Genomic DNA, 46,615 nt, shown 5'->3' with positions numbered 1-46,615 from the left:
TCCGTGGGCCGGCCAACGGCCGGCGCTACCGTCATCCCCCGCCAAGCGCGTGCACGATCTCGATTACGTCGCCGTCCTGAAGCACATGGCTGCCATGCAGGCTGCGGGTGACGATCTCACCATTGACCTCCACCGCCACCCGGCGCTGGGTCAGATCTTCGGCCTGCAGCAGGTCCAGGACGGTGGCACTTTGCGGAAGCTGGCGGGGATCGCCGTTGAGCTGGATGTTCATGACGGAATTGTCCCTCAAAGTCGTCGGTTCTGCGTACCCTTGCGCCCCTGCCACCCCCTGTTCCGGCCTGTCCAGGCTGCGCGCTGCCCGCCTTCCGGGCGGTTCATGCCGCAGCGCAGCGTGATGTCGCCGGGGCGCAGTGGAACCATGGCACCGTGCGCCGGCGTACGTCGGCCGTTTTCAACTTGAAAGGAGTCTTACATGCTGCTCAGCAAGCGTCCCCTGCGTTCCCTGATGGCCGTCGCCATCGCCTTGGCCGCCGCGCCGGCAATGGCGCAGTCGCCCTATTCGAAGACCATCTTCATCGGCGACAGCCTGACCGACCAGGGGTACTTCCGCCCGCTGCTGCCGGCATCGGCACGCCCGGTCACCGGCCAGTTCACCACCAACCCGGGTTGGGTCTGGGCGCAGTATGTGGCCGACTATTACGGCACCAACGCCACTGCCCACGGCAACGGCCAGGGCGGTGACAACTATGCCATCGGCGGCGCCCGCGTCGGCGTGGACACCACCCAGATCCTGGCCCCGGGTACCCCGGCCATTCCGGTCTACTCACTCAAGACGCAGACCGCGCAGTACCTGGCCGCCAATGGCGGCAAGGCCGACGCGAATGCGCTGTACACCGTGTGGGGCGGCGCCAACGACCTGTTCGCCATCCAGGCCGGTGCGCCGCTGCAGGCCACCCTCGGCGCGGCCGTGACCGACCAGGTCGGCATCGTCGCCACCCTGAAGGGCGCCGGCGCCCAGTACGTCGTGGTGCCGACCCTGCCCGACATCGGCCTGACCCCGGCCGCCCGTGCCGGCGGTGCCGTCGGCATGGCGCAGGGCACCGCGCTGGCCAAGGCCTACAACGACGCGCTGTTCGGTGGCCTGAAGGCCGCCGGCCTGCAGGTCATTCCGGTGGATACCTTCCACATCCTGCAGGAAATCGTCGCCAACCCGGCTGCCTACGGCTTCATCAACGTGTCCAGCCCGGCCTGCACCACGGCCTCGTCGCTGACCTGCAACCCGACCTCGTACGTGAACCCGAACGCGGCCAACAACTACGTCTTCGCCGACGGCGTGCATCCGACCACGGCCACCCACCAGATGCTGGGCGAGTACACGCTGTCCATCCTGGAAGCGCCGCGCAACCAGCAGATCCTGACCCATTCCGCCCAGACCGTCGGCCGCGCGCGCGCCGACCAGGTCAGCGGCCACCTGGGTGGCCGTCCGGCCGACGGCCTGAGCTGGTGGGGCGGCCTGCGTGGCGACATGCAGCGCTACGACCACGCCGATCTGTACGACGGCCTGGCCCCGGCCGGCCTGTTCGGCATCGACTGGGCGAAGGACGGCATGGTCGTCGGCGGCTTCGGTGGCTACGGCCGCATGGACGCCGACTTCGGTAACAGCAAGGGTGATTTCACCCAGTCCGACGCCACCCTGGGCCTGTTCGCCGGCTGGTATGGCGAGAAGGTGTGGGTCACCGGCCAGGTCAGCTACAGCTGGCTGGATTACGACGTGACCCGTCGTGTGCAGCTGGGCCCGGCCGAGCGCACCCACACCGGTTCGCCGGAAGGCAGCAACCTGACCGCCGCGTTGAACGCCGGTTACGAGTTCGGCACTGAAGGCGGCTTCCGCCATGGTCCGATCGCCGCCGTGATCTGGCAGCAGGTCAAGCTGGACGGCTACGTGGAATCCAACACCAGCGCCACCGCGCTGGGCTATGGCGACCAGGACGCGGACTCGACCGTTGGCCGGATCGGCTGGCAGGCGCGTTACGACGGCGGCAGCGTCAAGCCGTACGTGCAGGTCACCTACGACCATGAATTCGAAGACGGCAAGCAGGCCAGCGCTTGGCTGCAGACCATGCCGGACGTGGGCATGTACAAGGTGCCGGGCCTGGAGTTCGACAAGAACTACGCCACCGCTGTGCTGGGGGCGCGCATGAGCATGTTCGGCCTGGACAGCAACATCGGCCTCAGCGCCACGGCCGCGCAGAAGGACGCCCGCGACGTCACCGTGTTCGCCACGGTCAGCGGCAGCTTCTGACGGCAATACCGGTGAAAACCGGGTAGGGCACGACCGTGGGTCGTGCCGGATGCAACGGGCGGCCACGTGCCGCCCGTTGCGTTTCTACCGCCCCCCCGCATAAACTTGCCGGGCACCACGCGGGTGTAGCTCAATGGTAGAGCTGTAGCTTCCCAAGCTACTGACGAGGGTTCGATTCCCTTCACCCGCTCCATCGGTTGCTGCGCAACCCGATCGAGCGCGGCGTGCATTCCCCCAGATCCGAACGCCTTCCGGCGCTGCTCCTTGACTCAAGGGGCCTGTTACTTCTTTGCCTCGCCGCTCAGACTGCGGACCCCGTCATATTTGTCATCGGACAGGCTGGATAGACTCAGCCGGCGCGCATGATGCGCGCACTTCGCCACTTCCGAGGACGATAGTCATGTTGAAAGGATTTAGATCTCTCGCCGCCGCCGCGCTATGCCTGGTCGGCCTGTCCGCCTTCGCCCAAGACGCCTCCGCTGCTCAATGGGTCGACAGCGGCCGTACCGCGTACTTCCGATCCAGCGCCTACATCGCCGCCTGGGACCACACCTGCAACGTCGGCGATCCGCTGACCCCGGACTATCCAGGCACCTGCCCCAACGATGTGTCCACTGGCTGGGCGGCCAACTATGCCGCCGCCGATGCAGAGGCCAACTATCAGCTCATGAGCTGCAATCACAATCCGCACCAGATCGGCTCGGCCTGCTACGGCCTGGCGTATGCGATCAACGGGCACGCCTACGCCGGCCAGATGCCGGCCGCATGCAACGTCGGCGAGCGCGCGGTGTTCTCTTTCTTCGTCATGGAAACCGTCGAGATCGCGTACGAAGAGCTCGATGTGAATATTGTGCAGTCGGAGACGGAGTACGTCTGCCAGTAAGCTGGTCGCAGAACGCCGCCGCCGGGGGCGGCGGCGTTCTGCATTCCTCTCGATTCTTGGAATCGATCATCGGTTATCGCCCTGTGTGGCGCGCCATATCCGCCAACATTGCCAACTGTGAACTGCTAGCGATGCAGATCAGAAAACCCTGATCGACGGGACGTGCCGTGCGTCCCATCCTCTCTCGCTCACTGTCGAAGAGGAAGGGTCATGCCGAGGCGAGCGTTGGCTGAGGTGGGATACGCCCACTACACGCCGAAGTTTCAGAGCAGCTATTCAACACAGTCCATGTCGCAGCTGTTAAGCGAGTTTGACCTGTTGGAGCGGGACGAGTTTGCGCCTTATGGCGCAAATCGTTTCAGACGATATGGGAGCGGAGTGATCCTGCCCTGGAAGAACGACGGAGAGATCTCCTGGCTGCCTGCGGTCGTGGATGCCCTCGGACGCAAGCGGGCAGGGTACAGCCAGGGAGACCACAATCCTGACTACGCCGGCGTTAGAGACTTCCCGTCGCTAAGTGAAGACGTCAGGTCAAGCCCAATGCTGCTTGAACTTGTGAGGGAAGACTTTTCGCTCACTTTCTGGGCCAGTCACGAACAGCGGCTGCCGATCTACGTCGGCGTGCATTTCATCAAGCTCACATCGAGGGGAGCCCATGATCCAGGTGTGAGCTCGCCAGATTGCTTTCACCAGGATGGCGAGCCATTCACCTTCGCTCATCTGATCCATCGATCTGAAGGGCTTGCAGGCGGTATCAACTACATTGGTCAGCCCAGCCTACGTAACGTACCCATGGAGCAGGCGAACTGTAGTGAAATTATTGCGACATTCACTCTCGATAAGCCGCTCGAAAGTTTCGCCGTCCATGATCCCAAGGTGACCCACTTTGTCAGTCCGATCATTCGGCCGGAAGGGCATCGAAGTGATACGTGCGAGCGGTGCATGGTGCTCATCGATTTCAGCCCCACTGTGCAGAAGATATGAACATGCAGTCCATTGTGTCCCTGCTGCCGATTCTCGCAGCGTTGGTGGCTGGCTGGGCGATGCGTCGCTGGCTCCTGCCCGCAAAGAGCGCGCCGGTGCTGATTAGCCTTATCGGACCGATGGTGTGGTGCCTGCTATTTCTGATCGGTGTGGAGTTTGCTGGTGCGTTGGCGTCTCTCGACGCTATCGGCTACGTGCTCAGGATCGCCGCGCTGCTCGTTGCTGCAACCACAGCAGCTCCCTGTCTCTTGCTGATGAGCGCTGCACGTCTACTGAAGGGGGTAAGGAATGACAAGCCCTCTTCGCGAAGAAGTGCAGGGTTTGACTTGGTGGCGGTGGGCGCGCCGCTGAAAGAGTGCGGCACGGCGGTAGCAATGGTGTGTGCAGGTGTCGCAGTCAGCGCTGGGTTGTCCGCCGCAGGCGTTGCGATGGATGATCTCTGGTTGCCATCCAGCAGCGTGATGCTGCTCTCCCTGATCGTTCTGATTGGTATTGACCTGGCAGGTTTCAGTATCGGCAGGAAGATGCTTTCGTGGGCCGTGATCTGCGTCCCGCTCGCGGTGATCGCAGGGTCGATCATCGGAGGTGCCGCGGTCCATCTGATCACCGGGGAGGACATCCGCGTGTTACTTGCACTGTCCTGTGGTTTTGGCTGGTTCACCCTCTCAAGCACGCTGGTGGGATCGCTGTCGGGCGAGCTTCACGGGGCAATCGCGCTGGTTGTCGACCTCGGGCGGGAGTTGTCCGCGATTGTCCTGCTGTATCTGTTCGGTCAGCATCGCGCAAGCCTGGGGATCGCTGCTGCCGGCGCCACGGCCATGGACTCCACGCTGCCCATCGTCCGGCAGGCGTGCCCAAGCGATGCAATACCGGTTGCATTGGTGAGCGGATTCATCCTGACGATCACCGCCCCCTTCCTGATCACTGCACTTCTGACGGGGTGACGCGTTGGTTGTCTGGCATATGAATGTCTGCGCTGGGTTCTGGCCGATGCCTCCGAGCGGGCTGGCCTAGAATGGCCCCATGCATACACAGAATCGATACCGGGGCGCGTTGATCGGCTTGGCCGCTGGCGATGCCGTTGGCACCACGCTGGAGTTCAGCGCACGCGACAGCGTCGCGCCGTTGACCGACATGGTAGGCGGCGGTCCCTTCGATCTGGAGCCCGGGCAGTGGACGGATGACACGTCCATGGCCATGTGTCTGGCGGAGAGCCTGATCCGCTGCGAAGACTTTGACGCGCGGGACCAGATGAACCGCTACGTCAACTGGTATCAGCACGGGTACTGGAGTTCGACAGGTTCCTGCTTCGATATCGGCGTGGCGACCCGCGGCGCGCTCCACAACTTCCTCGTGACCGGGGAGCCGTTCGCGGGCAACACAGACCCGAACAGTGCCGGCAACGGGTCGATCATGCGTCTGGCTCCCGTGGCCCTGCGGTACGCCGGCAAGCCCGAGCTGCAGGACATGGCCGCGCTCAGCTCCCGGACCACCCACGGGGCGGCGGAATGTCTGGACGCCTGCCGCCTTCTTGCCGTAGCGATGGAGCGCGCGCTGGCGGGGTGCGGCAAGGACGAGGTCCTCGAACTCGCCTCAGTCGAGGTCGCCAGTTCGGGCCTCCGGGAGATCGCCAGGGGCGGATACAAGAGCGCCAACCGGGAAAAGGTTCGCGGCACAGGCTATGTTGTAGACAGTCTGGAAGCCGCGCTGTGGTGCTTCCACCGGCACGACACCTTCGCCGGTGCGGTGTTGGAAGCTGCCAACCTCGGTGATGATGCGGATACGACTGCGGCCGTGGTCGGGCAGTTGGCCGGCGCTTTCCATGGAGAGGCCGGAATCCCGGCCCCATGGCTCGCCCGCATCCATCTCGGCCACGAGATTGCGGCGCTGGCCGACAGCCTGCTACAGCGCAATCTGTCCTAGGAACCTAAAACTCATCAATTCGCCGCTGCGCGATTGCGGTGTGATCCAGCTTCGTCGTTGACTCACTGCCGTTCCCACAGTTCCTGGAAGGTCGTTGTCATGGTCACAAGGCTCCGGTTGTCGTCTGGCGAAACTTGGAAGCGGTATTTCACCAGGCGGCCAGTGCTCCAGTGAACGGCGAACCTCAGCGAAAGCTCGTGCTCCAGCCACTCCACGGCCATTACTTCCGGGCGCTCGCCATCGTCGGTATCGACGACCGCAACCTCGACGTGTCCGTCGCGCAGGGAGAAGGTGAACTCGCGGTCCGAGAAGCCGTCGCGGTGCTTCCAAGTGCCGACAATTCGATGCGCGCTTCCAAAGCTCAAGAGGGTTCCCATGGGGCCTGATCTTACGGCACCTGCCCGCAGACACGCTCGCTGGCATGCGACTAATTTTTTGTCGGGTTTCCCTCTCGATCTCCTCGGCGTGGTCAGCCACCCTGTCGACGATGGTCTGGAGAAGAATGATGACTGCAAAGAATCGGTTTGGCGCTTTCATACGGGGGTTCTGCTCCGTGATCGAACTGCAGCCGACGTTGTCGCGCAAGGCGGCAAGAGACGCGATCATCGATGCGCAGGCCAACAACTTGCACGAAATCTGGTCGCAGGTGGGTGACCTGCTAAGGGAGGCGCAGAGTGAGTTCTCAGGGAAGAAAACGGCGCAATCGAGCTCTCAATCAGGTCGATTCAACCACCGCGACGAAACCCACAGCGAGCAAGCCTGATTCCTTGCGGGGCGAGCGCAACGCGTTCGCGCTCCTTGATGAATCCAGCAAGGTCGCGCTGATCACCCAGCTCTTGGAGCAAGACCCCGGGTTGCTTAGGGTCGCGCAGGTTGTGCAGAAGTCGCATAGTGGTCCGTTGCCCAGTCCGGAAGACTTCGCCGACTATGAGAGGGCGCTGGTGGGGTCATGCGAACGCATTCTGAAAATGGCGGAAAGGCAGCAGGAGGTCGCCTACGACCTCAACTAACGCCGCTTGGAGGGCGATTTCGGCGAAACCCGCTGGGGGCAGGCATGCGCGGTGCTGCTTGCATTGGCCGGAACCACGGCATGCGTCGTGACCGCTTACATGGGAGCAGATTGGCGAGTCAGTACGGGTCTGGGAGCCGCTGCAGTCGGGCTGCTGGTCGTGCCGTTCCTTCGCAAGGCGAGGTAGGTAGTTCCACAGCCTGACGAGGATGGCGCAGCGCTCGGTTCGGCGCGTGAGGTCTGGCGCTCAGCCGTCATCCACACGTACTGGCCGCGCGCTATGCTTCGCGCTTTCCCCACCCCTGTACACCCCGATGAAACTGGCCATCCTTTCCCGCAACAGCAAGCTGTACTCCACGCGGCGGCTGGTCGACGCGGCGCGCTCGCGCGGGCATACCGTACGGGTGCTGGACCCCCTGCGCTGCTACATGCGCATCGCCGCCGACGGGTTCACCATGCACTACAAGGGGCGGCCGATTACCGGTGTGGACGCAGTCATCCCGCGCATCGGTGCCTCGGTGACCCGCTACGGCACCGCCGTGCTGCGCCAGTTCGAGATGATGGGCGCCGTTACCCCCAACCCCTCCGATGCCATCCTGCGGGCGCGCGACAAGCTGCGCGCACACCAGATCCTGGCCTCCAAGGGCATCGACATGCCGGTGACCGTGTTCGGCGACAACCCGGATGACACCGTGGACCTGCTGTCCATGCTCGGCCCGCCGCCGCACGTGGTGAAGCTCAACGAAGGCACCCAGGGCCGTGGGGTGATCCTGACCGAGAAGGCCAGCGCCTCGCGCGGCATCGTGGAGGCCCTGCGCGGGCTGTACGCCAACTTCCTCATGCAGGAGTTCATCGGCGAGGCGCAGGGCGCCGACCTGCGCTGCCTGGTCGTCGGCGACCAGGTCGTGGCCGCCATGCAGCGCCAGGCGCCCGAAGGGGACTTCCGTTCCAACCTGCACGCCGGCGGCAGCGCCCGCGGCGCCAAGGCCAGCCGGGCCGAGCAGCAGGTGGCGGTGCGCTCGGCCAGGGCGTTGGGGCTGGGCATCGCCGGGGTGGACCTGATCCGCTCCAGCCGTGGCCCGCTGGTGCTGGAGGTCAACTCCACCCCGGGGCTGGAGGGCATCGAGGGGATCAGCCAGGACGATCTGGCGGGGCGCATCATCGAGCATGTCGCAGGCCAGGTGGCCTTGGCTAAAAAGCCTTCAAAATCAAAGCATTGAGATTTTCATGGGCGGCGGTGGCCGGTTTTAACACCGGTTTAATCGCCCCCGGGGTAGGCTTCTACGAACCGCAGCTCTGCCCTCCTCAGCAGACAACGGCAATCGGGAATGACTTCAGGCCCAGGCGGGATCCGTCTGGGCCTTTTTCTGAGCCTGCCGAAACTCACTTGCTGCGGTGTTCCCCTCAGCGATACATTCGGGGTTCGTCTACAAACTATGGAATGGTTGAAATGAAGCGAATGATGGTGATGGCTGGGACCGCTGCGCTGCTGCTGGCCATGTCGACGGCTCAGGCCCGTCCCAAGCCCGGGCAGGAAGTGTTCGAGCCGGGCAAGCCGCTGGGGGAGCAGATTGATCGCATCGAGAAGGACCTGAACGACGGCGAGACCTATTCAGAGCTGAAGGCGGACCAGCGCAGCCGCGTGCGCCAGTCGCTGTCGCGCCTGCGTTCGGTCACCGAACGCTACCCGGACGGTACCGCCATGCCGGAGACGACCAAGGTCGAGCAGTTGAACGACCAACAAATTGTAAACACGGTGTTGACGCAGGCGGGCGAAGATAGCCGCCTTATCTGCAAGCGTGAAAAGGCTACCGGCTCCAATCGGGCCACCACACAGTGCATGACGGTCGCCCAGCGCGAGCGCGCCAAGGTGACGGGTCAGAAGACCCTCGACGATGCGCAGCGGCTGGGCAATTTTAAAAACTAGAGGTCACATGCGAATTCTTGTAATTGAAGACAACAGCGACATCGCTGCCAACCTGGGCGACTACCTCGAAGAGCGCGGGCATACCGTGGACTTCGCCGCCGACGGCGTGACCGGCCTGCACCTGGCGGTCGTGCACGAGTTCGACGCGATCGTGCTGGATCTCAATCTGCCGGGCATGGATGGGATCGAGGTCTGCCGCAAGCTTCGCAATGAAGCGCGCAAGCAGACCCCGGTGCTCATGCTGACCGCACGGGATTCGCTGGACAACAAACTGGCCGGTTTCGATTCCGGTGCCGATGACTACCTGATCAAGCCGTTCGCGCTGCAGGAAGTCGAGGTCCGTCTGAACGCCCTGTCGCGCCGCGGCAAGGGCGTGCAGACGCGGGTGCTGGAAACCGGCGATCTGGAGTACAACCTGGACACCTTGGAGGTCCGCCGCCAGGGCAAGCTGCTGCAGCTCAATCCCACCGCCCTGAAGATCCTGCAGGCGCTGATGGAAGCTGCGCCGGCCGTGGTCACCCGCCAGGAGCTGGAAACCCGCGTGTGGGGTGAAGAGCTGCCCGATTCCGACTCGCTGCGCGTGCACATCCATGGCCTGCGCGCCATGGTGGACAAGCCGTTCGAGGTGCCACTGATCCAGACCCGCCATGGCATCGGATACCGCATCGCCACCCCGGAAGCCTGATACGGTGAAGGTCAGGGGGGAGCAACGCCGCGGGCCATACCGGCGGCGGTTGCGCAGCCGCATCATCGTGTCGTTCGTGTTGTTGGGCTTTTGCCTGACAGCACTGTTTGCCTTCGCCACCAACTTGGCCCGCGCCCGCGTGGAGAACCAGTTGGTCGAAGATGTGATGAACCGCAACATCGATGAGTACGCCCATCGGTATGCCGCCGACCCGACGCGCAATCCGGACCTGCCAGTGCAGCAGATGCGTGCGCGCATCGTCCGGGCAGACAAGTTCGATGCGCTTCGGCAGGAAGAGCCGGACTGGTACGAGTTTCGCGATGGCATCCACAGCCTGAGTGGCGTGGATGAGCGCGGCAACGCCTTCTCCTACAAGTTGGCCGTCCGAAAAACTCCTGATGCCTGGTTCTTTCTCGCCTACGACATGACCGAGAGCCTGCGCGGCGAAGGGCAGCTCAACCGCGCGCTGTTCTTCTCTGTGCTGCTGTTCAGTGCGTTGTCGCTGGTGCTGGGCTGGTGGTCGGCTTCCAAGGTCATGAAGCCAGTCTCGGACCTGGCTGCTCGGCTGCGCGCGTACCGTGGTGGTAACAGTGACCCAGAGCCGCTTGCCCCGCGCTTCCCCGACGATGAGGTCGGGCAGCTCGCCCAGGCGCTGGACGATTACTCGGCCCGGCTCACCCAAGTGGTGCAGCGCGACCGCGAGTTCAATGCCGACGTCAGCCACGAACTGCGCACCCCGCTGGCGGTGATCCGTGGCGCGACCGAGCTGTTGCTGACCCGCCCGGACCTGGATCCCAAGGTCCTGCAGCGCCTGCAGCGCATCCAGCGTGCCGAACAGCAGTGCACCGACCTGATCGGCTCGCTGCTGCTGTTGTCGCGCAACGAGCGCGGGCAGGGCAGCAGCAACGTGGCGCGCGTGGCGGAGCAGTTATTGGACTCGCACCGTGCGCAGTTGGGCGGCAAGCCACTGGAGCTGGTACTCGAAGGCGACCGCGAACTGGTCATCGACGCGCCCGAATCGGCGTTGTCCGTGGCGCTGGGCAATCTGATCGGCAACGCCGTGAAGTACTCGCAGGAGGGTTCGGTGCGGGTGCTGGTCACCGGCAACCGGGTCGAGGTCATCGACAGCGGCCCGGGCCTGAGCGAAGAAGATGCAGCCAAACTGTTCCAGCGGGGGTACCGCGGCACCCACGCGGGCCACTCGCAGGGCGGGGGGATTGGTTTGTCGATCGTGAGCCGGCTGTGCGATCTGTACGGCTGGCAGGTAAATGTGCGGCCGGGTGAGGAGCGGGGCGTGATCGCCACGCTGACCTTCTCACCGGCGGGCTGACGGACCACCTCAGCGTAGAGCCACCCCATGGGTGGCTGCTCGCCGAACATAGCGCAGCCACCCAAGGGGTGGCTCTACCGCGCCAGCGCCCGGTACGCCTGATCCAACCGCTCCACCTCGGCCTGCAGATGATCCGGGTGGCCATCATTGCGCACCACGTCGTCGGCCAATGCCAACCGCGCTTCGCGGCTGGCCTGCGCGGCAATCATCCTGTCGGCCAGTTGCGCATCAATACCATCGCGCTGCATCAGCCGGGCGTGCTGCACCTCCACCGGAACGTCCACCACCAAGATGCGGTCCAGCCAAGGGTACTGCTGGCGTCCACCGGCTTCGGCCAGCAACGGAATCGCGGCCACCGCATACGGGCCCGGCGCCTGCTCACAGGTCTGCCGCAGCAACTGGCGAATGGCCGGGTGGGTGATCGCTTCCAGCGCCTGCCGCTCCTGGGCCGAGGCGAAGATGCGCTCCCGCAGCGCGGCGCGGTCAAGCTGGCCGTCGGCCAGCAGGATCTCGGAACCGAAGTGGGCCACGATCCGCGCCAGGCCCTCGCTGCCGGGTGCCACCACCGCGCGGGCGGCCAGGTCGGCGTCGGCGACGGTGATGCCCAGCGCCTCGAAGCGGCGGCTTACTTCGCTCTTGCCGGCGGCCACGCCGCCGGTCAAGCCAATCACGAACTGGCTCATCGCCGTGCCCTCAGCGCAGGCCGGACAATCTCAGGTAGGCATTGATCAACGGCTCGCCCCACATGAACACAATCCAGCCGGCAATGGCCAGATAGGGTCCGAACGGAATCGGCGTAGCGTGGTCACGACCACGCGAGTACAGCCAGATCGAGCCCAGGATCGCGCCGATCACCGACGACAGCAGCACGATCGGCAGAATGCCCTTCAACCCGCACCAGGCGCCCAGCGCGGCCAGCAGCTTGAAATCGCCGTGGCCCATGCCTTCCTTGCCGGTGATCTGCTTGAACAGCCACCACACCGACCAGAGCGACAGGTAGCCGGCAATCGCGCCCAGCAGGGCGGGCTTGGCCGGCATGTAAAGGTTGTCGATGCTGCCTATCAGGCCCAGCCACATCAGGGGCAGGGTGAGCTGGTCGGGCAGCAGCTGGGTGCGCAGGTCGATGCCGGACAGCGCAACCAGGAAGCAGCTCAGCACAATCGCGCCGAACCCCTGCCAGCCGAACCCGAACTGCCACACGCTCGCCACCACCAGCAGGCCGGTCAACAGCTCGACCAGCGGGTACTGGATGGAGATGGGTGCCTTGCAATGGCGGCACTTGCCGCCCAGCACCAGCCAGCTGAACAGCGGGATGTTCTCGTACCAGGACAGCTTGTGCTTGCAGTGCGGGCAGTGCGACGGCTCGACCACGATCCCGGGCGGGGGTGGTTCGTAGATGTCCGGAAGCTCGAGCACCTCGCGGGCGTCGCGCTTCCACTGCCACTCCAGCCGCTTGGGCAGGCGCAGGATCACCACGTTGAGGAAGCTGCCGATCAGCAACCCCAGTGCGGCCGCGGCGGGATAGCCGAGGCCGGGATGCTGGTCGAGAAATGCCATTGATTGATTATCCGACTACGGAGGCCAGCTTGAAGATGGGCAGGTACATGCCGATCACCATGCCGCCGACGATGGTACCAATAACCACCATCACAATCGGCTCCAGCAGGCTGCTCAGCGCGTCCACCGCGTTGTTCACTTCCTGCTCGAAGTACTCGGCCACCTTGAACAGCATGGCATCCAGGGCGCCGGCTTCTTCGCCGATGGCGGTCATCTGGATCACCATGTGCGGGAACAGGTTGGTCTGCTTCATGGCCATATTGACCGGGAAGCCGACCGACACGTCGCTGCGCATGCGCAGCACGGCTTCTTCGTACACCTTGTTGCCGGTGGCGCCGGCCACGATACCCAAGGCCTCCACCAGTGGCACGCCGGCCTTGAAGGTCACGGCCGTGGTGCGCGCGAAGCGGGCGATGGCGCTGTTGTGCATCAGCTGGCCGATGACGGGCACCTTCAGGATCAAGCGATCCATGGTGTGCTGCATCTTTGGCGACCGCTTATAGGCCGCAATGAAGCCAACGGCCGCACCAACGGCGACAATCAGGATCATCCACCAATAGGACACCATGAATCTGGACAGGTTGACGATCATCTGGGTAAAGGCGGGAAGGTCCGCGCCAAATCCCTTGAACACGTCTTCAAACTGCGGAACTACCCAAACCAGCAGGATGCCGCTTACCAGCAGGGCGACAGCGAGAACCATGACCGGATAGAAAAGGGCCTTTTTGATCTTGCCCTTCAGCGCCTCGATGTTCTCCTTGTAGTTGGCCACGGTGTCCAGCACCGTTTCCAGCACACCGGCGCCTTCGCCGGCCCGTACAAGGTTGCGGTACAGCTCATCGAACTGGACAGGGTGCTTGCTGATGGCTTCATATAAAGACGAGCCGCCCTCGATGTCCGTGCGGATGTTCTCGACCATCTTCCTCATGCGGGGGTTCTTGTGCCCGCTGCCGATGATGTCAAGCGATCCCACGATAGGGACACCCGACTTCATCATGGTCGCCATCTGGCGGCTGAAGAAGGCGATGTCCTTGGCGCTGATGGCCTTGCCCGCCGCGCCGAACAACGGCTTCGGCTTGGGCTTCACCACATCTGGCGTGATACCCATGCGCCGCAGCTCTGCGCGCAGCATGTTGGCGTTCTTGGCGGGCTGTTCGCCCTTCATCTTCACGCCCCGCTTGTCGGTCCCCACCCAGACAAACGGCTGCAACTCCATGGTGCTACGCGCCACGGGCTCTTTCTTGACTGCACTACGGCTGACAGACATACAGGCTCCCCAGCCAACGCCATCCCCAGGCGGGCTTCTAATCCGAATGGTAGCCGGTTCCGGGCGGTCATGGCATCCCTCCCTGACGGCAATCCGTGACCGGGGTCCAAGACCACCCCCGTCAGAAGGTGACGCAGCGCGTCACAATGCCGGTTGGGTCGCAAATTACCGTGAGGGGGGTTCCAATCCTGAAGATTGCTGCCATCATTGCGCCGGGGAATGCTGGGGAGCATTGCTGAGAAGTTGGCACGCAACCTGCTTTCAACCACCCGCACGGGCGATTGCCTTGCTCAGCCGGTCCGCCGGCCAGGCGCGACCCAGTGTCCATTTTTCAAACCACCTCTAGGGGATGTACTCATGAAGAAGCAGCAGGGCTTTACCCTCATCGAACTGATGATCGTCGTCGCGATCATCGCTATCCTGGCCGCCATCGCTCTGCCGATGTACCAGGATTACGTCGCCAAGTCGCAGGTCACCGCTGGCCTCGCCGAAATCACCCCCGGCAAGACCCAGTTCGAAGTTGCCATCAACGAAGGCAAGACCCCGGCAAATGCTGCCGATATCGGCCTGACCATCTCCAAGCGCTGCACCAAGATTGACGTGACCGGCACCGCGACCGGCAGCATCGTGTGCACCCTGGCTGGTAGCCCGAAGATCGCCAGCAGCACCATCACCCTGACCCGCTCCGATGCGGGCACCTGGGCTTGCTCCACCAACATCACGGAAAAGAAGTACATTCCGGGCGGTTGCGAGTAATAGCAAGTAGCTTGAAGAGGCCCCGCTCGTCGGGGCCTTTTTTTTTGGCACGGATCCTGCTTGATCACCGTATTACCAGCTGCCGGGGGAGGCACGAATCATGCGCGGGGCACGTGGTTTCACTTTGATAGAGTTGATGATCGTTGTGGCGATCATTGCCATCCTGGCCGCCATTGCGCTGCCGATGTATCAGGATTACGTAGCAAAGGCTCAGTTGGCCGCGGCGTTGTCTGAGATCAGGCCTGGCAAGACGATGGTGGAAACCGTTGTTCAGGACAGTCAGGACGCCGGGTTGATCAATGCAGACTACCTCGGTCTCAAGGTTTCCCAGCGCTGCAGCGCTGTGGACGCAAGCGTGCAGTCGACTGGGGTGGGGAGCATCAGTTGTACTGTGTCGGGAAGCCCCATCATTGACGGAAAGGACTTGGTCCTGAACAGAGCCGCGGACGGCGCGTGGACCTGCGACGGTTCCGCGTTCGAAGCAAAGTATCGCCCGACGGGGTGCTAGTACCCGACAGTGATGCTGGCCATAATGAAGCTTCGTACTAAGGGAAGTGCTCAATGAACGCCGTCGTCACTGCCAATCTCGTCGGAATTACCGGCATCGCTCGTCGCTTGGTTCAGGATGGAGCGCTTGAAGAAGCCGCCGCCCGTGAAGCGATGGCGAAGGCGGCAGCAGCCAAGCAGCCCTTGCCGCAGTATTTTGCAGAGAAGAAGCTGGTGACCCCCGCTCAGCTGGTCGCGGCGAACGCCCTTGAGTTCGGCATGCCGCTGCTGGATGTATCGGTCTTTGATAGTGCTCAAAGCGCGATCAACCTGGTGAGTGAGGAGCTGCTGCGCAAGCACCATGTGCTTCCGCTGTTCAAGCGTGGTGGCAAGTTGTTCATCGGCACCAGCGACCCGACGCATTCGTTGGACGAGATCAAGTTCCACACCAACTTGGTGGTCGAGCCGATCCTTGTCGACGAAGAGCAGATCCGCCGCACCTTGGAGCAATGGCAGTCCAAGCACGACACGCTGGGTGGAGGGTTGGGTGGCGGTGACGATGATGGGATGGGGGATCTGGATGTCTCCTCCGGCGATGAGGAGGGTGGTAACGCCGATTCTGGCCACGACGCCAAGGGCGACGACACCCCGGTGGTCAAGTTCGTCAACAAGGTGCTGGTCGATGCCATCCGCAAGGGTGCGTCGGACATTCACTTTGAGCCATACGAAGACGATTACCGCGTGCGCTTCCGTATCGACGGCCTGCTCAAGAACGTGGCCAAGGCGCCGGTCAAGCTCAACCAGCGCATTGCCGCACGCTTGAAGGTCATGTCGCAGCTGGACATCGCCGAAAAGCGCGTGCCGCAGGATGGGCGAATCAAGCTCAACCTGTCCAAGACAAAGCAGATCGACTTCCGCGTCAGCACACTCCCGACCCTGTTCGGCGAGAAAATCGTGCTGCGTATCCTGGATGGCAGTGCTGCCAAGCTGGGCATCGACAAGCTTGGCTACGAGGAAGTACAGCAGAAGCTGTTCCTCGACGCCATTCACAAGCCTTACGGGATGGTACTGGTGACCGGCCCGACCGGTTCTGGTAAGACCGTGTCGTTGTATACCGCTCTCGGTATCCTCAACGACGAAACCCGCAACATCTCCACCGCCGAGGACCCGGTCGAAATCCGGCTGCCGGGCGTCAATCAGGTCCAGCAGAACGTCAAGCGCGGCATGACCTTCGCCGCCGCGCTGCGCTCTTTCCTGCGCCAGGATCCGGACATCATCATGGTCGGCGAAATCCGCGACCTGGAAACGGCTGAGATTGCCATCAAGGCGGCCCAGACCGGCCACATGGTACTGTCCACCCTGCATACCAATGACGCGCCGCAGACCATCGCGCGTCTGATGAACATGGGCATCGCGCCGTTCAACATCACCAGTTCGGTAACGCTGGTCATCGCCCAGCGCCTTGCGCGTCGACTTTGCAACAACTGCAAGCGTCCGGTCGACCTGCCTGCCAATGCGCTGCTGGCTGAAGGCTTCACCCAGGCCCAGCTGGATGCAGGCATTACTCTGTACGAGGCCGTGGGTTGCGAAGAGTGCACCGAAGGCTACAAGGGACGTACCGGCATCTATCAGGTCATGCCGATGAGTGAGGAGATCTCCGTCATCGTGCTTGCGGGTGGCAACGCCATCCAGATCGCGGAAGCTTCGCAGCGCGCAGGCATCAATGATCTGCGTCAGTCTGCATTGGTCAAGGCCGCCGCCGGCACCACTAGTCTTGCTGAGATCAACCGCGTTACCAAGGACTAAGCGCTCCCAGCTCGTTCCGGTTCAACGGGACCGTGTCTCTATTGGATTGCCGCGCCATGGCTGCAATCCGTATCTGCCGGCATCGTTACGAGCGCGTTTCGCGATCACCTGCTGCTTGGCCATGCTGGTCCTGTACCCCTGCGCTGCATTTTGGGTGATCCTGAAATGATCACCTTCCGAGTTTGCGTGCGGCATGCATCCATATCCCCCTTCATGCTGGGGTGACGCGTTGTCGCAGCCATATCGTCTTCATTGAGAATTGAGCCGGGGCTCTCAATTCGGGCGCTGACTTTCGGTGACACTCCGGGCCACCCAGGCCATATGGAGCTATAGTCCTGTGGCTGTTCATTCAATCACATGGAGGTGGTCGTGGTCGCACGATTCCTGAAGACTCTCAGCCTGCTCTTTGCGCTGTCGCTGCTCCCGGTCGCAGCGCTCGCAGCGCAGCAGACCTTGCTTGAGCCGAGGTACTGTTTCAATGGCGCATGCTTCCCGACGCTAAGCCAAGCCGAAGCCGAGCTTCGGGCGAAGGCGGGTTCATATGGTGCTCTCTGGACCAGGGATCGTGTCTATCCCTACATGGGCTCAGGACCCAGCGCAGTCTTTAGGCACGCCTACGTAGTGAAGGATCAAGAAGCTCAAATAATGTACAAGCCTGGATACGGCACGGGTGGGGACCCTGTAAGACAGGGCATGTGCACGGCCCAAACTGATCCTTATGACCCGTATATGTGTGCGGATGAGAGCGAGGCGGTAGAGGGAACGATGGCGACATTTCGTGCCTCGTTTCCCCAATGTGTCTTTTCGAACGAGCGATACGAGGGCAGTTACGGCTCACCTTACGTATCTGTGCGTAATGATGGCTATGGCACGGTTAGGCACTCCAAGTCATCTGACCCGAAGTACTACAAGTACTCCATCTGGTGTCCGGCTTGGGGATCGACCCCCCCCCGACCCGCGCCAACTCGTATTGTCCAAGACCCAGCATTTTACATGCGCGGCGGATTTCGCTCCGATCCATTCGGACAATCCGGCTTACGTTGGGTACGGTACGCTGCTGGATTGGCCTCGCGTCTGCCGGGCGAAGATGACGGCGCAATTCATCTACCAGTACAACGTAACGCAAACCAAATCGTGCGCCAGCACGAACAATCCGTGCTTCCCAGCGACGGGGGACAAGGCCCGAGCTGAAACGGACTTCAGCTTCGCGGGCAGGCCATTTACTCGCCACTACCACTACCACTCCCTCAACCAGCTACAGGTCGCGCCTGAGCTCGGAACAGGTTGGTCCCATAGCTACTCGGACTTCATCATCTCTACCAGCAGCATACGTGCAGATGATCAAGGGTATCTCCAGACCTACGGAAGCGGAGGACGCGGAAACCAAGCGTCTGGCGAGGTTCTTCGCGCCGCGGCGAACGGTACTTCGGAGCTCATCCAGGCTGACGGTACTGTCCGCTTCTACCGAGCTGACGGAAGGCTCACCCGTGTCAACACTGGAGGCTCGCGGACCAGTGTGACGGTGAGCTACGACGCCAAGGCGAGAATCGAGCGAGTTACGGACGACACGGGCCGGGCGCTGTTGTTCCGCTATGAGGATGATCGGCTTTCTTCCATCACGTTGCCAGATGGGTCGCAGGCGCGATATGGCTACGACGAGTACGGAAACCAGACCAGTGTCGTTCGCCCAGATGGTTCATCCCGTACGTATGTCTACGGAGAACAGGGCCATGCCCCGGCTGGCATCCACAACCTTCTCACCGGCATCATCGAGGAGAATGTCCGCTACGCCACATTCTCCTACGACGCAATTGGCAAGGTTGTCGGCAGCCATCTTCTTGTTGGTGGCCAGCCGGTTGATGCAGGAACCATCACTTACAACGCAGATGGATCCGCAACTACGATTAACGAACTGGGAGATGTAAGGCAGCTTGAGATCGGAGGCCCATTCCGCGCCATCACCAAGACAGTGGATTCGCAAGGAACCCGCTCACAGGTCTTTGACTCTATGGGCCGGCTGAACACCAAGCTCGATGCACTCGGAAACCGTACGACGCTATCTTACGCGGACTCCAGCACCGGCCCTGTTTCGCAGGTGATGACCGTTACGGAAGAATCCATCGGCCGCATAAGCCGCACCAGCCGAGATGCCAACAACCGCGTTGCGGAGCAGCGCGTCAGCCAAAAGATCACTGGCGGTGAGAAGTTGACCTCCTTGAGTCGTCAGACGTACGACGCGCAAGGGCGCCTTTTGTTCTCCTGCCAGTACGACGCCACGCAGAGCACGGACTACGTCTGCGGCTCACTAGCAGTAGCGCCGATCAATGTGCGCCAGTCCCAGAACACCTACTGTACCGATGCCGACTCTGCGGGCAATCCGGCCCTATGTCCGTTGCCTGGCTTGCAGCTATCGGCACGGAACCCTGCTGGCGCACTGACCCAATTTGAGTACTACGCCGCCAACGACGCGGGCTGCGACGCCAACGGCGATTGCCGCTTCCGCAAGGGCGATCTGCGGGCGGAGATCGATGCCCTCGGCCGCCGCACTGAGTACCTTGAGTACGATGCCTTTGGTCGTGCGGTTCAGGTACGCGGTATCGACGGGGTCGTGGTCGAGCAGTTGTTCGACCACGACAGCCGCGTTCTGGCCGAGACGGTCAAGGGAGATGTGCCGGCCAATGACCGCATTCAGCTGTATGAGTACAACTCAACCGGCAAGCCGACCCGGGTCACTGAGCCGGATGGCGTTTGGACCCGGATGCACTACGACTCGGCCGACCGCCTGACCAGCGTGGAAGATGCTGCAGGCAATCGCATCAATTACGTGTTGGATGGGGCGGGCAACCGGCTGCGCGAGGAAGTGCGCGACAGCAGTGGCGTGCTCAGGCGCTCGCTTGACCGTCTGTTCGATACCGCCAGCCGCAACACCCGGGTGACCGGGGCGTCTGGCCAGGCGACTCAGCTGCGCTATGACGCCGTGGGCAACCTGCTGGAGACGGAGAATCCCGCCGGCACGGTGTCCAAGAGCACCTACGACGGTGCCGGGCGGCCGACCAAGCAGATCGACGATCTCGGCGGCATCAATGCCGAGATGCGCTACGAGTATGCGGCCAACGGGCAGGTAGAGCGGGTCGTCGATCCAAAGGGTTTGGCAACCACCTACGCCTATGACGGCTTCGGTCAGCTGACCACCCAGACCAGCGCGGATACGGGCGTCACCCAGTTCACCTACGACCGCCTTGGCAATACGCTGACGAAGACGGACGCACGGGGCGTGACGGCGCAGTACGAGTACGATGCTGTGGGGCGGAAGACAGCCGTTCGCTTCTCAGATCCTGCGGCAGACATCCAGTACGTCTACGATCAGCCGTCGGCCCAATGCCCGGTCGGTGAGCGTGCGGGGGTGGGGCGCCTCTCCAGCATGATCGATTCGAGCGGGCGTACCGACTACTGCTACAGCGCGCTCGGTGACCTGGTTCGCCGCGTGCAGGTGGTGGAAGGGCAGCCGCTGGTGCTGCGCTACACCTATGCACCGTCAGGCAGGCTCAACTCGATGACCTACCCAGACGGCAGTCTGGTCGACTATGGCTACGACGCCCTCGGACAGATCAGCAGCGTGGGCGTCACCCCAGCGGGTGGCACCCGTGAAGTGCTGCTGCAGGGCGCGCAGACGCTGCCATTCGGTCCCGAGCAGTCTTGGACCTTCGGCAACGGCCGGCGCCTGGACCGCAGCTACGACCAGGACTATCGTCCGAAGACGATCAGCGATGAGCGCGACGGATTGAATGCCGCTTTTGGGTTCGATCCGGTGGGCAACATCACCTCGCTGACCGACGGTGGCCCGCAGGGGCAGGGCGCGACCCTGGACTACGACGCCCTGGGCCGCTTGACTGCGTTCAAGGACGCGCAGACCGGCGTGGCTATCGAGCAGTACACCTACGACGCCACCGGCAACCGGTTGTCGTTCGGCAACTCGGCCGGGGTGCAGTCCTACGTTTACCCGGCCGGTAGCCACCGTCTGAAGTCGGTGGACGGTGTTGATCGCACGTACGACGCGATGGGTAACACCCTGACGATCAGCGGTGACTGGCAGTACGCCTATGACCTTGTTGGCCGCCTTGGAAGTGCGACCCGAGCAGGTTCCGCGCAGGCCAGCTACCGCCACAATGCGGCGGGGCAGCGTGTCCTGCAGCAGGTGGGTACTGACAAGACGCTGCACTTGCATGGCGAGGGCGGCGAGTGGTTGGGAAGCTACGGTATTGCTGGCGCACCGAGCCAGCAGGTTGTGTGGCTTGGGTCCCGGCCGGTGGGCCTCATTCAAGCGGGTCAGGTTCTCTACATCGAGTCAGATCACCTCGGTTCGCCCCGCGCATTGATCGATCCGCAGCGCGATGTGGCGGTGTGGCGCTGGAGCTTGATGGGGGAGGCGTTTGGTGATGGGTCACCTGCGGAGGATCCAGATCAGGATGGCGTCGTTCAGAAGTTTGATCTTCGTTTTCCCGGTCAACGGTATGACTCCACAAGTGCCCTTAGCTACAACTACTACCGAGACTATGATTCACAAACAGGCCGCTACGTTCAGAGCGACCCTGTTGGGCTCGAGGGGGGCATAGCAACGTTTGCCTACGCCAGCTCCAATGCAATCACAAATTTTGATTCGCTAGGTCTGACGTCGGTATCGATGTGTGCCCGCCCTGAGAATGTTCTCGCTTGCGCTGCTGCGGGGATTGGATCCGCTGGAAGCGCCGGACCCTCTTCGTCCGCTGTGGGCGTGGCCGGTGCAGTCGTTGCCGCAGCCGCGGTTTCGCTGGCAAGAGATGCAGCAGAGTCTGCGGATTCGTGCCCGGTACAAGATAAGTGTGAAAAAATCTATGCGACGATCAGGTCCATTCTCGCTGTTGTTAAAAAAAGGTACTGGGATATGCGCGAGGATGGTCTGGGCCTATTCACTAATCGACCGACCGGAAGGATGTCATGGGCAGGGCACCAGCAGCAGTTCCGGTCATGGCAGGTGAATCTTCGTGGATACCTTGAGGTGGCAGACTCTATGAACTGCAGAGGTTATCCTTCCGATGCTTGGGAGTGGGCAACAAAGCCTGTCCCTAACCAGCCTGCCCCGAGGTAGTCGTTGATGGAATTTTCGAACCGCAAAGCTTTAGCCAAATCTTGGATCGAATTGCAAGGTGCCCCTGATGATTCTGCACTGCAACGCGAATCCCAATGGTCCGCTATTGAGCTCAATATGCTATGTATTGAGGAGCCGGAGCAGGCATGGGAGCTGGTTGTGGAGATATTTGAATCTAGCTCCGATCCGTGGGTCTTGGAGAACTTGGGGGCTGGTCCTTTAGAAGCCTTGTTGAGCTTGCATGGTCCATCCACACTGAAAGCCATAGAGTCATACACGTCGAAAAGCCGTGCGTTTTTGAGTGTTGTTGCCCATGTATGGCTACATGCCCTGCCGTCCGATGTCGCCAAACGCTTGGCGACCCTTCGTAGTAGAGGTTGAGTGCTTGCACGACCCGTTCGACCAACTCTGTGACACGGGACATCTTCGGCTGAATTGAGTTTCGCGACGTCACAGCGCCAACTCGGGCACGTGGCGCTGCGAACGTTGCCGCGGAATAGTCGGCGGCGCTAAGGCTGTCGTCGTGAGCCTCACGGCCGGAAGGCCCTCCTCCACTAACCATGAGGTGGCGATGACCAGGACCTTTCGATGGGTGGCATTTGTACCGGCAGCCCTACTAAGTTTTGTAGCAGTCTTCATGCTGCTGGGATCAATTCGGGGACTGTTGTTGCGCATTTGCCCGGTCGGCAGACTGGACTATGAGTGGGCCATGGATCTGTCCCGGCCCGGCCACGAAATGGGTGGGCCAACCTGTTCTGCCGCGTGGTTTCCAGACGCCGAGATGGCCTTGCTGGTATTTGCGTTCTCGGTTGCAGTTGCTGCGGCGGGATGCGTGGCAGCATGGGTCGCGCCCACCAGGAAGCTGGCATGTGGGTTGTCCTCAGCCGCTCTGGTTACCCTGTATATGTATCTGCTTTCCCGCTTCTCTTGACAGCGTTGCGTTTCCGCGCCGCCAGTTCTTCAATCCAAGGTGCTCTCCCATGCAGCTCTTCTCAGACGAATGGTATCGATCCGAATGGAAGAAGCTGGGATTTCACTACGAGCTGGATCACGATTCCAAGCAGTGGAAGATCACGGGGTCCAGAGAGGGCGTGCGTTCGTTTGTTGCCGCCGTACGCGCCTATGCAATTGATTCTGGGAATGACTGGGTATCCTGTCACCGAAATCTCGGTCCACACGAGTACCTGGAAATTGGCACGTGGAGTTCGGCGATCATCGATGACCATTGGATTGCAGGGCGTCTGGCCGATCTGCTCGACCTTGCGACTTACGTCGAAGAGTGGATCATTGCATCGAAGGCGGGTGATTGCCTTTCTGTCAGGTCGTTCTTCAGTCCGGAGTCTCCGTATGACATTTGGTTGAGGGTGGGGCCCGACGACTTCGATCCGTCATCGCTGGATGCATCACTAGTGACACCATTACGTTGTTAGCTGCTGCTTCCGAATTTCGATACGAGCGGTGCCGTGCTCGGAGATGTGGTCCACTGATGATGTGGCAGCTACGATCTCGATTCGGTCCGGGAGAGTGGGGGAACAGCTTGTTCAATTCGGCCGATGAGCAGTTGCATTCAGGGGATATCAAATGGGCTATTTCAAACGACTGGCGGTCGGGTGGCTTGGTGGCTTCACCGTGCTCTTGCTTTACACCCTTGCGTCTCAATCATGGTTGGCAGTGACCGGTGAAGTCTTCGCTCTGTTGCTTCTTACATCATCTGGGTGCGCACTGATCGCAGCCGCTCTGTCAGCTGCTGTGATTCGGGTGAACTTATGGGCCATGATGCTGCTTGCTCAGGTGATCACCATCCTGATTGTCGGATGGGTCTGGCATAGGTGATTGGTCACAGCGGAAGTTATTTCGTCTCACGTGCGCTGCCTCTGCGGCGACTATGTAAGCGTTGCACATTATAGCTTGTAGCGTCGCGTCGGCATGGCAACTGGTCGTTTGTAACGTTGTAGCTTGCCGTATTGATGTGCCTTGGTTCGCGTGCGATTCATGGTCCCAACCCTGCGGGCTTGGGCCATATAGCAGGTGTGCGCTCAGAGTACTGGTCGGTGCTTATGCTGGAGCTCGAGCCACAGTCTCTGCGAGGTGTGGCAGAACGGTCCCAGGCGTTGAGCTAGATCCATGTCCACGTCGTGGTCGCCGGCAAGGAAGCATTCTGCAAAGTCCTGCGACACGCCGATGGCGTGGGCGAAGTCCAGCGTCGAGGCGCCCATGGGGGCGAGGATCTTTTCGCGCACCAGCCAGCCGGGATGGTCATGTTCTACGTGGTCGCCAGGCTTTGCGCGGGCAAGCTTGGCAATATGCCTTTCGAAGGCGCTGGAGTGACGCGGTTCTGTTGGATCTGGGAACTCAACCCGAGTTATGACCAGTTGGCCGACGGTTGCCTCAACGCTTACGCTTGCGCCGACTCTGAAGCCTGCGTTCTCCAGCCAGTGGCCATGTACCGAGAGACAAGGCGCAGTGCCGCCGCCGAAGGTGTCCATCCAGGCATATGTGTGCGCGCGTACTGTGTAGTGGCGCGGTCGTGCGGAAGTCGGTAGGAGGACTTCGGGGAAGAGTGGGGTGTCGCGTGCCGAGCGCATGGGGAGCCTCCATGGGGAAAATCTCCCTTGCCGGTAGGGCAAGGGAGCCGGGAGGTTCGAATCCGCGATCGGTCATACGGCGGGCGTATTTCCCCGGATGAGGGGTCTTGTATTAGCCACCCTCCCGACATGGAACGTCCATAACTTTGACCGATCTTGGAGATTCGAAGCTCCGTTACCCACCATGCGCGATGGGGTGTTAGGCGGCCAATCGATTGTGTCTGTTGGTGCTACGGGGTTTGGTAGGCATTGCCCATATGGTGTCGTGACCGGCGCAGGTCGGGGCGTTAATGCGACAGCGGTGCAGTTTTCTTGGGGCGTTGGCGTCAGGTGATCGGATGGTGCGTTTGAGACGCATGGCGTGTCCCTACGCGGCGAGCGAAGTGCAAGTGACCCGTAGCGACACGCCTCGCGTGTCCATCGCGGTGCCAGAGGTGGCGAAACCGCAGCGACAGGTCAGGCGTGGCCAGCGGCATGCCGTGCGCCATCCAGCGGAGGAGGCAGCATGCGTTCGGTCCCCGCACTGAGCCACTCTTCCCACGCCGTGCCCGGGCCGGCTTCCTCGCTCTGGAAGTCGTATGCTTCCCCCTGCGTGCGTGCCATCTCGAAGGCTTGGGCATGCGGGAATGAGCGGATGGGCTTCTGAAGGGATGCGGAGATGAAAAACGTAACTGGGCAGATGCAGAGATTCAAGGAAGCAAGCCGGCATATCTGGAATTCTTATTTGATGCCTGGCGACGGGGTCCTGGACATGGCGGCGGAGGATTCTTTTCTCGAGATCGAGCGAGAGTTGCTACGTAGCTTGGTGCTCGAAGGAAGCGTCGCGGCAGATCAGTACGGGCGCTCTGCCATTGGCGGCCTTGTTGTGAAGCCAAAGCCCGTGTACCGGGAAGTGCCGGTCCAGGTTGCCAGTAGCGGGTCCGACGGAAATACCTATTGGAGCGAGAGTGAGCGGGTTGCCGCTGCAGATCTTCCCGTGCTTGAGTTCGTGGGCTTCTTTGACTGGATGCACTACGGGTACATTGACTACGCAATTGTTCGCGCAGTCGAATGCGGCTCTGGGCGGCGAGTGTTGATCGAGACCGTGTACTGTGATTTCTGGTGGAACGGACTTTCTGATGGTTCCGGTGACGGCGATCCCCTCTAATAGACGGCAGATATCGCAATCGCTTGGTCAGGAGTGCTTGTAATGAAGTTTCATGTGGATTTTTCCATCTATGCCTCCCCAGTCGATGCCTACGGTAACGCCACGGGGTATGTGGACCCGGCGTACCTCCCGGCCGCCGGGGACAAGTTCAAGCTCCTCAGTGAGACTGAGGCCGGCCCCGCGCTGTTGCTCCGAGTCGACAAGGTAAGGTCGGCCGAGGGGGAGGAGGTAGGGTCGATCGCATTGGAAGATCACGTTGTTGAGGGGCGTGATGTGGCCGAGGCGCTGAGTCGACGGCTTGCCAATGAGACGTCTCTCTTTGTATACGTTTACTGAGCCAAGAAAGGAGCGAGCTTGTCCTCATTTGGATAAGATCCAGCCTGGGTATTGGGCTTTGCGGTCGATATTTCTTTTACTGTTTCGGGCCTATGTAAAGGATCGCATCATCATGGAGGTTGAGGCGCGTGGTGGAGCTTGGATCACGGCGGTGGGACTCGCTGTCGCAGTTCTTCTGGCCGGCTGCACTGGGCCCGAGGTTGTCTGCGGGGGTAACATAAGCCCAAAGAATCCCTCCGTTGTCGAATTGAAATTGCTGGAAGTTGCAAAGAAGCAGTCTGCTGGGTTCTGCAACGTCCAGAATGCGGGTTGTGACTTCGCGGTCTATGACACCAAGGCGGGCCGCACGGTCAGAGTCTCCCTGGAGCGGCCATCAAGCAATGGGAAGTGCACAAGCTACTTCGGTGGCGATAGGTTCTACGCCTTCGATGAATCGGGGAATCTGGTAAGTGTGATCAATGGACTTTAGCTGCTCTTCGGCGCCCGTGTGGGTGCGCAGAGCGATGGGGTAGCGCAAATGCTTGGTGCCCGCTCGACGCGCCACGCACAGTAGGGGCTTGGGTTGCGCAAGGATGACGAGGTAGTTTCAGATGACTGGTCTGCCAACTGAGGTAACTGCTACATACGAGCGTCTCGCAATGGACAGTGACTGGGACGGCGTACAGGTACTGCTTGCGCCGCTGGTACTGTCCAGGGACGCAGAGGGCTTGTACCTGTGGTCAATGACGAGCCAGCCGGGTGAGGGCGAGGAGGCATATGAGGCGCGCCATCTAGATTTGGTGAGCGAGGCTGCGGAGTTGGGCTATGCGCCCGCGCAGTTCACCCGCGGGATGTATTACTTGTTCGGAGACATGGGGCCATTGGATCCGGAGCGTGCCGCGAGGTGCTTCGCCGCTGGTTCCAGTCAAGGATATCCTTCCGCCCAATATGAGTATGGACTTGCATTGCTGCATGGGGTGGGCGTTGCCACCGACAGGGTCGAAGCGATGCGCTTGATCCAAGCTGCCGCTGCGGCTGGCAATGAGACGGCGCAGGACTTCTTGCAGATCAACCGAGGCAGCGGACATGCGACAGATGGACATGAATGAACTGGTCCCATATCTCGTCTACATTCTTCTTGCCGGCGTAATCATTCGCACATGCGCGGTGTTTCTCGCGCGTCGAGCTGTGGAGAAGACCGCCGGCGAAGAAGTGCTCGCGAAGCTGCCGCTGTTGGCTTCCAGAAGTATCGGCGATTCGCAGGACACCTTTTATGCGTGCATCCTTGCGCTCCAAAGTGGCTCTGCACGCAGGCCGGCGACGTGCGCTGCTCTTGTGTACATGTGCCTGTTGGCTGCGTTCGTTACGGTGCTGCTGATGATGGCCGTCCTTGGGATCATAGCCATCGTGCAGTACGAGTCGGGGACATGAGGTTGAGTAATTGTGGAACGCACGACGGAGGCGCAGGGCGGACAGACATCGCCGATCTTCTGGAGACGCCGCGTGAGCGGCATTCAAGTTGGCGCTCTCGTGGAGAGAGAAATGAATAAGGAGCGCGCAAAGCGCGCTGTGTTGGTTCAACTGGTTGTTCAGGGCAGTGGCCTTGCATTGAGTCTTGATGATGCGGTGCAGGTGCATGGTCAGTCGGGCACATGGAAACAGGCGGAGCTGTTCACTTCCAAGCTGATTGATGAAGGCGCCTTCGACAGGCTGGACTTCGACGAAAAGGGACTTGCGGACTTCGGGTACTACGTACTTGCCAGACTGCATGCCTTCAAAGCGATGGGTGAGGCGCCTTGATGTGGCTCGGTCGCTGGGTCTGATGCCCGCGAGTGTTGCGTTGCCTTTGTTTGAGAGATGAGTCGCATATGGATTTGACGAAAGATCGCGTTCTGGTCCAGCTGATCGCCACGGATCCAGAGCGCGCCCAAGAGGTGGTCCTCGCTGAGCTGGAGTGCGATGACTTCGATCCCTCATCGTTGAACATATCGCTAGTGACAGCATCGGGTTATTAGTGGCTGGTTCCGAAGGTCGCGCTGGGATGCACGCATTGGCCGGCGCCAAGGATGACCATCGGCGTAAGGCTCAGCTCCACTTCACTGATGATGCTTTTGCTGAAGCTCCAGCCATAGCCTCTGCGAGGTGCGGCAGAAAGGTCCCAAGCGTTGAGCGAGATCTAGGTCCACGTCGTGGTCGCCGGCAAGGAAGCATTCGGCGAAGTCCTGCGACACGCCGATGGCGTGGGCGAAGTCCAAGGTGGAGGCCCCCATGGGGGCGAGGATTTTTTCGCGCACCAACCAGCCGGGATGGTCATGCTCTACGTGATCGCCAGGCTTTGCGCGCGCAAGCTTGGCAATGTGTCTTTCGAAGGCGCTGGAGTGACGCGGTTCTGTTGGATCTGGGAACTCAACCCGCGTTATGACCAGTTGGCCGACGGTTGCCTCAACGCTTACGCTTGCGCCGACTCTGAAGCCTGCGTTCTCAAGCCAGTGGCCATGTACCGAGAGACAAGGCGCAGTGCCGCCGCCGAAGGTGTCCATCCAGGCATATGTGTGCGCGCGTACTGTGTAGTGGCGCGGTCGTGCGGAAGTCGGTAGGTGGACTTCGGGGAAGAGTGGTGTGTTGCGTGCCGAGCGCATGGGATGCCTCCATGGGGAAAATCTCCCTTGCCGGTAGGGCAAGGGAGCCGGGAGGTTCAAATCCGCGTGCGAGCGTGCGGCGTGGCGTATTTCCCCGGATGAGGGGTCTTGTATTAGCCACCCTCCCGACATGGGACATCCATAATTTTGCTCACACATGGAGATTTGAAGCTCCGTTGCCCACCATGCGCGGTGATGCGGTCGATGGCTAATCGCTTGTGTCTGTTGGTTGTTCGGGGTTTGGTAGGCGTTGCCAACACTGTGTCGCGACCGGCTTGGGTTTGGCAGACAGTGCGACGGCGGTGCCGTTTTGTTGGGCGTTGGCGTCATGTTTGCTGGGCGTTGCGAGGGACACGCATGGCGTGTCACTACGCGGGTGACGGCGGCCAAGTGATCGGTAGCGACACGCCGTGCGTGTCCGTCGTAAAGCCGAGTGTGCACGCGACGGGTAGCGACACGCCGTGCGTGTCCGTCGTAATGCCAGGTGTGCACGTGACCGGTAGCGACACGCCATGCGTGTCCTTCGCAATGCCGGGTGATGCCGGTGCGGTTGGCGGCTGTTGGATCTTGGGTGTTGCGTTGTTACGTGGCAGCCACGCAGGGCGTGGCTCTACGAGCGGGAGATTCGCCGTTTCTTGCGTGGGACACGCATGGCGGCGGCGATGCCGCTCAATCCATTCCCAGCTTTTTCAGCTTGTACCGCAACGCCCGGAAGGTGATGCCCAACTGCGCCGCCGTCCGCGTCTTGTTCCAGCGGTTCTCTTCCAGCGCCTTCTGGATCGCGGTGCGTTCCATCTGCTCGATGTACGACGGCAGCGCGCCATTCCCGGCCGGCAGGTCCACCACCGCTTCTTCATGCGGCGCAACCGGCGCACCGCCATGCCTCGGTACACCCTGCTGCGGCAGGCGCAGGTCGGTGGCGCCGATGGTGTCGCCCTCGGCCAAGGCCAGCGCACGCTCCAGGATGTTCTCCAGTTCGCGCACGTTGCCCGGGAAGTGATAGGTGCCCAATGCCTCCAGCGCCGACGGCGCCAGCAGCGGGGTAGGGCGGCCATGCGTCTTCGCCAGGCGCGCCAGGATCGAGGCGGCCAGCTGCGGCAGGTCGCTGCGGCGCTCGCGCAGCGGCGGCACGCGCAGTTCAATGACGTTGATGCGGTAGTACAGGTCGTGGCGGAAGCGGCCGTCTTCGACCAGCTCGGCCAGGTCCTTGTGCGTGGCTGAAAGGATGCGCACGTCCACCGGCACTTCGGCCGACGCTCCCACCGGGCGGATCGACTTTTCCTGGATCGCGCGCAGCAGCTTCACCTGCATCTGCAGCGGCAGTTCGGCCACTTCGTCCAGGAACAGGGTGCCGCCATGCGCGGCCTGGAACAGGCCGGGCTTGTCGGCGTGGGCGCCGCTGAAGCTGCCCTTCTTGTGCCCGAAGAATTCGCTTTCCATCAGCTCCGACGGAATCGCGCCGCAGTTCACTGGCACGAAGGTGCCGGCCGCGCGCGCGCTCTGGTCGTGGATGGTGCGGGCGACCAGTTCCTTGCCCACGCCCGATTCGCCCAGGATGTACACCGGCGCCTGGCTGCGCGCGACCTTGGTGATGGTGTTGCGCAGCACGTCCATGGCCGCCGAATCGCCGAGCAGGCGCGCGGTGGCGTCGCTGGTCAGCGGCGGCGGGGCCGGGCGCTCGCTGTTGTTGAGCTCCAGCGCGTGCTTGACCAAGCCGCGCAGCACGGAGATGTCCACCGGCTTGCTGACGAAGTCGAACGCGCCGGCCTTCAGCGCTTCCACCGCCAGGTCCATGCTGCCGAACGCGGTGATCATGGCCACCGGGGTGCGCGGGTAGTGCTGGGCGATTTCAGTGACCAGCTCGATGCCGTTGCCGTCAGGCAGCCGCATGTCGGTGATGCACAGGTCGTAAGGGTTGCTGGCCAGCAGCTCGCGGGCTTCGGCGAGGTTGGCAGCGGTGCTGATCCGCAGGCCCATGCGGCCGAGGGTCAGTACCAGCAGTTCGCGGATGTCGCGTTCGTCGTCGACGACGAGGGCGCTGCGGTTTTCGTTCATATGGGGGAAAGATAGCCGAGTGCGGTTGATAACGACAAATGTTTGACGCAAGCAGCGTAACGCGTCATTGCGGCAACATGGTGTGCGGGCCGGGCAGGACCAGCCGGAAGCAGGCGCCACCGGCCGGGACGGACACATATTCCAGGTTGGCCTGGTTGGCCCGGCACAGCTCGCGGGCGATATACAGGCCCAGCCCGGTGCCGTGCTCGGAGGTGGTGAAGAACGGGCGGAACAGCTGTTCGGCCACCTTTTCGGGAATGCCCGGGCCGCGGTCCATCACGTCGATCACCGCCGAACGGTCCTGGCGCGCCACACGCAGGCGTACGCGGGCCGGGTCCTGCCCGGTGCGGCCGTACTTGAGGGCGTTGTGGACCAGCACGGTGAGGATCTGGTGCAGGTGGCGCGGGTCGACCAGGCCATGCACGGAGGACTCGCTGATGATCGGCTCGATGCTGTCGGTTTCCAGGGTGAGGCTCTGCTTGTACTCCAGCACGAAGCGGCGCACGAAGGCGGCCAGGTCCAGGTTCTCGGGGTTGGCCCGCTCGCGCCGGGCCAGGCCCAGCACGCTTTCGACAATGCCGTTGGTGCGCTGGCACTGCTGGTGGATGATCTGCAGCAGGCGGCGGTCGGTGTCGCCGATGGCGGTGGATTCTTCCAGCAGCTGGGCGGCGTAGTTGATGGCCGCCAGCGGGTTGCGGATCTCGTGGGCCAGGCTGGCCGAGAAGCGGCCCATGGCCGAGAGGGTGAGCGACTCGGCGCGGCGCGAAACCACGCTGGAATCGTCCAGGAACACCAGGGTGAGGTCGCTGCCGGCCAGCAGGCGGGCGAAGCGCGGCTGCACTTCGGGCTGGTCGGGGGAGAGCTGCAGCGGGGTCTCTTCGTTGTTCCAGCCGTTGCGCCAGCGCTGCAGGCGGCGGCTGAGGTCGGGCGAGGCGCTGCCCAGTTCCAGCAGGCCGGTGCCACTGTTGCCGTCGTTGTCGCCGATCAGGGTGGAGGCCGCCTCGTTGGCCAGGGTGATGCGGTTGGCAGCGTCCACCACCAGCACGCCGGTGCGCATGCGGCGGATGATGAGTTCGTTGATCTCGAACAGGTTGGCCACTTCGTCGCCGCGCTGGTTGGCCAGCTGCTGGTTGCGGCGGGCGCGGTTGCCCACCTGGTAGCTGACGAAGGCCAGGGCCAGGAAGCTGGTGATGAACATGGCCAGCTCGGCCAGGGTGCGGTTGGGCGTGCCGGTTTCGAGCAGGTTCCAGACGTACTCCCCGGCGGTGGCGGCTGCGGCGGTGAGAGCCAGCGTCAGCCCCAGCGACAGGGGCAGCAGGGTGGCGGCGGCGGCGATGTTGAACAGCAGCGCCATGGACAGGCCGGCACTGGCGCCGGGCAGGGCGTGGGCCAGCAGGACCGTGGCCACGATGTCCACCAGCACGCTTCCGACGACGATCGGGCGCAGCCAGCGGTCGTTGCGGCCCGCGATCAGGATCAGCAGGGACAGCACCAGGTAGGCGCCGCTGACCACGGCCGCCAGCCGTGGGTGCGTGGATTCGCCCACCAGCGCGCTCAACGGGCTGAACAGCAGGGCGGCGATGACCGCAGCGATCAGGACCCGGTAGAGGGCAAAGAAGTACAGCTCCCGCTTCGGCATGGACTCGATGCGGTCAATCAACGAAGCACTGGGTGACACGCCGGAACTCCCCTTCTGGCTGCCTGGGTGATGAAACCGGGCAGGGCCCGGCTCTACCGACTGTAGCGCCGGGCTCTGCCCGGCCGCTCTCAACGAGTATAGGCATCCTGCCGCCCAAACCGCGCAATCTGCCCATTCCCGACCGGCCCCCGGCCGGGCCCCCGCGCCGCAACTGTCTGAATGACGGTGGAAAAGTCCGCCCCTTCACACCCCTGGCCCCGTTTCTTTGCGCCACGCCGCCGCCTCGTCCACAATAGTGGGCCCGCCGCGGTCCGTGCGTGCGGTCGTTCCTATTCCCACGGTGACGCATGAATTTCCACGAATACCAGTCAAAACAGCTGCTTGCCGAGTACGGCATTCCCGTCCCGGCCGGCAAGGTCGCGGCAACCCCCGATGAAGCCGTCGCCGCTGCCACCTCCCTGGGCCAGGGCCCCTGGATGGTGAAGGCGCAGATCCATGCGGGCGGTCGCGGCAAGGCTGGCGGCGTCAAGTTCTGCAAGACCACCGACGACGTGAAGGCCGCTGCGGCCAAGATGCTCGGCACCAAGATGGCCACCTACCAGACCGCCGGCGTCGAGCTGCCGGTCAACCTGGTGCTGGTGACCACCGCCGGTGAAATCGTCAAGGAACTGTACCTCTCGGTGCTGGTCGACCGTGGCACCAAGACCATCACCTACATCGCCTCTTCGGAAGGCGGCGTGGAGATCGAGCAGGTTGCCGCTGAAACCCCGGAGCTGATCCACTCGCTCAACGTCGACTTCGTTGAAGGCGTGCAGGGTTACCACGGCCGTGATTTCGGCTTCAAGCTGGGCCTGACCGCCAAGCAGGCCGGCCAGTTCGCCAACATCATGGTGAACCTGTACAAGCTGTTCAACGAGAAGGACCTGGCGCTGGTTGAAATCAACCCGCTGGCCATCCTGGACGACGGCAACCTGTACGCGCTGGACGGCAAGTTCGACAGCGACGACAACGCCGCGTTCCGTCAGAAGGCGCTGGTTGCCATGCGCGACAAGACCCAGGAAGACGAAACCGAAGTGACCGCTTCGGAGCTGGACATCAACTACGTCACCATGGACGGCAACATCGGCTGCATGGTCAACGGCGCCGGCTTGGCCATGGCCACCATGGACGTCATCAAGCTCAACGGCGGCGAGCCGGCGAACTTCCTGGACGTGGGCGGCGGTGCGAACAAGCAGCGCGTCATTGAAGCGTTCAAGCTGATCCTGTCCTCGGACAAGGTCGAAGGCATCTTCGTCAACATCTTCGGCGGCATCGTCCGCTGCGACATGATTGCCGAAGGCATCATTGCCGCTGTGAAGGAAGTGGGCGTCAAGGTTCCGGTCGTGGTGCGCCTGGAAGGCACCAACGTGGAAGAAGGCAAGCAGCTGCTGCGTGACAGCGGCATGGCCATCATCCCGGCCGACAACATCAACGACGGTGCCAAGAAGGTCGTTGAAGCTGTCAAGAACGCCGCCTGATCCGACACCGAAGGAAATCCAATGTCCGTTTTGATTAACAAGAACACCAAGGTGATCGTGCAGGGCTTCACCGGCCAGCAGGGCACCTTCCACGCCACTCAGATGATCGAGTACGGCACCAAGGTTGTTGGCGGCGTGACCCCCGGCAAGGGCGGCACCACCCACATCGACCTGCCGGTCTTCAACACCGTTGCCGATGCCGTTGCCGCCACCGGCGCTGACGCTTCGGTCATCTACGTGCCGCCGCCGTACGCGGCCGACGCGATCCTGGAAGCCGCTGCCGCCGGCATCAAGGTCATCGTGTGCATCACCGAAGGCATTCCGGTGCTGGACATGCTGCGCGTGAAGAACGTGCTGACCCGTTCGCATCCGGACACCGTGCTGGTGGGCCCGAACTGCCCCGGCGTGATCACCCCGGGCGAGTGCAAGATCGGCATCATGCCGGGCCACATCCACATGCCGGGCAAGATCGGCATCGTGTCGCGTTCGGGCACCCTGACCTATGAAGCGGTCAAGCAGACCACGGAAGTGGGCCTGGGCCAGTCGACCTGCATCGGTATCGGTGGCGACCCGATCAACGGCCTGAACTTCGTTGACTGCCTGAAGCTGTTCAACGAAGACCCGCAGACCCTGGGCATCATCATGGTCGGTGAAATCGGCGGCGACGCCGAGGAAGCCGGTGCGGAGTACATCAAGCAGTTCGTGAAGAAGCCGGTGGTCGGTTTCATCGCGGGTGCCTCGGCTCCGGCCGGCAAGCGCATGGGCCACGCCGGTGCGATCGCCTCGGGCGGCAAGGGCACCGCAGAAGGCAAGTTCGCTGCCATGGAAGCGGCCGGTGTTGTCACCGTGCGCTCGCCGGGCGACCTGGGCGCTGCCATCGCCAAGCTGGTCAAGTAAGACGCTACGCGTCCTACGGGTAAAGCCGACTGGGTAGAGCCGACTGTTAGTCGGCTGCTCTACCAAGCAAAACGCCGCCTCCGGGCGGCGTTTTGCGTTTGCCGGGCAGAGCCCGGCGCTACAATGGGCAATCGCAACCACAGGCTTCACCCCATGACGTCGATCCGCATCGCAATGGCGCAGTTTGATTTCCCGGTGGGCGCCGTGGCGCAGAACACCGACAACATCATCGCGATGATTGCCGAGGCGCGCGACGAATTCGGCGCCGAACTGGTGGTGTTCCCCGAACTGGCCATCAGCGGCTATCCGCCGGAAGACCTGCTGCTGCGCCCGGGCTTCCTGTACGACTGCCAGCAGGCGCTGACCCGCATTGCCGAAAGCACCCGCGGCATCACCGCCGTGGTCGGCTGGCCGCAGGCTGCCGGTGCGGTGGTGTACAACGCAGCCAGCGTGCTGCGCGATGGCCGGGTGGAGCACACCTACCGCAAGCGCGAGCTGCCCAACTACGCGGTGTTCGACGAGCGCCGCTACTTCGACGTCGACCCGGACGGTGGCAGCTGCGTGTTTGAACTGAAGGGCGTGCCGGTGGGCGTGCTGGTCTGCGAAGACCTGTGGTTCGCCGAGCCGCTGGCCGACACCGTGCGCGAAGGCGCACAGCTGGTGGTGGTGCCCAACGCCTCGCCGTACGAGCGCGGCAAGCATGCCCAGCGTGACGCGCTGCTGGCCGAACGCACCCGCGAAAGCGGCGCGGCCATCGTCTACCTCAACATGGTGGGCGGGCAGGACGCACTGACCTTCGACGGCGCCTCGGTCGTGGCCGACGGCGACGGCACCGTGCACCCGGCAGCCGCCGCGTTCACCGACCAGTGGCTGGTGGTGGACTACGACGCCGCGTCGCGCCGTTTCGTGCCGCGCGAGTGGATGGACGACGGCGACGAAAGCATGGATGCGCTGGCCTGGCGCGCGGTCACGCGCGGCATCCGCGATTACTGCGGCAAGAACGGCTTCAAGAAGGTGTGGCTGGGCCTGTCCGGTGGCATCGATTCGGCGCTGGTGCTGGCCATGGCGGTGGACGCGCTTGGCGCGGACAACGTCACCGCCGTGCGGCTGCCGTCGCGCTACACCGCGGATATGTCCAACGACCTCGCCGCCGAGCAGTGCCGCGCGCTGGGAGTGAAGCTGGAAGCAGTGTCGATCGAGCCGGTGTTCGAAGGCCTGATGACCGCACTCGGCCCGATGTTCGAGGGCCAGGCGGCGGACGTGACCGAGGAGAACCTGCAGTCGCGCGCGCGCGGGGTGATCCTGATGGCGCTGTCCAACAAGTTCGGCGGCCTGTTGCTGACCACTGGCAACAAGAGCGAGTACGCGGTGGGCTACGCCACCATCTACGGTGACATGTGCGGCGGCTATGCGCCGTTGAAGGACCTGTACAAGACCGAGGTGTTCGGCCTGTCCAAGTGGCGCAATACAGTGGGCGGTGCGCCGGTGATTCCGCCGGCGGTGATCTCGCGGCCGCCTTCGGCCGAGCTGCGCGCCAACCAGACCGACCAGGACTCGCTGCCGGCCTACGACGTGCTGGACGGCATCCTGTACCGCTACGTGGACCAGGAGCAGTCGCGCGAGGAGATCGTGGGGGCAGGGTATGCCGCCGAGGTGGTCGACCGTGTGCTGCGCCTGGTGCGCACCAGCGAGTGGAAGCGCCACCAGGCCGCGCCGGGCCCGAAGGTATCGCGCCGCGCGTTCGGCCGCGAGCGGCGCTACCCGATCAGCAATGGCTACAAGGGCTGAATGACCGGCTGCGGGGCGGGGCGTGCAGCACGCCCCTGATGGCTTCTTGAAAGTGGCGGGGCGGGTCTGGACCTAGAGTGCCGGACCCTCCGTCATTGGGCTTCCCCCATGTCCATCATCAATACCAAGATCCATACGACGGTTGCCGCGGCGCTGAGGTGCAAGCTCGGCAACCAGACCCTGTCGCCAACAACGCTGAAGAAGCTGACCGTGATTGCCAACCGTGAGTTCGGCGGCGACGCCACGCGCGTGTTCGGCAAGGCCTCGCCCGGCATCGGCCGGTTCAACGGCGACGCTGCCGGGCTGCGCAATGCGATTTCCAGCCAGCTGCTCAATGTGCGCTCACCCCAACTGGCCAACGTCATGCGGCAATGGCTGACGCAGTTGCCTGCCCCGAATGTACCGTCGGCCGTCGTCCGGACGCCGACTCCCATTGCGTGCCCCGTTGGTCAGCAGGAAAAGCAGACTTCGGTGAATCAGTGGCTCGCCGACGCTCCCCCGGAACCGGCGCCGGACTACGATGACGAGGCGCCGTCAGTCGTTACCAGCAGCGCGCCCAAGCCGAAACCTGGGCGTGAGCCTGACCTCCCCAAGCCTGACTACCCGCGCGCCGTGACCTTCAGTGATGAGATTCAGCGCTTCGATGCGATATCACGCTCCGAATTGGGGCGAGATATTGTTGGCGGGGTTCCGAAAGCGACGCCGGCTGAACGTCTCTCCCAATTCAGGGACGAGGGCGGCTCCGGCGGCAAATTTGATCTGCCTGAGCTGATGGTCTTTGCGGAAGCCGCAGCGGCCTTGAGCAAGGCAGCCAAGGTCGAAATAGACCACATCGTCGCTACAACTGCAGCACCCCCTACTGCGGTACAGCTTGCTGCACTTATCGCGCGTATTCCGCAGCGCGACCGCGGGCGGTAGGTAGCACCTCGCAAAAAAAAGGGTCCCATCGGGACCCTTTCTTCATATCAGCACCGCGCTGTATCAGCGGCGGTTCAACGTCGCATTGCGCTGGCCGGTGCTGGCGGACTTCTCGCCGGCGAACGGGTTCAGCTTGCGCACCATCCACGGGTACTTCGGCCAGTCGCCCTGCAGCCAGGGATGCTGGGGTTCGTTCAGCTCCAGCACGCGGCGGGCGTCGTCGGCCAGGGTCTTGTTGCCCAGGTGGGTGTAAGCCTCACCCAGTGCGGCCACGGCGTCGTACTGGAACGCGCTCTGCGGGTAGGTCTCCAGCAGGTAGTTGGCGCGGCCGGCGGCCGACACCCAGGCCTGGCGGCGCAGGTAGTACAGGGCGTTGTCCAGCTCGTGCTGGGCGAACACGTCGCGCAGTTCCAGCATGCGCTGGCGCGCATCGGGCGCGTAGCGGCTGTTGGGGTAGCGCTCGACCACGATGTTGAAGTCGGCGTAGGCCTGGCGCGGGGTGGACAGGTCACGGCGGCTCGGGTCCAGCGACCATACGCGGCGCAGGAATACCGTATTGCGGTTGCCGTTGGCCAGGCCGCGCAGGTAGTACATGTACGCGATGTTGCGGTGGGTCGGGTAGGTGCGGATGAAGCGGTCGATGCTCGACACCGCGTCATCGTGCTTGCCGGCCTTGTACTGGGCGAAGGCGGTTTCGATCATCGCCTGCTCGGTGTACGGGCCATACGGGTACTGGGCGATCAGGCGACGGAAGGTGGCCTCCGCAGCGCTCCAGTTGCCCTTTTCCATCAGGCCGTGGCTCTTTTCATAGATCTTTTCGACCGGCTGGCCTTCCTCGGGGTTGTCACCCTTGGCGCCACGGTGGCAGCCGGTGGAAACGAGGGCCAGGACCAGCATCAGGGCCGCAGTGCGGATGGGCGCGGACAGCAGGGAAGAGCGTCGGATCATGGGGTCTGGGCGGGACGCGGCTGGAATACGAAGGGTCGATGATAGCCTAGTGGCCTGTCCTGCGACTGAAAGTGGTCGTCAGGACCCCAAAATTGTCTCCTTGCGGTGTGCTCCCCATGTCCGATAACGCTTCTGAATCCGAATCCGTCCGCCAGGCCGTTGTGCCCGATACCGCCGCCGGGCGGCGCTTCGACGCCGTCCTGGCCGAACTCTTCCCCGAATTCTCCCGGTCCAAGCTGACCGAGTGGATCAAGTCCGGCGACGTCCTGCTGGACGGCGAACCCGTGCGCGGCCGCGCGCCGGTCCGCGGCGGGGAGGTCGCCAGCCTGCATGTCGTGCTCGACACCCAGACCCATGCCGAGCCCGAAGACATCCCGCTGGACGTGCTGTACGAAGACGAGCACGTGTTCGTCATCAACAAGCCGGTCGGCCTGGTGGTGCACCCGGGCGCGGGCAACCCGACCGGTACGCTGGTCAATGCGCTGCTGTTCCGCGACCCGTCGCTGTCGGTGCTGCCGCGCGCCGGCATCGTGCACCGGCTCGACAAGGACACCAGCGGCGTGATGGTGGTGGCGCGCACGATCCAGGCGCAGACCGCGCTGGTGGAGCAGCTGGCCGCGCGCAACGTGCACCGCCAGTACCTGGCGGTGGTGGTGGGCGCGCTGGTTTCCGGCGGCACAGCCGATGCGCCGATCGACCGCCACCCGCGCGACCGCATCCGCATGGCCGTGCGCGAAGACGGCAAGGACGCGGTCACCCATTACCGCCTGCGCGAGCGCTTCCGCGCGCATACCGCGCTGGAATGCCGCCTGGAAACCGGGCGTACGCACCAGATCCGCGTGCACATGGCGCACCTCAAGCACGCCATCGTCGGCGATTCGCTGTACGGCGGCGCGTTGAAGCTGCCCAAGGGCGCCACCGACGACCTGGTTGCGCAGCTGCGCGGCTTCAAGCGCCAGGCGCTGCATGCCGAGACGCTGGAGTTCGCGCACCCGATCACCGGTGAGCCGATCCGCAACAGCGCGCCGGTGCCGGCCGACATGCTGGCGCTGCTGGAAGCGCTGCGCGAAGACAGCAAGCGCTTCGCCGAGCTGGAGCGCGGTCGCCGCTGATGACTACGACGCCCTTGCCCGTGTCGGAGTCTTCGGCCGTGCCGGTGCTGGCGGCGGACTGGCCGGCACCGCCGGGCGTGCACGCGCTGACCACCCTGCGCTTCGGCGCCGGTGGGTCGCGCGCGCCGTTCGACCAGTTCAACCAAGGCAACCGCTACGCCGCCGATGGCGACGACCCGGAGCAGGTGCAGCACAACCGCGACCTGTTGCAGGCGGGCCTGGCGTTGCCGTCGGCTCCGCACTGGCTGCGCCAGGTGCACGGCACGGAGGTGCTGCGTTTCGACGCCGCACCCGGCGCCCCCAGCGTGGCGAACGAGCCTACGGCGGACGCGGCGGTCACTTCGGTGCCCGGGGTGGTGCTGGCCATCCTCACCGCCGACTGCCTGCCGGTGGTGTTTGCCGCCCGCGACGGCAGTGAGATCGGTGCGGCCCACGCCGGCTGGCGCGGGCTGGCTGACGGCATGCTGGAGGCCACGGTGGCTGCCATGCAGACCGCCCCGGCCGCGTTGCAGGCCTGGTTGGGTCCGGCCGCTGGCCCGGCCCATTACGAGATCGGCGAGGACGTGTTTGCGGCCTTCGTCGACTGCGACGCGGCGGCCGCCGCCGCCTTCAGCGCGACCCGCCCGGGGCACTGGAAGGTGGACCTGTATGCGCTGGCCCGCCAGCGGCTGCAGGGCGCCGGGCTGGACCCGGCCGCGATCAGTGGCGGCCAGTGGTGCAGCATCGCCGACCCGCAGCGGTTCTATTCGCACCGCCGCGACCGGCGCACCGGCCGCATGGCGACCCTGGCGTGGATCGCGCCGTGAGTGGGGTCAAGGCTGGTGCCGGTGAGTCCGGCCCGGTCATCGTCTTTGATGGCGTGTGCGCGCTGTGCAGCCGCTGGGTGTGGTTCCTGTTGCGGTTCGATCGTCGCGGCCGCTACCGGTTCGCCGCGATGCAGGGTGCGCACGGGCGCGCGCTGTTGCAGCAGCACGGGCTCGATCCGGAGGACCCGACGTCGTTGCTGCTGGTGGAGGAGGGCCGCGCATGGAGCGATACCGATGCCATCGTGCAGGTGCTGGCCGGCCTGGGCGGCGCGTGGCAGGTGGTGCGGGTGATGCGCCTGATGCCACGCCCTTGGCGCGACCGCGGCTACCGGGTGCTGGCCCGTAACCGGTATCGCTGGTTTGGCCAGCATGAGGCGTGTTTCATGCCCACGCCGGCACAGGCGGGGCGTTTTCTGGATTGATCGGGTTGCGTCCGGCACCGCGCAGCCACGCATGGCGTGGCTCTACGCCGGTAGGCAACGTGGCCGTCCCGTTGCACCGCGCGGCCACGCAGAGCGTGGCTCTACATCCGTAGGCAACGTAACCGTTCCGTAGTGCCACGCCATGCGTGGCAACGCGGACCCAACCCGCGCGCAATGCGCCCTCCGTGGCATCGCGGACCCAATCCGTGCGCGATCGCCCTGCGCGGCAACGCGCGCGCCCTGCTCACCGTATGACCGAATACACGATCCGTCGGTTGCGTTCGCGGCCCGCCTCCAGCCGGTTGTCGGCCACCGGTTGTTCTTCCCCATAACCGCGCGCCTGCAGCGTGTGGGCCGGCACGCCCAGCGCCTGCAGTTCGGCCACCACCGCTTCGGCGCGTTGCTGGCTCAGGCGCAGGTTGCTGTCGGCGGTGCCCAGGCTGTCGGTATGCCCCGCCACCTCCAGCCGCAGCCCAGGGTCGGCGGCGCGCAGGGCCAGGGCGCTGGCGCGCAGCATGTCCAGCCCGTCGGCACGCAGCACCGGGGACTTGTGCTCGAAGCGGATCGCACCCTGGTTCAAGGCGGCCACCAGCTGCGCATGGTCGGGATCGGCCGGCAGGCGCGCCAGCGCGACGCGTCCCGAATCCCACAGCCCGGTGACCTGCAGGTGGCCGAAGCCGCGCCGCAGGGTGTCGGACACGGTGACCCGGTCCGCTTCCGGCAGGGCGGCCATGTCGACGTGCAGGGTGTCGCCGCTGAATGACAGCGACAAACCGGGATGGCGCAGCACCGGTACCAGGGTCACCATCCGGTCCAGCCAACGCGGGGCCCGTGCATGCGGGTCGCGCTGGATGTCGCCGCTCACCCGCGCCTGGCCGTAGTGCCCCACCAGCGCGCTCCAGACCTTGCGCCGGTCGGCTTCGCCCGGCAGACGGCCGCGTACGTCGATCACCCCGGCATGGTTCACCAGCGACAGCCGCGGCGGCGTCTGCCGTTCGGCCGCCGCAGCCGTGCCGGCCGAGGTCACCCGGGTCTTCTGGTGGATCCAGCCGGTCAGGCACAACAGGGCGCCGGCCACCAACACCCACGACAGGCCGCGCAGGACGCTGCCACGGATCGCGCGCGGCACCGGTGCGGGGTTGCCGCGCTGACGCAGCGGAACCGCCATGGGCCGCGCCTGGCGCGCCTGCTGCTCCAGCACGTCGAGCAGGCCCGGCAGCAGGTCGGCGGCGACCACGGCAAACATGCCGGTGGGGAAGGCGGCGCGGCGGGCCAGCACGGCCAGTTCGCCGCGTCCGATCGCGCATTCAAGCTGGCCGGCCAGCAGCCGCTGGGGCCGCCCGTCGGCCGGAAACTGTTCGCCCAGCCCCACCGCATCGAAGCGGCGGCGGAGGCCATGCACGCCGTCGGGCAGGCTGTGGATGTAATCGACCAGGACCTCGATCAGGTTGCGCGCGCGGTGGCCCAGGCCCATGTGCAGGGCGGTGTCTTCAATGTATCGGTCCAGCAATGACATCAATCGGATTCCCGGATTCAGGACCGCGCAGGCGGTGCTGCGCAGGTCGCCCCATGCGGCATGCATGGGCTCTGCGGGCGTCAATGTCGGGAGAACCTGTCAATGCGAAATGAAAGTTGCGATCGCCGCAGGTTACGAATCCAGCGGGCGGTCCCGCAATTTAGGAACGCTATCGAAATGCCGGCTTGTCAGTGGTGCGCCTGCGACACGCACCGTGCTGGAAACGACACACTCCCAAATGTGGTGCAGCACTGCGATTGATGCGCAGTGCAGGGGTCGAAAGGTGGTGATTACGACACGTCGGGTACTCGCCAGCATGTCGCAATCAGCCGCTTTCCAGTGCATCCAGGTAGCTCTGCCGCCAATGATTGATGTCGTAGGTGCGCAGGTGCTCCATCATCGCCTGCCAGCGCTCGATGCGTTTGCGCAGCGGCATGGTCGCCGCCGTGGCGATGGCATCGGCCACGCCGTCCAGGTCGTGCGGGTTCACCAGTAGTGCCTGTTTCATCTCGTCGGCGGCGCCGGCCAACAGCGAGAGCACCAGTACGCCGGGGTTCTCCGGGTCCTGCGAGGCCACGTATTCCTTGGCCACCAGGTTCATGCCATCGCGCAGCGGCGTCACCAGCCCCACGGCGGCCGCGCGGTAGAAGCCGGTCAGGGTGGCATGCGGGAAGTTCTGGTTGACGTAACGCAGCGGGGTCCAGTCCGGCTCGGCGAAGCCGCCGTTGATGTGGCCGGCGATCTGTTCGAGCTGGCCGCGCAGCTGCCGGTACTCGGTGACATCGCCGCGCGACACCGGGGCGATCTGCAGGTAGGTGAGGCTGCCGCGCTGGTCGGGATGGCGCTGCAGGTAGCGCTCGAAGCCCTGGAAGCGTTCGGGAAGCCCCTTGGAATAGTCCAGCCGGTCCACGCCGATGGCAAGCTGGCGGTTGCGCAGGCTGTTGCGCAGGTCGCGCACGGCCGGCTTGGCGGCGCCGGCCTTGGCCTGGCGTTCGATGTGCGCGGTATCAATGCCGATCGGGAAGGCCGCCGCGCGGAAGCGGCGCCCGCCGGGTGCTTCGAGCATGCCATCGGGCAGCACCCGGCCGCCGCCGAACAACCGCACGTACGACTGGAAGCGGTCGGCATCGCGCTGGGTCTGGAAGCCGACCAGGTCGTAGGCGTACAGGCTGGAGAACAGGCGCAGGTGGTCGGGCATGGCCTGCAGCAGGTCCGCCGAGGGCATGGGCACATGCAGGAAGAAGCCGATGCGGCAGCCGATGCCGCGCTCGCGCAGCAGCGACGCCAGCGGAATCAGGTGGTAATCGTGGATCCAGACGATGTCGTCTTCGCGCAGCAGGGGCGCCAGCTTCTCGGCGAACAGCGCGTTGACCCGGCGGTAGGTCTCGCGGGTGGCGCGGTCGTAGTCCACCAGGTCCAGGCGGAAGTGCAGCAGCGGCCACAGCGTGCGGTTGGCGAAGCCGTTGTAGTAGCCATCGACGTCGCGCTTGTTCAGATCCATGGTGACGTAGCGGATGTCACCCTCGCTCTGCTCATGCAGCTCGCCGCTGGGATCGCGTACCGACTTGCCGCTCCAGCCGAACCACAGCCCACCACGTTCCTTGAGCGCGGCCAGCAGGCCCACCGCCAACCCGCCCGGCGCGGCGACACCGGGCGCGGCGACCCGGTTGGACACCACCACCAGGCGACTCATGACGCCTCCTGCCAACTGCGCGACAGGCGCATGGCGGCGGTGACCAAACCCACGTGCGAATACGTCTGCGGGAAGTTGCCCCAGGCTTCGCCGTTGTCGAAGGCCAGGTCTTCGGACAGCAGGCCGAGATGGTTGCGGCGTTCGAGCAGGGTTTCGAACATCTCGCGCGCCTCGTCCATGCGCCCGATCGCGGCCAGCGCGTCGATGTACCAGAACGTGCAGATGGTGAAGCTGGTCTCCGGCTCGCCGAAATCGTCCGGTGCCACGTAGCGGTACAGCGCATTGCCGTGCTTGAGGTCGCGGCCGATCGCCTCGACGGTGGCCACGAAGCGGGCGTCATCCGGTGCGATGAAGCCGATGTCGGCCAGCAGCAGCAACGAGGCATCCAGGCGGTGGCCGCCGTAGGTGTCGGTGAAGTAGCCCAGCTCGTCGCTGAAGGACTCGCGCATGATCCGTGCGTGGATGGTGTTGGCGCGGTCGCGCCAGTATTCGGCGCGGTGGTCCAGCTTCAGCCGCACGGCGATCTTGCACAGGCGGTCGCACGCGGCCCAGCACATTGCGCTGGTGTAGGTGTGCACTTCGGTGCGGCCGCGGAATTCCCACAGTCCTGCATCGGGTACGTCGTGCAGCAGGAATGCCTGCTCGCCCAGCGGTTCCAGCCGCGCGAAGGTGTGGTTGTCGCCCGGGTCCTGCAGGCGGCGGTCGAAGAACAGCTGGGTGGAGGCGAGTACCACGCTGCCGTACACGTCATGCTGGCGCTGCACCCAGGCCAGGTTGCCCCGCCGCACCGGGCCCATGCCGCGGTAGCCGTCCAGCGAGGCCACTTCGCTCTCTTCCAGCTGGGTCTCAAAACCGATGCCATACAGGGGCTGCAGGCTGCCGTCGGTGGTGGCCAGGTTGAAGATATAGCCCAGGAACTGCTCCATGCTGCGGGTGGCGCCGAGGCGGTTGAGCGTGCGCACCACGAACGCCGCGTCGCGCAGCCAGCAATAGCGGTAGTCCCAGTTGCGGATGCTGCCAGGGGCCTCGGGAATGGAGGTGGTCATCGCGGCGATGATGGCGCCACTGTCTTCGTACTGGCACAGCTTCAGGGTGATTGCACTGCGGATCACCGCGTCCTGCCATTCGAGCGGGATGGACAGGTAACGCACCCATTCGCGCCAGTAGTCGCGGGTGCGCTGGAAGGATTCCTGCACGTAGCCGCTGAGCGAACGGTTCAGCGATTCGTCCACGCCCAGCACCAGGTGCACGGGGTGGTTGAGCACGAACGGCAGTTCATCGCGCACGAAGCGCATCGGCACGTCGGTGGTCAGGCGCAGCACATGGTCGGGCAGTACCCAGCGGATGTGGTTGCTGCCCCAGGTGGCCTCGGGAACGCGCGCGCCCCAGTCGGCGAGCGGCCGTGCGCGCACGATGATGCGCGGCGTGCCGGACAGTGGGCGCACCTGCCGGATCAGGCTTACGGGCCGGTAGAAGCGGTCGTTCTGGCGCCAGCGCGGGGCGAAGTCAATGATCTCCAGCGAACCGCCGTGCCTGTCATGCAGCACGGTGCGCAGGATGGCGGTGTTGGTCAGGTATTCCTGCTCGCTGCTCACCATGTCTTCCAGCTCGATGGCGAAGTCGCCACCGGTCTGCTGGTTGGGCTGGAGCAGCGCGCAGAAGGCGGGGTCGCCGTCGAAGGTGGGCAGGCAGCTCCATACCACGCGGGCGTTGCGGTCGATCAGGGCGCCGAAACTGCCGTTGCCGACGACGCCGAGGTCCAGGTTGGTGTCACTCATGGGGGAGGATGCTCTCAAGCAAAGGGGAATCTCAAAACGTCAGTAGGCGTTTTCGCGCAGCCAGGCATGCACGCTGTGCACCTGCGGCAGCGCGAACACGGCAGTGCTGGGCTCGCGTTCGCCGACCAGCACGCTCCACCCATGCAGGGTGTTGGCGGCATCGAAGCCGTATTCGTCGGTCAGGTCGTCGCCCAGGAAGACGGGGATGCGGCCACGGAAGGGCGACTGCTGCATCAGCTGGCGAATGGCGCGGCCCTTGTCGGTGCCTTCGGGAACGAACTCGACCACGTGGTCGCCCGGTTGCAGGCGGTAGCCGGCATGCCCGCGGATATGCCGTTCGGCAAACGCCTGCACGTCGCGCGCCGCATGCGGTGCGCCACGCCAGTGCAGCGCGAGGCTGTGGCCCTTGTCTTCGACCAGCACGCCGGGGTGGCCATGCGCGAAACGCATTGCCTGCTGGTGCACGGCGTGCAGCCACTCACCGGTGTTGTCGTCGTGGTCGGCGTTGACCGCATGGGTCTGCCCGGCAAAGCTGCGCACCTGGTGGCCGTGCAGGCCGGCGGCAGGCAGATGCAGCGGGGCGAAGAGCCGGTCCAGCTGCTCGAGCGGTCGTCCGCTGATGAGCGCCACCGCGCCTTCGAGGCGGTCGCTGATGCGGCCAATGGCCTCGCGCACCTCGGGCAGCAGGATCACCGCCGCGGGGTCCTCGGCGAATTCGATCAGGGTGCCGTCCACGTCCAGGAACAGCGCGCACGCATCGTCCAGCAGTGGCGGCGGCGGACGTTGGGGGAAGTCGTTGGCCATGGCGCCAACATGCCAGCAGAAGCGTGATCGTCCAG

Annotated in this window: 45 protein-coding genes and 1 tRNA gene; 32 read left to right on the top strand and 14 right to left on the bottom strand. The window is 63.8% G+C overall.

All coding sequences use genetic code 11. The features are described 5' to 3' along the window. Positions 1–31: 31 nt before the first annotated feature. Positions 32–232: a sulfur carrier protein ThiS gene (gene thiS / locus ACREPD_RS09470; RefSeq protein WP_431599091.1), complete on the bottom strand. Its 201-nt coding sequence runs from the start codon at positions 230–232 to the stop codon at positions 32–34. Between the two features lie 201 nt (positions 233–433). Between thiS and ACREPD_RS09465 the strand changes: the two genes are divergently transcribed. The 6 genes from ACREPD_RS09465 to ACREPD_RS09440 all read left to right on the top strand — a co-directional run bounded on the left by ACREPD_RS09465 (position 434) and on the right by ACREPD_RS09440 (position 6,053). After that, on the top strand, positions 434–2,263 hold the full coding sequence (locus ACREPD_RS09465) for an autotransporter outer membrane beta-barrel domain-containing protein (RefSeq protein WP_431599090.1): 1,830 nt from the start codon (positions 434–436) through the stop codon (positions 2,261–2,263). 119 nt (positions 2,264–2,382) lie between these two features. Then, positions 2,383–2,456: transfer RNA gene (locus ACREPD_RS09460), tRNA-Gly, on the top strand. Between the two features lie 207 nt (positions 2,457–2,663). Next, positions 2,664–3,146, top strand: a complete 483-nt coding sequence (locus ACREPD_RS09455; protein ID WP_431599089.1) for a hypothetical protein — start codon at positions 2,664–2,666, stop codon at positions 3,144–3,146. A gap of 210 nt (positions 3,147–3,356) precedes the next feature. Then, positions 3,357–4,130 (top strand): 2OG-Fe dioxygenase family protein, encoded by a 774-nt coding sequence (locus ACREPD_RS09450; RefSeq protein WP_431599088.1) that lies wholly within the window; start codon positions 3,357–3,359, stop codon positions 4,128–4,130. Positions 4,131–4,132: 2 nt separating this feature from the next. Then, positions 4,133–5,074: a lysine exporter LysO family protein gene (locus ACREPD_RS09445; protein ID WP_431599087.1), complete on the top strand. Its 942-nt coding sequence runs from the start codon at positions 4,133–4,135 to the stop codon at positions 5,072–5,074. A gap of 79 nt (positions 5,075–5,153) precedes the next feature. Then, the gene (locus tag ACREPD_RS09440; RefSeq protein WP_431599086.1) at positions 5,154–6,053 is read left to right on the top strand and encodes an ADP-ribosylglycohydrolase family protein; all 900 of its coding nucleotides are present in this window, start codon (positions 5,154–5,156) and stop codon (positions 6,051–6,053) included. A 62-nt stretch (positions 6,054–6,115) separates the two neighbouring features. Here the strand turns inward: ACREPD_RS09440 and ACREPD_RS09435 are convergent, their stop codons facing one another. Continuing rightward, positions 6,116–6,430: a hypothetical protein gene (locus ACREPD_RS09435; RefSeq protein WP_431599085.1), complete on the bottom strand. Its 315-nt coding sequence runs from the start codon at positions 6,428–6,430 to the stop codon at positions 6,116–6,118. Positions 6,431–6,606: 176 nt separating this feature from the next. Here ACREPD_RS09435 and ACREPD_RS09430 point away from each other — a divergent pair, with 176 nt between their 5' ends. From ACREPD_RS09430 to ACREPD_RS09405, 6 genes are all read left to right on the top strand, one after another. Next, positions 6,607–6,816, top strand: a complete 210-nt coding sequence (locus ACREPD_RS09430) for a hypothetical protein (RefSeq protein WP_431599084.1) — start codon at positions 6,607–6,609, stop codon at positions 6,814–6,816. Positions 6,817–6,820: 4 nt separating this feature from the next. Beyond that, positions 6,821–7,063, top strand: coding sequence for a DUF2335 domain-containing protein (locus ACREPD_RS09425; RefSeq protein ID WP_431599083.1), 243 nt, complete (start codon positions 6,821–6,823; stop codon positions 7,061–7,063). Between the two features lie 313 nt (positions 7,064–7,376). Continuing rightward, complete coding sequence (rimK, locus tag ACREPD_RS09420) at positions 7,377–8,282, top strand: 30S ribosomal protein S6--L-glutamate ligase (protein ID WP_431599082.1); 906 nt, start codon at positions 7,377–7,379, stop codon at positions 8,280–8,282. Positions 8,283–8,512: 230 nt separating this feature from the next. After that, positions 8,513–8,989 (top strand): hypothetical protein, encoded by a 477-nt coding sequence (locus ACREPD_RS09415; protein WP_431599081.1) that lies wholly within the window; start codon positions 8,513–8,515, stop codon positions 8,987–8,989. A gap of 7 nt (positions 8,990–8,996) precedes the next feature. Next, positions 8,997–9,674 (top strand): response regulator transcription factor, encoded by a 678-nt coding sequence (locus ACREPD_RS09410; RefSeq protein ID WP_431599080.1) that lies wholly within the window; start codon positions 8,997–8,999, stop codon positions 9,672–9,674. Next, on the top strand, positions 9,637–11,004 hold the full coding sequence (locus tag ACREPD_RS09405) for a sensor histidine kinase (RefSeq protein WP_431599079.1): 1,368 nt from the start codon (positions 9,637–9,639) through the stop codon (positions 11,002–11,004). Before ACREPD_RS09410 ends, ACREPD_RS09405 begins: the two co-directional genes overlap by 38 nt. A gap of 74 nt (positions 11,005–11,078) precedes the next feature. Here the strand turns inward: ACREPD_RS09405 and coaE are convergent, their stop codons facing one another. From coaE to ACREPD_RS09390, 3 genes are read right to left on the bottom strand one after another with little or no spacing between them, the layout of a single operon-like run. Beyond that, positions 11,079–11,687: a dephospho-CoA kinase gene (gene coaE, locus ACREPD_RS09400; protein WP_431599078.1), complete on the bottom strand. Its 609-nt coding sequence runs from the start codon at positions 11,685–11,687 to the stop codon at positions 11,079–11,081. Between the two features lie 10 nt (positions 11,688–11,697). After that, positions 11,698–12,561: a prepilin peptidase gene (locus ACREPD_RS09395; protein ID WP_431599077.1), complete on the bottom strand. Its 864-nt coding sequence runs from the start codon at positions 12,559–12,561 to the stop codon at positions 11,698–11,700. A 7-nt stretch (positions 12,562–12,568) separates the two neighbouring features. Next, positions 12,569–13,828, bottom strand: coding sequence for a type II secretion system F family protein (locus tag ACREPD_RS09390; protein ID WP_431599076.1), 1,260 nt, complete (start codon positions 13,826–13,828; stop codon positions 12,569–12,571). A 357-nt stretch (positions 13,829–14,185) separates the two neighbouring features. On the opposite strand from ACREPD_RS09390, the gene ACREPD_RS09385 reads away from it, so the two are divergent. The 7 genes from ACREPD_RS09385 to ACREPD_RS09355 all read left to right on the top strand — a co-directional run bounded on the left by ACREPD_RS09385 (position 14,186) and on the right by ACREPD_RS09355 (position 23,834). After that, a complete protein-coding gene (locus tag ACREPD_RS09385; RefSeq protein WP_431599075.1) occupies positions 14,186–14,584 on the top strand; it encodes a pilin in 399 nt (132 codons plus the stop codon). A gap of 100 nt (positions 14,585–14,684) precedes the next feature. After that, positions 14,685–15,092, top strand: a complete 408-nt coding sequence (locus tag ACREPD_RS09380; protein ID WP_431599074.1) for a pilin — start codon at positions 14,685–14,687, stop codon at positions 15,090–15,092. A 53-nt stretch (positions 15,093–15,145) separates the two neighbouring features. Then, positions 15,146–16,876: a type IV-A pilus assembly ATPase PilB gene (gene pilB, locus ACREPD_RS09375; RefSeq protein ID WP_431599073.1), complete on the top strand. Its 1,731-nt coding sequence runs from the start codon at positions 15,146–15,148 to the stop codon at positions 16,874–16,876. Between the two features lie 970 nt (positions 16,877–17,846). Then, positions 17,847–22,001, top strand: coding sequence for an RHS repeat-associated core domain-containing protein (locus ACREPD_RS09370; RefSeq protein WP_431599072.1), 4,155 nt, complete (start codon positions 17,847–17,849; stop codon positions 21,999–22,001). Positions 22,002–22,007: 6 nt separating this feature from the next. Then, positions 22,008–22,382 carry a DUF6869 domain-containing protein gene (locus ACREPD_RS09365; protein ID WP_431599071.1) on the top strand — a complete coding sequence of 125 codons (375 nt, stop codon included), beginning with the start codon at positions 22,008–22,010 and terminating at the stop codon, positions 22,380–22,382. A 599-nt stretch (positions 22,383–22,981) separates the two neighbouring features. Beyond that, positions 22,982–23,431, top strand: a complete 450-nt coding sequence (locus ACREPD_RS09360) for a hypothetical protein (RefSeq protein ID WP_431599070.1) — start codon at positions 22,982–22,984, stop codon at positions 23,429–23,431. 151 nt (positions 23,432–23,582) lie between these two features. Continuing rightward, the gene (locus tag ACREPD_RS09355; RefSeq protein WP_431599069.1) at positions 23,583–23,834 is read left to right on the top strand and encodes a hypothetical protein; all 252 of its coding nucleotides are present in this window, start codon (positions 23,583–23,585) and stop codon (positions 23,832–23,834) included. Positions 23,835–24,037: 203 nt separating this feature from the next. On the opposite strand, the gene ACREPD_RS09350 is transcribed toward ACREPD_RS09355, so the two are convergent. Next, positions 24,038–24,586, bottom strand: coding sequence for a SymE family type I addiction module toxin (locus ACREPD_RS09350; protein ID WP_431599068.1), 549 nt, complete (start codon positions 24,584–24,586; stop codon positions 24,038–24,040). Between the two features lie 658 nt (positions 24,587–25,244). On the opposite strand from ACREPD_RS09350, the gene ACREPD_RS09345 reads away from it, so the two are divergent. The 6 genes from ACREPD_RS09345 to ACREPD_RS09320 all read left to right on the top strand — a co-directional run bounded on the left by ACREPD_RS09345 (position 25,245) and on the right by ACREPD_RS09320 (position 27,848). Next, entirely contained in the window at positions 25,245–25,733 is a 489-nt protein-coding gene (locus tag ACREPD_RS09345; protein ID WP_431599067.1) for a hypothetical protein, read from the top strand. Positions 25,734–25,775: 42 nt separating this feature from the next. Continuing rightward, a complete protein-coding gene (locus ACREPD_RS09340) occupies positions 25,776–26,069 on the top strand; it encodes a hypothetical protein (protein WP_431599066.1) in 294 nt (97 codons plus the stop codon). Positions 26,070–26,097: 28 nt separating this feature from the next. Further along, a complete protein-coding gene (locus ACREPD_RS09335) occupies positions 26,098–26,538 on the top strand; it encodes a hypothetical protein (RefSeq protein WP_431599065.1) in 441 nt (146 codons plus the stop codon). A gap of 169 nt (positions 26,539–26,707) precedes the next feature. After that, the gene (locus ACREPD_RS09330; protein ID WP_431599064.1) at positions 26,708–27,157 is read left to right on the top strand and encodes a tetratricopeptide repeat protein; all 450 of its coding nucleotides are present in this window, start codon (positions 26,708–26,710) and stop codon (positions 27,155–27,157) included. Next, positions 27,150–27,479 carry a hypothetical protein gene (locus ACREPD_RS09325; protein WP_431599063.1) on the top strand — a complete coding sequence of 110 codons (330 nt, stop codon included), beginning with the start codon at positions 27,150–27,152 and terminating at the stop codon, positions 27,477–27,479. Before ACREPD_RS09330 ends, ACREPD_RS09325 begins: the two co-directional genes overlap by 8 nt. A gap of 72 nt (positions 27,480–27,551) precedes the next feature. Further along, entirely contained in the window at positions 27,552–27,848 is a 297-nt protein-coding gene (locus ACREPD_RS09320; protein ID WP_431599062.1) for a hypothetical protein, read from the top strand. A 296-nt stretch (positions 27,849–28,144) separates the two neighbouring features. Here the strand turns inward: ACREPD_RS09320 and ACREPD_RS09315 are convergent, their stop codons facing one another. From ACREPD_RS09315 to ACREPD_RS09305, 3 genes are all read right to left on the bottom strand, one after another. After that, positions 28,145–28,687 (bottom strand): SymE family type I addiction module toxin, encoded by a 543-nt coding sequence (locus ACREPD_RS09315; protein WP_431599061.1) that lies wholly within the window; start codon positions 28,685–28,687, stop codon positions 28,145–28,147. A gap of 669 nt (positions 28,688–29,356) precedes the next feature. Continuing rightward, complete coding sequence (locus tag ACREPD_RS09310; RefSeq protein ID WP_431599060.1) at positions 29,357–30,742, bottom strand: sigma-54-dependent transcriptional regulator; 1,386 nt, start codon at positions 30,740–30,742, stop codon at positions 29,357–29,359. Positions 30,743–30,806: 64 nt separating this feature from the next. Beyond that, complete coding sequence (locus tag ACREPD_RS09305) at positions 30,807–32,420, bottom strand: sensor histidine kinase (protein ID WP_431599059.1); 1,614 nt, start codon at positions 32,418–32,420, stop codon at positions 30,807–30,809. Between the two features lie 308 nt (positions 32,421–32,728). On the opposite strand from ACREPD_RS09305, the gene sucC reads away from it, so the two are divergent. The 4 genes from sucC to ACREPD_RS09285 all read left to right on the top strand — a co-directional run bounded on the left by sucC (position 32,729) and on the right by ACREPD_RS09285 (position 37,501). Further along, on the top strand, positions 32,729–33,898 hold the full coding sequence (gene sucC, locus ACREPD_RS09300) for an ADP-forming succinate--CoA ligase subunit beta (protein ID WP_431599058.1): 1,170 nt from the start codon (positions 32,729–32,731) through the stop codon (positions 33,896–33,898). A 21-nt stretch (positions 33,899–33,919) separates the two neighbouring features. After that, positions 33,920–34,795 carry a succinate--CoA ligase subunit alpha gene (sucD, locus tag ACREPD_RS09295; protein ID WP_431599057.1) on the top strand — a complete coding sequence of 292 codons (876 nt, stop codon included), beginning with the start codon at positions 33,920–33,922 and terminating at the stop codon, positions 34,793–34,795. A 153-nt stretch (positions 34,796–34,948) separates the two neighbouring features. Next, positions 34,949–36,583 carry an NAD+ synthase gene (locus tag ACREPD_RS09290; protein ID WP_431599056.1) on the top strand — a complete coding sequence of 545 codons (1,635 nt, stop codon included), beginning with the start codon at positions 34,949–34,951 and terminating at the stop codon, positions 36,581–36,583. A gap of 108 nt (positions 36,584–36,691) precedes the next feature. Beyond that, positions 36,692–37,501 carry a hypothetical protein gene (locus tag ACREPD_RS09285; RefSeq protein ID WP_431599055.1) on the top strand — a complete coding sequence of 270 codons (810 nt, stop codon included), beginning with the start codon at positions 36,692–36,694 and terminating at the stop codon, positions 37,499–37,501. Positions 37,502–37,564: 63 nt separating this feature from the next. Here ACREPD_RS09285 and ACREPD_RS09280 read toward each other — a convergent pair whose 3' ends face one another. Beyond that, complete coding sequence (locus ACREPD_RS09280) at positions 37,565–38,449, bottom strand: outer membrane protein assembly factor BamD (RefSeq protein ID WP_431599054.1); 885 nt, start codon at positions 38,447–38,449, stop codon at positions 37,565–37,567. Between the two features lie 116 nt (positions 38,450–38,565). On the opposite strand from ACREPD_RS09280, the gene rluD reads away from it, so the two are divergent. The 3 genes from rluD to ACREPD_RS09265 are packed head-to-tail and all read left to right on the top strand — an operon-like array spanning position 38,566 to position 40,789. After that, positions 38,566–39,561, top strand: coding sequence for a 23S rRNA pseudouridine(1911/1915/1917) synthase RluD (rluD, locus tag ACREPD_RS09275; RefSeq protein ID WP_431599053.1), 996 nt, complete (start codon positions 38,566–38,568; stop codon positions 39,559–39,561). Further along, complete coding sequence (gene pgeF / locus ACREPD_RS09270; protein ID WP_431599052.1) at positions 39,561–40,367, top strand: peptidoglycan editing factor PgeF; 807 nt, start codon at positions 39,561–39,563, stop codon at positions 40,365–40,367. Before rluD ends, pgeF begins: the two co-directional genes overlap by 1 nt. Beyond that, positions 40,364–40,789: a thiol-disulfide oxidoreductase DCC family protein gene (locus ACREPD_RS09265; protein ID WP_431599051.1), complete on the top strand. Its 426-nt coding sequence runs from the start codon at positions 40,364–40,366 to the stop codon at positions 40,787–40,789. Before pgeF ends, ACREPD_RS09265 begins: the two co-directional genes overlap by 4 nt. A gap of 244 nt (positions 40,790–41,033) precedes the next feature. Here the strand turns inward: ACREPD_RS09265 and ACREPD_RS09260 are convergent, their stop codons facing one another. The 4 genes from ACREPD_RS09260 to otsB all read right to left on the bottom strand — a co-directional run bounded on the left by ACREPD_RS09260 (position 41,034) and on the right by otsB (position 46,580). After that, on the bottom strand, positions 41,034–42,305 hold the full coding sequence (locus ACREPD_RS09260; protein WP_431599050.1) for an OmpA family protein: 1,272 nt from the start codon (positions 42,303–42,305) through the stop codon (positions 41,034–41,036). Between the two features lie 325 nt (positions 42,306–42,630). Further along, the gene (gene otsA, locus ACREPD_RS09255; RefSeq protein ID WP_431599049.1) at positions 42,631–43,998 is read right to left on the bottom strand and encodes an alpha,alpha-trehalose-phosphate synthase (UDP-forming); all 1,368 of its coding nucleotides are present in this window, start codon (positions 43,996–43,998) and stop codon (positions 42,631–42,633) included. Further along, positions 43,995–45,776, bottom strand: a complete 1,782-nt coding sequence (locus ACREPD_RS09250; protein ID WP_431599048.1) for a glycoside hydrolase family 15 protein — start codon at positions 45,774–45,776, stop codon at positions 43,995–43,997. The genes otsA and ACREPD_RS09250 overlap by 4 nt, the downstream gene beginning before the upstream one ends. Positions 45,777–45,815: 39 nt before the next feature. Then, positions 45,816–46,580 (bottom strand): trehalose-phosphatase, encoded by a 765-nt coding sequence (gene otsB / locus ACREPD_RS09245; RefSeq protein ID WP_431599092.1) that lies wholly within the window; start codon positions 46,578–46,580, stop codon positions 45,816–45,818. Positions 46,581–46,615 lie beyond the last annotated feature (35 nt).

Origin of the sequence: Stenotrophomonas sp. (assembly GCF_050737075.1) — a bacterium.
Lineage (GTDB): Bacteria > Pseudomonadota > Gammaproteobacteria > Xanthomonadales > Xanthomonadaceae > Stenotrophomonas.
The sequence above is the reverse complement of the archived record's forward strand: the minus strand, read 5'-3'. Positions and strand labels throughout refer to the sequence as shown.

Coding starts and splice junctions, on each gene's coding strand:
- pilB (WP_431599073.1), top strand. CDS start 15,146: ATGAACGCCGTCGTCACTGCCAATCTCGTCGGAATTACCGGCATCGCT.
- ACREPD_RS09415 (WP_431599081.1), top strand. CDS start 8,513: ATGAAGCGAATGATGGTGATGGCTGGGACCGCTGCGCTGCTGCTGGCC.
- otsA (WP_431599049.1), bottom strand. CDS start 43,998: ATGAGTCGCCTGGTGGTGGTGTCCAACCGGGTCGCCGCGCCCGGTGTC.
- ACREPD_RS09355 (WP_431599069.1), top strand. CDS start 23,583: ATGGGCTATTTCAAACGACTGGCGGTCGGGTGGCTTGGTGGCTTCACC.
- ACREPD_RS09465 (WP_431599090.1), top strand. CDS start 434: ATGCTGCTCAGCAAGCGTCCCCTGCGTTCCCTGATGGCCGTCGCCATC.
- ACREPD_RS09350 (WP_431599068.1), bottom strand. CDS start 24,586: ATGCGCTCGGCACGCGACACCCCACTCTTCCCCGAAGTCCTCCTACCG.
- ACREPD_RS09260 (WP_431599050.1), bottom strand. CDS start 42,305: ATGTCATTGCTGGACCGATACATTGAAGACACCGCCCTGCACATGGGC.
- pgeF (WP_431599052.1), top strand. CDS start 39,561: ATGACTACGACGCCCTTGCCCGTGTCGGAGTCTTCGGCCGTGCCGGTG.
- ACREPD_RS09440 (WP_431599086.1), top strand. CDS start 5,154: ATGCATACACAGAATCGATACCGGGGCGCGTTGATCGGCTTGGCCGCT.
- ACREPD_RS09330 (WP_431599064.1), top strand. CDS start 26,708: ATGGACAGTGACTGGGACGGCGTACAGGTACTGCTTGCGCCGCTGGTA.
- ACREPD_RS09310 (WP_431599060.1), bottom strand. CDS start 30,742: ATGAACGAAAACCGCAGCGCCCTCGTCGTCGACGACGAACGCGACATC.
- sucC (WP_431599058.1), top strand. CDS start 32,729: ATGAATTTCCACGAATACCAGTCAAAACAGCTGCTTGCCGAGTACGGC.
- ACREPD_RS09380 (WP_431599074.1), top strand. CDS start 14,685: ATGCGCGGGGCACGTGGTTTCACTTTGATAGAGTTGATGATCGTTGTG.
- ACREPD_RS09340 (WP_431599066.1), top strand. CDS start 25,776: ATGAAGTTTCATGTGGATTTTTCCATCTATGCCTCCCCAGTCGATGCC.
- ACREPD_RS09390 (WP_431599076.1), bottom strand. CDS start 13,828: ATGTCTGTCAGCCGTAGTGCAGTCAAGAAAGAGCCCGTGGCGCGTAGC.
- ACREPD_RS09405 (WP_431599079.1), top strand. CDS start 9,637: ATGGCATCGGATACCGCATCGCCACCCCGGAAGCCTGATACGGTGAAG.
- ACREPD_RS09360 (WP_431599070.1), top strand. CDS start 22,982: ATGCAGCTCTTCTCAGACGAATGGTATCGATCCGAATGGAAGAAGCTG.
- ACREPD_RS09250 (WP_431599048.1), bottom strand. CDS start 45,776: ATGAGTGACACCAACCTGGACCTCGGCGTCGTCGGCAACGGCAGTTTC.
- ACREPD_RS09385 (WP_431599075.1), top strand. CDS start 14,186: ATGAAGAAGCAGCAGGGCTTTACCCTCATCGAACTGATGATCGTCGTC.
- coaE (WP_431599078.1), bottom strand. CDS start 11,687: ATGAGCCAGTTCGTGATTGGCTTGACCGGCGGCGTGGCCGCCGGCAAG.
- ACREPD_RS09435 (WP_431599085.1), bottom strand. CDS start 6,430: ATGGGAACCCTCTTGAGCTTTGGAAGCGCGCATCGAATTGTCGGCACT.
- thiS (WP_431599091.1), bottom strand. CDS start 232: ATGAACATCCAGCTCAACGGCGATCCCCGCCAGCTTCCGCAAAGTGCC.
- ACREPD_RS09280 (WP_431599054.1), bottom strand. CDS start 38,449: ATGATCCGACGCTCTTCCCTGCTGTCCGCGCCCATCCGCACTGCGGCC.
- sucD (WP_431599057.1), top strand. CDS start 33,920: ATGTCCGTTTTGATTAACAAGAACACCAAGGTGATCGTGCAGGGCTTC.
- ACREPD_RS09315 (WP_431599061.1), bottom strand. CDS start 28,687: ATGCGCTCGGCACGCAACACACCACTCTTCCCCGAAGTCCACCTACCG.
- ACREPD_RS09325 (WP_431599063.1), top strand. CDS start 27,150: ATGAATGAACTGGTCCCATATCTCGTCTACATTCTTCTTGCCGGCGTA.
- ACREPD_RS09450 (WP_431599088.1), top strand. CDS start 3,357: ATGCCGAGGCGAGCGTTGGCTGAGGTGGGATACGCCCACTACACGCCG.
- rimK (WP_431599082.1), top strand. CDS start 7,377: ATGAAACTGGCCATCCTTTCCCGCAACAGCAAGCTGTACTCCACGCGG.
- ACREPD_RS09445 (WP_431599087.1), top strand. CDS start 4,133: ATGCAGTCCATTGTGTCCCTGCTGCCGATTCTCGCAGCGTTGGTGGCT.
- ACREPD_RS09365 (WP_431599071.1), top strand. CDS start 22,008: ATGGAATTTTCGAACCGCAAAGCTTTAGCCAAATCTTGGATCGAATTG.
- ACREPD_RS09285 (WP_431599055.1), top strand. CDS start 36,692: ATGTCCATCATCAATACCAAGATCCATACGACGGTTGCCGCGGCGCTG.
- rluD (WP_431599053.1), top strand. CDS start 38,566: ATGTCCGATAACGCTTCTGAATCCGAATCCGTCCGCCAGGCCGTTGTG.
- otsB (WP_431599092.1), bottom strand. CDS start 46,580: ATGGCCAACGACTTCCCCCAACGTCCGCCGCCGCCACTGCTGGACGAT.
- ACREPD_RS09345 (WP_431599067.1), top strand. CDS start 25,245: ATGAAAAACGTAACTGGGCAGATGCAGAGATTCAAGGAAGCAAGCCGG.
- ACREPD_RS09395 (WP_431599077.1), bottom strand. CDS start 12,561: ATGGCATTTCTCGACCAGCATCCCGGCCTCGGCTATCCCGCCGCGGCC.
- ACREPD_RS09410 (WP_431599080.1), top strand. CDS start 8,997: ATGCGAATTCTTGTAATTGAAGACAACAGCGACATCGCTGCCAACCTG.
- ACREPD_RS09455 (WP_431599089.1), top strand. CDS start 2,664: ATGTTGAAAGGATTTAGATCTCTCGCCGCCGCCGCGCTATGCCTGGTC.
- ACREPD_RS09290 (WP_431599056.1), top strand. CDS start 34,949: ATGACGTCGATCCGCATCGCAATGGCGCAGTTTGATTTCCCGGTGGGC.